General features: G+C 70.2%; 48 protein-coding genes and 7 pseudogenes (1 of these 55 cut by a window edge). 19 read left to right on the top strand and 36 right to left on the bottom strand.

Annotation, left to right across the window (positions count from 1 at the left end; genetic code table 11):
• Nucleotides 1-86 precede the first annotated feature (86 nt).
• The 6 genes and pseudogenes from AB0K28_RS20460 to AB0K28_RS20435 form a co-directional block, all read right to left on the bottom strand.
• Nucleotides 87-1070 (bottom strand): nitroreductase family protein, encoded by a 984-nt coding sequence (locus AB0K28_RS20460; protein WP_364372141.1) that lies wholly within the window; start codon nt 1068-1070, stop codon nt 87-89.
• A gap of 33 nt (nt 1071-1103) precedes the next feature.
• Nucleotides 1104-2132, bottom strand: coding sequence for a cytochrome d ubiquinol oxidase subunit II (gene cydB / locus AB0K28_RS20455; protein WP_364372138.1), 1029 nt, complete (start codon nt 2130-2132; stop codon nt 1104-1106).
• 14 nt (nt 2133-2146) lie between these two features.
• Complete coding sequence (locus AB0K28_RS20450; RefSeq protein ID WP_364372135.1) at nt 2147-3520, bottom strand: cytochrome ubiquinol oxidase subunit I; 1374 nt, start codon at nt 3518-3520, stop codon at nt 2147-2149.
• 325 nt (nt 3521-3845) lie between these two features.
• A pseudogene (locus AB0K28_RS20445) lies at nt 3846-4547 on the bottom strand (hypothetical protein).
• Nucleotides 4460-4866: pseudogene (locus AB0K28_RS20440) on the bottom strand (phosphoketolase); the annotation flags it as partial. The pseudogenes AB0K28_RS20440 and AB0K28_RS20445, both read right to left, overlap by 88 nt.
• A gap of 205 nt (nt 4867-5071) precedes the next feature.
• Nucleotides 5072-5131: pseudogene (locus tag AB0K28_RS20435) on the bottom strand (hypothetical protein); the annotation flags it as partial.
• Nucleotides 5132-5246: 115 nt separating this feature from the next.
• On the opposite strand from AB0K28_RS20435, the pseudogene AB0K28_RS20430 reads away from it, so the two are divergent.
• Nucleotides 5247-5450, top strand: a pseudogene (locus tag AB0K28_RS20430) (DUF4277 domain-containing protein); the annotation flags it as partial.
• On the opposite strand, the gene AB0K28_RS20425 reads toward AB0K28_RS20430, so the two are convergent.
• The 7 genes and pseudogenes from AB0K28_RS20425 to AB0K28_RS20395 form a co-directional block, all read right to left on the bottom strand.
• Complete coding sequence (locus tag AB0K28_RS20425) at nt 5402-5980, bottom strand: recombinase family protein (RefSeq protein ID WP_364372132.1); 579 nt, start codon at nt 5978-5980, stop codon at nt 5402-5404. The pseudogene AB0K28_RS20430 and the gene AB0K28_RS20425 sit on opposite strands and share 49 nt — an antisense overlap.
• A 167-nt stretch (nt 5981-6147) precedes the next feature.
• Nucleotides 6148-8718: a heavy metal translocating P-type ATPase gene (locus tag AB0K28_RS20420; protein WP_364372129.1), complete on the bottom strand. Its 2571-nt coding sequence runs from the start codon at nt 8716-8718 to the stop codon at nt 6148-6150.
• A complete protein-coding gene (locus tag AB0K28_RS20415) occupies nt 8715-8939 on the bottom strand; it encodes a DUF2933 domain-containing protein (RefSeq protein WP_364372126.1) in 225 nt (74 codons plus the stop codon). The genes AB0K28_RS20420 and AB0K28_RS20415 overlap by 4 nt, the downstream gene beginning before the upstream one ends.
• 461 nt (nt 8940-9400) lie before the next feature.
• Nucleotides 9401-9985, bottom strand: coding sequence for a DUF305 domain-containing protein (locus AB0K28_RS20410; protein WP_364372123.1), 585 nt, complete (start codon nt 9983-9985; stop codon nt 9401-9403).
• 559 nt (nt 9986-10544) lie between these two features.
• Nucleotides 10545-11176: pseudogene (locus AB0K28_RS20405) on the bottom strand (phosphoketolase); the annotation flags it as partial.
• A 148-nt stretch (nt 11177-11324) separates the two neighbouring features.
• Complete coding sequence (locus AB0K28_RS20400) at nt 11325-13022, bottom strand: GAF domain-containing protein (protein WP_364372120.1); 1698 nt, start codon at nt 13020-13022, stop codon at nt 11325-11327.
• Between the two features lie 71 nt (nt 13023-13093).
• A complete protein-coding gene (locus tag AB0K28_RS20395; protein WP_364372117.1) occupies nt 13094-13624 on the bottom strand; it encodes a hypothetical protein in 531 nt (176 codons plus the stop codon).
• Between the two features lie 219 nt (nt 13625-13843).
• Between AB0K28_RS20395 and AB0K28_RS20390 the strand changes: the two genes are divergently transcribed.
• The 3 genes from AB0K28_RS20390 (at nt 13844) to AB0K28_RS20380 (ending at nt 15811) form a co-directional block, all read left to right on the top strand.
• Nucleotides 13844-14560 carry a CBS domain-containing protein gene (locus tag AB0K28_RS20390; RefSeq protein ID WP_364372114.1) on the top strand — a complete coding sequence of 239 codons (717 nt, stop codon included), beginning with the start codon at nt 13844-13846 and terminating at the stop codon, nt 14558-14560.
• A 110-nt stretch (nt 14561-14670) separates the two neighbouring features.
• The gene (locus AB0K28_RS20385; protein WP_364372111.1) at nt 14671-15312 is read left to right on the top strand and encodes a response regulator transcription factor; all 642 of its coding nucleotides are present in this window, start codon (nt 14671-14673) and stop codon (nt 15310-15312) included.
• Between the two features lie 52 nt (nt 15313-15364).
• Nucleotides 15365-15811: a pyridoxamine 5'-phosphate oxidase family protein gene (locus AB0K28_RS20380; protein WP_364372108.1), complete on the top strand. Its 447-nt coding sequence runs from the start codon at nt 15365-15367 to the stop codon at nt 15809-15811.
• A gap of 249 nt (nt 15812-16060) precedes the next feature.
• On the opposite strand, the gene AB0K28_RS20375 is transcribed toward AB0K28_RS20380, so the two are convergent.
• From AB0K28_RS20375 to AB0K28_RS20340, 8 genes are all read right to left on the bottom strand, one after another.
• Complete coding sequence (locus AB0K28_RS20375; protein ID WP_364372105.1) at nt 16061-16543, bottom strand: universal stress protein; 483 nt, start codon at nt 16541-16543, stop codon at nt 16061-16063.
• A gap of 102 nt (nt 16544-16645) precedes the next feature.
• Nucleotides 16646-17164, bottom strand: a complete 519-nt coding sequence (locus tag AB0K28_RS20370) for a flavodoxin domain-containing protein (RefSeq protein WP_364372102.1) — start codon at nt 17162-17164, stop codon at nt 16646-16648.
• A 1-nt stretch (nt 17165) separates the two neighbouring features.
• Nucleotides 17166-17669: a CBS domain-containing protein gene (locus AB0K28_RS20365; RefSeq protein WP_364372099.1), complete on the bottom strand. Its 504-nt coding sequence runs from the start codon at nt 17667-17669 to the stop codon at nt 17166-17168.
• Nucleotides 17666-18505: a universal stress protein gene (locus tag AB0K28_RS20360; protein WP_364372096.1), complete on the bottom strand. Its 840-nt coding sequence runs from the start codon at nt 18503-18505 to the stop codon at nt 17666-17668. The genes AB0K28_RS20365 and AB0K28_RS20360 overlap by 4 nt, the downstream gene beginning before the upstream one ends.
• A gap of 120 nt (nt 18506-18625) precedes the next feature.
• Complete coding sequence (locus AB0K28_RS20355; RefSeq protein WP_364372093.1) at nt 18626-19522, bottom strand: carbamate kinase; 897 nt, start codon at nt 19520-19522, stop codon at nt 18626-18628.
• Nucleotides 19519-20448 (bottom strand): ornithine carbamoyltransferase, encoded by a 930-nt coding sequence (gene argF / locus AB0K28_RS20350; protein WP_364372091.1) that lies wholly within the window; start codon nt 20446-20448, stop codon nt 19519-19521. Before argF ends, AB0K28_RS20355 begins: the two co-directional genes overlap by 4 nt.
• A complete protein-coding gene (locus AB0K28_RS20345; RefSeq protein WP_364372088.1) occupies nt 20445-21620 on the bottom strand; it encodes an arginine deiminase in 1176 nt (391 codons plus the stop codon). The genes argF and AB0K28_RS20345 overlap by 4 nt, the downstream gene beginning before the upstream one ends.
• A complete protein-coding gene (locus tag AB0K28_RS20340; protein ID WP_364372085.1) occupies nt 21617-22966 on the bottom strand; it encodes an amino acid permease in 1350 nt (449 codons plus the stop codon). Before AB0K28_RS20340 ends, AB0K28_RS20345 begins: the two co-directional genes overlap by 4 nt.
• Before the next feature lie 436 nt (nt 22967-23402).
• Between AB0K28_RS20340 and AB0K28_RS20335 the strand changes: the two genes are divergently transcribed.
• Genes AB0K28_RS20335 through narI form a run of 4 tightly spaced genes read left to right on the top strand, consistent with a single transcriptional unit; the run spans nt 23403 to nt 30020 of the window.
• Nucleotides 23403-27056, top strand: a complete 3654-nt coding sequence (locus AB0K28_RS20335; protein WP_364372082.1) for a nitrate reductase subunit alpha — start codon at nt 23403-23405, stop codon at nt 27054-27056.
• Nucleotides 27056-28702 (top strand): nitrate reductase subunit beta, encoded by a 1647-nt coding sequence (narH, locus tag AB0K28_RS20330; RefSeq protein WP_364372079.1) that lies wholly within the window; start codon nt 27056-27058, stop codon nt 28700-28702. The genes AB0K28_RS20335 and narH overlap by 1 nt, the downstream gene beginning before the upstream one ends.
• Complete coding sequence (gene narJ / locus AB0K28_RS20325; RefSeq protein ID WP_364372076.1) at nt 28699-29313, top strand: nitrate reductase molybdenum cofactor assembly chaperone; 615 nt, start codon at nt 28699-28701, stop codon at nt 29311-29313. Before narH ends, narJ begins: the two co-directional genes overlap by 4 nt.
• Entirely contained in the window at nt 29310-30020 is a 711-nt protein-coding gene (gene narI / locus AB0K28_RS20320) for a respiratory nitrate reductase subunit gamma (protein WP_364372073.1), read from the top strand. The genes narJ and narI overlap by 4 nt, the downstream gene beginning before the upstream one ends.
• 56 nt (nt 30021-30076) lie before the next feature.
• Here narI and AB0K28_RS20315 read toward each other — a convergent pair whose 3' ends face one another.
• The gene (locus AB0K28_RS20315) at nt 30077-30688 is read right to left on the bottom strand and encodes a hypothetical protein (RefSeq protein WP_364372070.1); all 612 of its coding nucleotides are present in this window, start codon (nt 30686-30688) and stop codon (nt 30077-30079) included.
• Nucleotides 30689-30890: 202 nt separating this feature from the next.
• Here AB0K28_RS20315 and AB0K28_RS20310 point away from each other — a divergent pair, with 202 nt between their 5' ends.
• Nucleotides 30891-31643, top strand: a complete 753-nt coding sequence (locus AB0K28_RS20310; protein WP_364372067.1) for a sigma 54 modulation/S30EA ribosomal C-terminal domain-containing protein — start codon at nt 30891-30893, stop codon at nt 31641-31643.
• Nucleotides 31644-31736: 93 nt separating this feature from the next.
• On the opposite strand, the gene AB0K28_RS20305 is transcribed toward AB0K28_RS20310, so the two are convergent.
• The gene (locus AB0K28_RS20305) at nt 31737-32957 is read right to left on the bottom strand and encodes an MFS transporter (protein ID WP_364372064.1); all 1221 of its coding nucleotides are present in this window, start codon (nt 32955-32957) and stop codon (nt 31737-31739) included.
• Between the two features lie 411 nt (nt 32958-33368).
• Here AB0K28_RS20305 and AB0K28_RS20300 point away from each other — a divergent pair, with 411 nt between their 5' ends.
• Entirely contained in the window at nt 33369-34379 is a 1011-nt protein-coding gene (locus tag AB0K28_RS20300; RefSeq protein WP_364372061.1) for a zinc-dependent alcohol dehydrogenase, read from the top strand.
• Nucleotides 34380-34598: 219 nt separating this feature from the next.
• On the opposite strand, the gene AB0K28_RS20295 is transcribed toward AB0K28_RS20300, so the two are convergent.
• From AB0K28_RS20295 to AB0K28_RS20285, 3 genes are all read right to left on the bottom strand, one after another.
• Nucleotides 34599-34733, bottom strand: a complete 135-nt coding sequence (locus AB0K28_RS20295) for a hypothetical protein (protein ID WP_364372058.1) — start codon at nt 34731-34733, stop codon at nt 34599-34601.
• On the bottom strand, nt 34730-35548 hold the full coding sequence (locus AB0K28_RS20290) for a universal stress protein (protein WP_364372055.1): 819 nt from the start codon (nt 35546-35548) through the stop codon (nt 34730-34732). The genes AB0K28_RS20295 and AB0K28_RS20290 overlap by 4 nt, the downstream gene beginning before the upstream one ends.
• 67 nt (nt 35549-35615) lie before the next feature.
• Nucleotides 35616-36146 (bottom strand): hypothetical protein, encoded by a 531-nt coding sequence (locus AB0K28_RS20285; protein WP_364372052.1) that lies wholly within the window; start codon nt 36144-36146, stop codon nt 35616-35618.
• Nucleotides 36147-36464: 318 nt separating this feature from the next.
• Between AB0K28_RS20285 and AB0K28_RS20280 the strand changes: the two genes are divergently transcribed.
• Together AB0K28_RS20280 and AB0K28_RS20275 are read left to right on the top strand one after the other, a co-directional pair.
• On the top strand, nt 36465-37418 hold the full coding sequence (locus tag AB0K28_RS20280) for a hypothetical protein (protein WP_364372049.1): 954 nt from the start codon (nt 36465-36467) through the stop codon (nt 37416-37418).
• A 466-nt stretch (nt 37419-37884) separates the two neighbouring features.
• A complete protein-coding gene (locus AB0K28_RS20275; protein WP_364372046.1) occupies nt 37885-39204 on the top strand; it encodes a DUF4389 domain-containing protein in 1320 nt (439 codons plus the stop codon).
• A gap of 306 nt (nt 39205-39510) precedes the next feature.
• Here AB0K28_RS20275 and AB0K28_RS20270 read toward each other — a convergent pair whose 3' ends face one another.
• Both AB0K28_RS20270 and AB0K28_RS20265 read right to left on the bottom strand, forming a co-directional pair.
• Nucleotides 39511-40689 (bottom strand): cation:proton antiporter, encoded by a 1179-nt coding sequence (locus AB0K28_RS20270; protein ID WP_364372043.1) that lies wholly within the window; start codon nt 40687-40689, stop codon nt 39511-39513.
• Nucleotides 40690-40693: 4 nt separating this feature from the next.
• Nucleotides 40694-41338 (bottom strand): cation:proton antiporter regulatory subunit, encoded by a 645-nt coding sequence (locus tag AB0K28_RS20265; protein WP_364372040.1) that lies wholly within the window; start codon nt 41336-41338, stop codon nt 40694-40696.
• 74 nt (nt 41339-41412) lie between these two features.
• On the opposite strand from AB0K28_RS20265, the gene AB0K28_RS20260 reads away from it, so the two are divergent.
• A complete protein-coding gene (locus AB0K28_RS20260) occupies nt 41413-42288 on the top strand; it encodes a universal stress protein (protein ID WP_364372037.1) in 876 nt (291 codons plus the stop codon).
• Between the two features lie 131 nt (nt 42289-42419).
• Here the strand turns inward: AB0K28_RS20260 and AB0K28_RS20255 are convergent, their stop codons facing one another.
• Nucleotides 42420-42857 (bottom strand): hypothetical protein, encoded by a 438-nt coding sequence (locus AB0K28_RS20255; RefSeq protein ID WP_364372034.1) that lies wholly within the window; start codon nt 42855-42857, stop codon nt 42420-42422.
• A gap of 272 nt (nt 42858-43129) precedes the next feature.
• On the opposite strand from AB0K28_RS20255, the gene AB0K28_RS20250 reads away from it, so the two are divergent.
• The 4 genes from AB0K28_RS20250 (at nt 43130) to pflA (ending at nt 49985) form a co-directional block, all read left to right on the top strand.
• Nucleotides 43130-45688 carry a cation-transporting P-type ATPase gene (locus tag AB0K28_RS20250; RefSeq protein ID WP_364372031.1) on the top strand — a complete coding sequence of 853 codons (2559 nt, stop codon included), beginning with the start codon at nt 43130-43132 and terminating at the stop codon, nt 45686-45688.
• Nucleotides 45689-45721: 33 nt separating this feature from the next.
• Nucleotides 45722-46132: a pyridoxamine 5'-phosphate oxidase family protein gene (locus AB0K28_RS20245; RefSeq protein ID WP_364372028.1), complete on the top strand. Its 411-nt coding sequence runs from the start codon at nt 45722-45724 to the stop codon at nt 46130-46132.
• An 882-nt stretch (nt 46133-47014) separates the two neighbouring features.
• Nucleotides 47015-49249 (top strand): formate C-acetyltransferase, encoded by a 2235-nt coding sequence (gene pflB, locus AB0K28_RS20240; RefSeq protein WP_364372025.1) that lies wholly within the window; start codon nt 47015-47017, stop codon nt 49247-49249.
• A 10-nt stretch (nt 49250-49259) separates the two neighbouring features.
• Complete coding sequence (pflA, locus tag AB0K28_RS20235) at nt 49260-49985, top strand: pyruvate formate-lyase-activating protein (protein WP_364372022.1); 726 nt, start codon at nt 49260-49262, stop codon at nt 49983-49985.
• A 50-nt stretch (nt 49986-50035) separates the two neighbouring features.
• On the opposite strand, the pseudogene AB0K28_RS20230 reads toward pflA, so the two are convergent.
• The 5 genes and pseudogenes from AB0K28_RS20230 to AB0K28_RS20210 form a co-directional block, all read right to left on the bottom strand.
• Nucleotides 50036-50219 (bottom strand): annotated as a pseudogene (locus AB0K28_RS20230) (long-chain fatty acid--CoA ligase); the annotation flags it as partial.
• Nucleotides 50214-50408 (bottom strand): annotated as a pseudogene (locus AB0K28_RS20225) (ATP-binding cassette domain-containing protein); the annotation flags it as partial. The pseudogenes AB0K28_RS20225 and AB0K28_RS20230, both read right to left, overlap by 6 nt.
• A gap of 162 nt (nt 50409-50570) precedes the next feature.
• The gene (locus tag AB0K28_RS20220; protein WP_364372019.1) at nt 50571-52265 is read right to left on the bottom strand and encodes a SulP family inorganic anion transporter; all 1695 of its coding nucleotides are present in this window, start codon (nt 52263-52265) and stop codon (nt 50571-50573) included.
• Nucleotides 52262-52603 (bottom strand): metalloregulator ArsR/SmtB family transcription factor, encoded by a 342-nt coding sequence (locus AB0K28_RS20215; RefSeq protein ID WP_364372017.1) that lies wholly within the window; start codon nt 52601-52603, stop codon nt 52262-52264. Before AB0K28_RS20215 ends, AB0K28_RS20220 begins: the two co-directional genes overlap by 4 nt.
• The gene (locus AB0K28_RS20210) at nt 52603-52833 is read right to left on the bottom strand and encodes a hypothetical protein (RefSeq protein ID WP_364372014.1); all 231 of its coding nucleotides are present in this window, start codon (nt 52831-52833) and stop codon (nt 52603-52605) included. The genes AB0K28_RS20215 and AB0K28_RS20210 overlap by 1 nt, the downstream gene beginning before the upstream one ends.
• A 313-nt stretch (nt 52834-53146) precedes the next feature.
• On the opposite strand from AB0K28_RS20210, the gene AB0K28_RS20205 reads away from it, so the two are divergent.
• Both AB0K28_RS20205 and AB0K28_RS20200 read left to right on the top strand, forming a co-directional pair.
• A complete protein-coding gene (locus AB0K28_RS20205; protein ID WP_364372011.1) occupies nt 53147-53527 on the top strand; it encodes an STAS domain-containing protein in 381 nt (126 codons plus the stop codon).
• Between the two features lie 280 nt (nt 53528-53807).
• On the top strand, nt 53808-54041 hold the full coding sequence (locus AB0K28_RS20200) for a hypothetical protein (RefSeq protein WP_364372008.1): 234 nt from the start codon (nt 53808-53810) through the stop codon (nt 54039-54041).
• 150 nt (nt 54042-54191) lie between these two features.
• On the opposite strand, the gene AB0K28_RS20195 is transcribed toward AB0K28_RS20200, so the two are convergent.
• On the bottom strand, nt 54192-55166 hold the full coding sequence (locus AB0K28_RS20195) for a nitroreductase family protein (RefSeq protein WP_364372005.1): 975 nt from the start codon (nt 55164-55166) through the stop codon (nt 54192-54194).
• 25 nt (nt 55167-55191) lie between these two features.
• Nucleotides 55192-56354, bottom strand: the final stretch of a protein-coding gene (locus tag AB0K28_RS20190) for a cation-transporting P-type ATPase (protein ID WP_364372002.1). It continues 1312 nt past the right edge of the window; 1163 of the gene's 2475 nt are visible here — the last part of the coding sequence; the start codon falls outside the window, past its right edge; it ends in the stop codon at nt 55192-55194.

Below are 56354 nucleotides of genomic sequence, written 5' to 3'. Positions count from 1 at the left end.
TCCGCAGCGCTCCTGCCTGCAGCCGAAACCTTGACCACCTGTCCTTAGGGCGAGACCCCTGCGTTTGACGCGGTACAGATTTGCCCTCAATCCACCAGATCGGGCAGGGGACGGCGCACGCCCGCGTGCTGGTCGAACGTGATCCCCAGGCGCATGACCATCTGCGGGTACTGGCCCGAGCAGAGCTCCTGGCGCAGGAACTCGCGCAAATGGTGCATCTCTAGCGCTTGGGTGTGGAAGGCGGCACTGACTCCGTGCGCGCAGGCGTGCAGCAGGACCCGTTGCAGGGCCTGGCCGGCGGCGATCCACGCCTCGCGGGTGTCGCCGCTGGTGGTGAGCAGTGCCACGACACCGGTCGAGCTCGCTTCGGTGTCGTGATGCGTGCCCCAGTCGTGCCGCCAGGCGTAGTCACGTTGAGGGAACCGTGGATCGGTGTCGGCGGACTCGGCGGGATAGGCGTCGGCGGGGACGCCGTCCTTGCGGGCGCTGCCCGGCGGGCGGGCCCAGCGGATGACCTCCAGGTTGAGGATCCGGTCCTGCGCCTGGATGTTCTGGGCCGCCTCGGTCAGCGCCGCGACGGCCCGTACGGCTTGCGGCGCGCGTACGGGGGTCAGCTGGGCTCCTTCGGCGGCCGCCTGCTGGACCAGCGTCTCCACCAGCCGATCCGGTACGGGCAGGTCGGTGAAGGCGGCCCGGTGTGTGCGACGTTGCTCGATCTGGGCGTGCAGCGCCTTGGTGTGCTCGTCGGCCGTGACACTCTCTCCCACCCGGACGGTCGCCAGCAGCGCGGGCCGATCCGGGTCCGGCAGCACTCGCACGACGGGCTCGAATCCGCGGCAGCGCAGCGTGGTGCAGATGTTGAACAGCGCGGCTCCGCAGCTGATGAGCAGTTGCCTGCCCTCAGGGTCGGAGTAGCGCAGTTTCCTGTCCGTGTCCGCGCGCACGCTGATCTCGTCGCCGGAGACGGCGAACGACCAGGGCTGGCTGTTGTGCACGGACGGCGCCCACGTGGCGGCCTCCAGCGATGCGCGAATGGCAAGGGTGCTCTCCGCGGCTGTACGGGTGGTCATGGCATCCACCTCCATCGGGATACGACCAGCACATCACCCGCCGTTCGCGGGGGTGAGGGCCGAAGGTCCCGGGTTCGGTGGACCAACGGGCACGTCGGGCGCCCCGGTGAGGCGGCGGCGGAAGACCCAGTAGGTCCAGGCTTGGTAGGCCAGCACGACGGGGGTGAAGATGGCTGCGACCCAGGTCATCACGGTCAGGGTGTAGGGGCTGGAGGCGGCGTTGGTGACGGTGAGGCTGTGGGCCGGGTCGAGGGCCGGCAGTACGTTCGGCCACAGCCCGGTGAACAGGGCGGCGGTGAACGCGACGACCGCCAGCGCGCTGGCGGTGAACGCCCATCCGTCCCGGCCGCGCAGGGTCGCCACCAGGGCGGCCGCCAGGCCGGTCCCGGCCATCACCACCGCTGCCCACCAGACGGGCTTGCCGCCGTCGAGAGTGATCAGAAAGGCGATCATCACGAGCATGGTGACCGGCGCGAGCGTGCGGGCGATTCGGACGGCGCCCTCGCGGAGTTCTCCGCTGGTCCGCAGGGCCAGGAAGATCGCGCCGTGCAGGGTGAACAGGGCCAGCGTGACCGCGCCGCCGAGCAGGGCGAACGGGTTGAGCAGGGTGAGCAGGTTCCCGGTGAACTCGTGGTCGGCGTCCAGCGGGACGCCGCGCACGATGTTGGCGAAGGCGACACCCCACAGGAACGCGGGCCCGAGGGAGCCCCAGAAGAAGGCCCGGTCCCAGCCACGTGTGCTGTCGCTCTTGTTGCGGTACTCCAGCGCCACCCCGCGCACGATCAGGGCCAGCAGGATCAGGAACAGAGGCAGGTAGAAGCCGCTGAACAACGTGGCGTACCACTCGGGGAAGGCGGCGAAGGTCGCCCCGCCCGCTACCAGCAGCCACACCTCGTTGCCGTCCCACACCGGGCCGATCGTCTTGACGATGACGCGCCGCTCGGCCTCGTCGCCTCCCAGGAGGGGCAGCAGGATGCCCACCCCGAAGTCGAAGCCTTCGAGTACGAAGTAGCCGGTCCACAAGACAGCGATCAGCACGAACCAGACGGTGGTCAGTTCCATGGCGGAAGGTCCTTCTAGTAGCTCAGGGCGGGGACGGGGGCTTCCGGCTCAGCCTGCTCATGCGGCCCGACGCGGATGAACTTGAGCAGCAGCCGTATTTCGATGACCGCCAGGACGGCGTAGACGAGGGTGAAGCCGACGAGGGTGATGGCGACCGACGTGACGTCCGCGGTCGGCGAGACCGCAGCGGCGGTGCGCATGATGCCGAAGACCGTCCACGGCTGGCGGCCCATCTCGGTGAAGATCCAGCCGAGGCTGTTGGCCAGGAACGGCAGGCCAATTCCGGCGATGGCCAGCCGGTAGGCCCAGCGGCCGACGGGGAGTCTGCCGCGCCTGGTCAGCCAGAGCCCGGCCGCGGCCAGCAGCGCCGACAGCGCGCCGAAGCCGATCATCAGGCGGAACGACCAGTACGCCAGGCCGACGACCGGCCGGTAGTCACCGGGTCCGTAGAGCTCCTGGTAGCGGGCCTGGATGTCGTTGATGCCCTCGACCTCGCCGTCCAGGGTGTCGGTGGACAGCAGGCTGAGGCCGTACGGGATCTGCAGGTTGACGTGGTTGCGGCCGTTCTCGACGTCACCGACGGCGAACAGCGAGAAGCCCGCCGAGCTCTCGTCCTCCCACAGCGCCTCGGCGGCGGCCATCTTCATCGGCTGCTGCTCAGTCATGATCTGCGCCTGCCAGTGGCCGGAGAACGACACACCCACCGCCGAGACGAGTGCGACGGCCAGTCCCAGCCGGGCCGAGGTGCGAAACAGCGGCGTGTCCCGCTTCTTCAGCAGGAACCAGGCGCTGATGCCGAGCACGAAGGCGGCGGCGGTCAGGAACGCGCCGAAGATCACGTGCGGGAAGGTGACGAGGGTGGTGGAGTTGGTGAGCACGGCCCAGATGTCGGTCAGCTCGGCCCGGCCGTTGTTGATCCGATAGCCGACGGGGTGCTGCATCCAGGAGTTCGCGGCGAGGATGAAGTAGGCCGAGTTGTTGGTGCCGATGGCGGCCAGCCAGATGGTGGCCAGGTGCAGCCGGGGCGGCAGTTTGTCCCATCCGAAGATCCACAGGCCGAGGAAGGTGGACTCCAGGAAGAAGGCCATCAGCCCTTCCATGGCCAGCGGCGCCCCGAAGACGTCCCCGACGAAGCGCGAGTAGGCGCTCCAGTTCATGCCGAACTGGAACTCCTGGACGATCCCGGTCACCACGCCCATGGCGAAGTTGATCAAAAACAGCCGGCCCCAGAACCTGGTCAGCCGCAGGTACTCCGGCTTTTTCGTCCGATGCCAGGCCGTCTGCAGCCCGGCTACGATGATCGACAGCCCGATCGTCAGCGGCACGAACAGGAAGTGGTAGACGGTCGTGATGCCGAACTGCCAGCGGGAAAGGTCCAGGACGTCCATGGCAGCCAGGCTCCTGCAGGGCATGGCCACGGCCGTAGGGTCGTGCGACCCGGCCCGGAAGGACCTTGGTCCCACGCCCGTCAGGGACGCGCGGCAACGAGCTCCCGCCCACGTGCCGTAACCCGCGTTCCAGCTTGGCGACTGGACTGAAGGCGGCGGGGAGCCTGCCCCGGAGGAGGCTTGGGTGCCGATACTGCGAAGTGCCCCTTGAATGGGCGGCTCCCGGCCATCGCATCAGATGCTCAGGCCCAGGTCCAGTCGCGGATCTCGGCGGCGTCCTCGCCGTGCTCGCGGGTGTGGGCGTGTGCCCTCAGCTGTTCGTCGCTCAGGTGGTGGCGCAGGTGCGCCTGGGTCGAGCCCAGGCCGGGACGCGGTCGATGACGTCCATGACGAGGTGGTAGCGGCCGATGTCGTTGAGCATGCACATGTCGAACAGCGCCGTGGTGGTGTCCTCCTCCTTGTAGCCGCGCACGTGCAGGTTGGCACGGCCGTGACGGCGGTAGGTGAGGGTGGTGGATCAGGGTGGCCGTGGAAATTGAAGATGATCGGCTTGTCGGTCGGTGAGCAAGGTGCCGAACTCGGCGGCCGGCATGCCGTGCGGGTGCTCGGACGGCGGCTGCCGCATCAGGTCCACGACGTCGATCACTCTGACTTCAAGCTGCGGCAGGTGCTCGCGCAGGATGGCCGCGGCGGCCGGGGGTCTCCAGGGTGGGCGCGTCGCCGGCGCAGACCAGCACCCGTCCGGCCCGGAGCCGTCGTCGGTGGAGGCCCAGGGCAGGATGCCGAGGCCGGGGGTGTGCAGTGAGCGATGGCCTCGTTTCTGGTGAACAGGTCGAGCACGGGTTGCTTGCCGGCGGCGATGACGTTGACGTAGTCGCGGGAGCGCAGGCAGTGGTCGCCGACAGGGAGCAGCGTGTTGGCCACCGGCGGCAGGAAGACGCGCACGACCTCGGCCTTCTTGTTCTCGACGACGTCGAGGAAGCCGGGGTCCTGGCGGCTGAAGCCGGTTGTGGTCCTGGCGCCCCACGTGGGAGGAGAGCAGGTAGTTGAGCGCGGCGACAGGGCGACACCAGGGATGCGCTTGGCGGCCTGCAGCCACTTGACGTGCTGGTTGAACATGGCATCGATGATGTGGATGAACGCCTCGTAGCGGTTGAACAGCCCGTGGCGGCCAGCCGGCAGGTAGCCCTCCAGCCATCCCTGGCACAGGTGCTCGCTGAGAATCTCCATCACCCGGCCGCCGGCCGCGAGGTACTCGTCGGTCTCCTCGCCGGTGCGTTCCAGGCGCGCGTCGTGGTCTCGAAGACGGCCTGCAGCCGGCTGGAGGCGATCTCGTCCGGGCCCATCAGGCGGAAGGTGCGCGGGTCGGCGGCGATCGCGTCGCGCAGGAACGTGCCCAGGACGCGGGCGGGCTCGCTCGTCTGCGCGGCCGGGGCCTTCAGCTCTACCGCGTAGTCGCGGAAGTCCTGCAGGCCAGCGGGGCCAGCAGTTCGCCTCGTTGGCGTGCGGGTTGGCGCTCATCCGCAACGCCCCCTCAGGTACGGCCTGCAGCACGGCGGGCGTCGGGCGTCCGGTGGCGTCGAACAGCTCCTCCGGCCGGTAGGAGCGCATCCACTCCTCCAGCATCGCCAGGTGCGCGCGATTGTCGCGGACTCCGGCTAGCCCCGTTTTCCGTATGGGGGTGGTTTGAAGATCATCGGGTTGCTGGGGTGATCGTCGTCGCGGTATGACCTGGCCGGTGAGACAGCGTGCGCAGTGGGGCCAGGTTAGCGTCGAGAAGATGCTTGGGGCGTTACCGGTGGTGGCCCGGTTTTGCTCGCGGTTGCGGATCCGGGAGCTGGTGGATGCGACCTGCCCGGTGCGGGACACTGCGGGGCTGACTCATGGGCAGGTGATCGAGGTGCTGGTGGCCAACCGGCTGACCTCGCCCGCGCCGCTGGTGCATGTGCAGGACTGGGTCGAACGGTGGGCGGTGGGTGAGGCGTTCGGGGTCGAGCCCGGCCTGCTCAACTGCTCGGCCAGGGCGGCCAGGTCCAGGCCGCGGCCGAGCCGCTTGTGCTCGCGCACCACGAGGGTGACCGCCACCCCGGCCGCGCGCAGTTCCCGGGCCAGGGTGCCGGCCTCGTCGAGCTCTGACCGGGTGATGGTTCGGGTGGAGATCTTCTCGGCGAAGACGCGGGTGACACCGGCGGCCTTGAGCGCGTCGAGCTGGGTGTCCAGGGACTGGCGGAGAGTGGAGGCGCGCGTAGCCGATCCGCACGTGCCCCGCGGGCTCGACGCCGTCCGCGGTCGGGCGGGGCAGTTGGGCCACGCCAGGCTCGGCTTGCGGATGGCCAGGGTGGGGACGTTGAGTGCCTTGGCAAGCGCGGGCACGAGCCGGAAGCGGGCGGTGTGGTACTGGAGCCACCTTGCCTCGGCCGGTGCGGCAGGGCGACCTGGTGGGGCAGCGCAGGCGGTCATCGGGCGGCCGTGGGCCTCCACGCGGAGGAAGTCATCGTTGCGCGCCCCGGAAGTATTTCATAGGAGCGTTTCACACGGCTGCCCGTTTGCATCGACCTATGAAACAGCGTTCACCCTGGATGCGCCCGGCTGGAAGCGGTGTTTCATAGGCGGCCACTTGTGAAACATCACTTCCGGTCCTTGCCGGTGACGGCTGGACCGGCCGGGCTCTGCGGCGCGGAGGGCAAGCCCGGCGGGGTGAAGCGACGCAGCCGGTTGGCATTGCCGACGACCGACAGCGAGGAGGCGGCCATCGCGGCGGCCGCGATGATGGGCGAGAGCCGCAGTCCCAGGAACGGGTACAGGACTCCGGCCGCGATGGGAATGCCGACCACGTTGTAGGCGAAGGCCAGGAACAGGTTCTGGCGGATGTTGCGCATGGTGGCCCGCGACAGCCGTACCGCGGTGACCACCCCGGACAGCGCGCCGGAGATGAGAGTGATGTCGGAGGCCTCGATGGCCACATCGGTGCCGGTACCGATGGCGAACCCGATGTCGGCCTGCGCCAGCGCCGGGGCGTCGTTGACGCCGTCGCCGACCATGCCCACTTTCCGGCCCTGGTCCTGGAGGCGGGCGATCTCGGCGGCCTTGCGGTCGGGCAGCACCTCGGCGAGCACGTCGGTGATGCCGACCTGGCCGGCGATGGCCTCGGCGGTGCGCCGGTTGTCGCCGGTGATCATCACGACGTTCAGGCCGAGCTGCTGGAGCGCGGCGACGGCGGCGGCCGAGTCGTCCTTGACGGTGTCGGCCACGCCCAGCACGCCGGCGGGCCGGCCGTCCACGGCGATGAGGATGGGCGTGCGGCCGGCGCGGGCCAGCCGCTCGGCGGCGGGGGCGAGCACGTTCGCGTCGACGCCCTGTCCGTCCAGCAGGCGGGAGCCGCCGACCAGCACGCGATGGCCGTCCACGGTGGCGTGGATGCCCTGTCCGGTGACCGATTCGAAGTCGGCGGGGTCACCGGGCGGCAGGCCGCGTTCGGCGGCGCCGTCCACCACCGCGCGTGCGAGGGGGTGTTCCGAGACGCGCTCGGCCGTCGCGGCCAGGCGCAGCATTTCCTGCGCCGTCCAGGCGCCGTGCTGGTCGACGTGCTGGTCGACGTGCTGGTCGACGTCGGTGAGGACGGGCTGTCCGCGGGTGATGGTGCCGGTCTTGTCCAGCACGATCGTGTCCAGCCTGCAGGCGCTCTCAAGTGCTTCGGCGTCCCGGATGAGGATGCCGGCCTGGGCGCCCTTGCCGGTGCCGACCATGATGGACAGCGGGGTGGCCAGGCCCAGCGCGCACGGGCAGGCGATGATCAGCACGGCGACCGACGCCACCAGCGCCAGCGCCAGCGCCGGCGGAGGACCGGCCACGAACCACACGGCGAAGGTCACGACGGCGATGGCGATGACCGCCGGGACGAAGTAGCCCGACACCAGGTCCGCCAGGCGCTGGATCGGCGCGCGGGAGGCCTGGGCGGCCTGGACCAGCCGGATGATCTGCGCCAGCATCGTGGCGGCGCCGACCTTCTCGGCGCGGAAGGTGAAGGCGCCGGTCTGGTTGACGGTGGCGCCCACCACCTCGTCCCCGGGTCCCTTGTCGACCGGGATGGACTCGCCGGTGACCATCGACTCGTCCAGGGTCGAACGGCCGGTCAGGATCACTCCGTCGACGGGGACCTTCTCGCCCGGCCGTACGACGACCACGTCCCCGGGCAGCACCTGGTCGATGCCGATCTCGGCCTCACCGCCGTCGCGGCGGACTCGGGCGGTGCGTGACTGCAGGCCGATCAGCTTGCGGATGGCTTCGCCGGTGCCCGCCTTGGCTCGCGTCTCCAGCAGCCGGCCGAGCAGGATCAGCGTCAGGATGACGCCGACCGCCTCGAAGTACACCTCGCGCGCCTGCTCGGGCAGCAGGTCCGGGGCGAGGGTGACCAGCAGGCTGTAGCCGTAGGCGGCGCTCGTGCCGAGGGTGATGAGGCTGTTCATCTCCGCCGAGCGGTGGCGCAGGGCCAGCCAGCCCACCGTGTGGATCGGCCAGCCGGTGTAGAACATCACCGGCGTGATCAAGGCGAGTTGCGCCCACCGGTTCAGCAGCAGCTCCGGCAGCCAGGTCGCGCCGAAGAACTCGTGCGCCATGACGGTGAACGCCACCGGCACGGTGAGCACCGCGCCGACCAGCACGCGCCTGGACAGGTCACGGATCTCGGCACGCCGCTCGCCCGCCTCGGTATCCTGCGGTTCCTGCCCAGGCGGGGAAGCCGCCGGGGCTGGCGGTGAGGCCGGCTCGGGCGCCCGGGACGGCGCCCGCGACGACGGGGGCGGCGTGGGCGAGCGGCGGTGGTCATCCGGCTCGACGATCAACCGGCCGTGCACCATGTTCTCGCCGCAGGCGAAGCGGTACGTCCCGGCCTGCCGGGGATCCAGCTCCACGACACTCCGCCCGAAGGCGGGCAGCGACCGGCTGACGCCGAAGTCGGGGAAGACCACCCGCGAGGTGCACTCGCCGCTCTCACGCCGGTCGAAGACCAGCCGCAGCGGGATGCCCTGCCGCACCCGGACCACATCCGGCGAGTAGCCGCCACGCACCACGATCCCGGCCTCTTGCACCCCCTCGCGCAGGTCCGCCAGACGGCCGGCGCGCGGCCCGAAGAAGTACCAGGCCAGGAAGGCCAGCAGCGCGCCGGACAACAGCACCACGACCCAGTCGATCGCGCTCATGAGACACCGGCCCGGTCGCCGGGATCCCGGTCCTCATGGCCCGTCCCGCGCCGGCCGGTGGTGTCCTGCCCGCCCATGCCGCGCATCATCATGAGCATCATCAAAGGGCAGGCCAGCAGCATGAGCGCGATCAGGACCGTGCTCGCGGGAGCTCCGGCCGCGATCGCCCCCAGCGCCACCACCGCGGCGATACCCGCCAGCACCAGATGTTGTTTGATCATGACCCCTCCTTGAGGCTGAGCGTCGCGGCGGCGAGACGGCCAAGCCTGCCCTGCTGCCTCAGGGGCGTGGTCGCCCGCACTGGTCTACTGCCCCTGACCAGCACAATCACCAGCATTCCGCCATTCCCCCCAGGGGTATATGGCCGGACGTCCCGCGCAGATGGGACGAAGGTCTCGCCCCACGTCCTGATCCGGGATCACGCTCGCCTGAAGCTCCGGGCCCGCTCCCCACAGGCGCCCAGGCGATGGGGCACCATTCCGGACACCACCCCGGCCGCCGGCGCGGCGTTCAGCCCTGGAGCGAGCCGATGCAAGGAGCCGGTGTCGAGCAGACGCGGAACCGCAACGGGCCGATGCTGTCACGCCCCCGATCACCCTGGCCGGCGCCCTGCCGTCGGCGCCCTGCCGTCGGCGCTGGCGGCCTTTGTGAGTGCCTCCTGCGAGTGCGGAGTGTCGCTGAATCAGGTGGCCGCAGGCGAGGTATCTGTGGACGTCGGTCGGCCGGGCGTTCCCGGCATAGGCGGCTCCGGCGTCATGTCCGGCATGTGAGGCCCTGGTGTCATACCGGGCATACCGGGGACGCGCGGGATGCAGGGCATGCTCTGCTGCCCGAACCAATGGACCAGGTATCGCCGCATCGTGCGGGCCTCCGCCCACTGGTCGTCGCGCACCCTACGGGCGAAGTCGGCGACCTCGGAATGCTGGACCTGGCCGTGCATGAGGAGTTGCTGCGACATCATGATCGCCATCATGTGATGCGGGATCATGTGCTGCAGGAACGTCCTGTCGAGCTGATCCCCGGAGAGCCCCGACAGGTCGGGCATCGTGGTCTCGCGCGGGCTCGGCGCCGGGCTCTGCCGGTACCACTGCTCCAGCCAACCCCTCATCTTGCCGACCTCAGCGGTCTGCGTCGTGACCATCGTTTGCCCGAGCCGCCGCATTTCGGGTCGCTCGGACCGCTGCAGCTGCCGCGCCGCGGTGATGGCCTCCTGGTGGTGCGGCACCATCTGCGACAGGTAAGCGTACTCACTGGTGACGGGCTGCATCCGCCCCATGCCCGGGCATGTCGGCTGCAGACCCGGAGAAGAAGGACTCGGGGACGGCATCGGCGGAGATCCCATGGTCGCCGTAGTGGTCGCCGCGGTGGCCCCCGAGGCTGCGATGGTGGTGGCCAGGAATGCCCCTGCGGCGATGGCGACCCTGACAGAGCGTCGCTTCATGCGTCCCCCTAACGCCGATCCGACACCTACCTCCACGGTAGCCTGCCTGCTCAGACCGGTGGATGGGAGGCCCGCCGGCCCGCCTGACCAAGCAGCCGCACCGCAGCCGCGCATGCTCCGCGTGGCCAACCGGCGGCCGCCGTACTCGATGGACACGGCGGCCCGTATGACGGCTCTCGCCTGCCCGGCGCGTCAGGCGCAGCTGCTCCAGCTGCTCCTCGGAGAACATCTTCTCGGACAGCGCACCACCTCTACCTGCCGTACCGGATGAAACCGGAACGAACGTAGCGGACGTAATCATCACCTGCCACAGGTGGTCAAGCGTCTCCGTTTATGCAGGTCAGAGGCTACTCCGTCGGAAATTTCTTCATTGCTACCGGGACACTTTCGGGACCCTGGCCGGCATGGTCGGATTGGCGATCTTGTAGCCGTTCAGGTGCAGGATGGGCAGCACCACTCCGTCCCGGTAGGGGTCGAGCAGCTTGTTGGAGTGCCAGCTCGCGGCCAGTGGTCCTGTCTCCGCCTCATCGTCACCCACGCATGCCACGACCACGCGCGAGTTGTCGAACGCCGCGCCGAACGCGTGGGCGAGCGAGTAGCCCAACTCGCCGCCCTCGTGAATGGAGCCGGCGTCTCAGGGGCCGCATGGCTGGGGATGCCACCGGGGAAGGAGGACTGCTGTAACAGCCTGCGCATGCCCGCCGCGTCCTGGGAGATCTCGGGATACTTCTCCCAGTAGGAGCCCTCCAGCCCAGCATGCGCGACGGCGGTGGGGCCGCCGTGGCCGGGCCCGGCAATGTAGATCATGTCCTGGCCGCGCTCGCCGATGATCCAGTTGAGGTGGGCAAAGACGAAGTTCAGGCCCGGTGTGGTGCCCCAGTGACCGGGCAGACGCGGCTTGACGTGCTCGGGCCGCAACGGCTCGGTCAGCAGAGGCTTGTCCAGCAGGTAGATCTGCCCCACGGACAGGTAGTTCGCGGCACGCCTGTAGGCATCGATTCGCTGCATCGTCGTCATGCGACCGATCTTTCAGACTGGGCCACCATCCGGCATGGGGCCTCTGTCCTGCCCGTCACCCTGGATCCAGCCCACGCGCAGATCGAAACCCACGGCGCGGAACGGGCGACGGCCGAACCAGCGTGCCGGATTCATACGAACCCAAGGATCAGAGAGGGACGTGCCAGATCAACCGCGTCCCACCCTCCTCCGGGCTCTCCAGCTCAGCGGTGCCGCCCAAGCGTCCGGCCCGTTCCTCGATGTTGCGCAGGCCGCTGCGGCGTCCACCCTCTCCCAATCCGACACCGTTGTCGCTGACCGTGAGGTTGAGCCGCCGATCCGCGACCACGATCGAGACCTCGGCCCGGGTGGCGTGGGAGTGGCGCACCACGTTGGACAGCGCCTCGCGCAGGACGGCGAGCAGGTGCTCGGCGACCTGCTCGGGCACCAGGGTGTCGATCTGCCCCTCCATGCGCAGGCCCGGCATGAAGCCCAGATGGCCGCCCGCACCCTCGACCAGGTCGACGATCTGTGCGCGCAGGCTCGGGACGATGTCCTCCCGCGTGCCCTGCAGGGCGAAGATGGACGAGCGGATCTGCCGGATGGTCTCGTCCAGCTCGTCGATCGCGTGCTGCAGCCGCTTGGACGCCTCCGGCCGCTCCACCAGCCGGACCGTGCTCATCAACGTCATGGCGGTGGCGAACAGCCGCTGGATGACCACATCGTGCAAATCCTTGGCGATGCGGTCGCGATCTTCCAGCAGGCCGAGCCGTTCGGCGTCCCGGCGGGCCTCGGCCAGCTCCAGCGCGATCGCGGCCTGGCCGGCGAACGACTCGAGCATCTGCTGATCCGCCCTGCTGAAGGGCAGCCGGCCGCTGCGCTTGGCGAGTGTGAGCACCCCACGCACCCTGGGCATCGCGCCCAGCGGCACCAAGAGCGCGGGACCGTAGCCCAGCCTCCGCAGCGGCGAGTCGAGATCGGGGATGTTCTGCAGGTCGGTCTCGGACAGCGGCTCGCCTCTGGTGAACGCGTCTCCTGCGAGGGTGGCGGCGATGTCGAACGTGGTGCCCAGCAGTTCGTCCGCGCCTTCGCCGTCGGCGACCTCCACGGTCAGCGAACTGCCGGACGCCTCCGGCAGCAGTACCTGGACCAGGTCAGCGTCGCACATCTGGCGGGCGCGGGCCGCCATCGTGGCGAGCACCTCGTGCGGGTCGGCGCCGGACAGCAGGCTGGTGGTGAGCTCCGCGGAGGCCTGCAGCCAGGTCTCGCGCCGCCGCGACTCCGCGTAGAGGCGGGCGTTCTCCACCGCGACGCCTGCCGCGGTGGCCAGCGCGATGACGACGGCCTCGTCCTCCTCGTCGAACTCGCCGCCGCCGCGCTTCTCGGTCAGGTACAGGTTGCCGAAGACCTCGTCGCGGACGCGCACGGGGACGCCGAGGAAGGTGCCCATCGGCGGGTGGCCAGGCGGGAACCCGTACGACTCAGGGTGGTCGGAGATGCGGCCCAGCCGCAGCGGCCGGGCGTCCTTGATGAGCAGTCCGAGCAGGCCCAGACCGTGCGGCCAGTGCTCGATCTTGGCGATCTCCTCCTCGCTGAGACCGACCGGGATGAACTGCAGGAGCGTGTTCTCCTCGCCCACCACGCCCAGCGCCCCGTAGCTGGCGTCCACCAGCTTGGTCGCGGTCTCCACGATCCGCCGTAGCACCGTCTCCAGGTCCAGGTCGCTACCCACCGACACCACTGCCTCGAGCAGCGCGTGGACGCGGTCGCGCGTGGCCAGGACGGCATTGAGCCTGGTCTGCAACTCCGCCAGCAGTTCATCGAGCCGCATCTGTGGCATCAACGGACGAAGTTCGCTTTCCGACATGCGATCAGTCTCGCATCCGGGACAGCACGGTGCCCACCCCGAACGTCGGGGTGGGCCGGTGAGGCGTGCGACTACTTGAGCCAGGCGTTGCGCCGGACGATCGGCAGGTTGCCGAGTCCCAGGGTCCCGCCCGCGCCGGCGAGGGCGAGGCCGATGAGGAGGATCGCGTAGATGATGTGCTCATCCATGAACGGGTTGTTGGCCAGCGGCAGCTCGGCCGCCCACATCAGCGCCAGCATCAGGCCGCCGGCGGCCGTGGCGACGCGGGTGCCGACGCCCAGGACGAGTGCCAGGCCGATGCCGAGCAGTCCGGCCATGAACAGCCAGTCCACCCATGCCTGTCCCGCGAGTGCGCCGAAGAACCCGCCCAGGGCGTTCTCGCCGGTACCCTTCAGAAAGCCGGTCGTCGGGCTGCCCCCTTCTATCCAGGCCCGGTTGGCGGGTGTGGCGAAGCCCCAGCCGAAGGTCTTGTCCAGGAATGCCCACAGGAAGACCCAGCCGATCGAGATCCGAACGATCGCCCAGGCATAGTCGACCGTGCGGCGCGCGCCGGTAGTGGTGGTGTCGTGGTACGTGACGGGCTTCGCATACGCGGTGCTCATGATGCCGCCTCCAGCGGGCTGTGTGCCTGTTCTCTTCATTGCCTCCAGCACATCGGATTCGAGCTGCCGCGTGCAGAGCCGTACGTCCCCGCCCTGCCGGGACCTTCGGCGGGTGCGCGGCGCCGAGACCACGACCAACGGCCGTGCTCACAAGGTCTTCGGCCCCTACGCGTCACACCGCGGCTAGCGATGTCATGCAGGCAGGAGCGAAGGAGGCTCATGATGCGGATCACGGTGAGCGACGTCATGACCAAGCAGGTTGTCGCGGTCGAGCAGGAAACGCCATTCAAGGACGTGGCCCGGATCCTGGTGGCGAACGGGATCAGCGCCACGCCGGTGCTGGACTCCGACGGCCGGGTCATCGGCGTGGTCTCCGAAGGAGACCTCATGCGCAAGGAGGAATTCCGCGAGCAGTATCACGGCGAGAGCTACCAGCCCTCGCTGCGGACAAGGCTGCGCCGGAAAATGACGGATCGGAGCGAGGACGGCGGTACGAAGGCGGCGGCGGACACCGCCGCGGGTCTGATGACCGCTCCCGCGGTGGCAGTCGCGCCGCATGCCTCAACGGTCAGGGCGGCTCGCCTCATGGACGAGTACGGCGTCAAGCGTCTGGTCGTCGTCAACGAGGAGGGCCGGCTGGAGGGTGTCGTCAGCAGGCGGGACCTCCTCAGGACTTACCTTCGCGACGATGAGGAGCTCAGGCGCCGCGTCGTCGCGGGCATAACGCCACGGGACAGGTGGAACGACCGCGACGGCATCATCGTCGAGGTGCACGACGGCATCGTCACACTGTCCGGCTACATCGACCGGCGCAGCCAGGCGGCCGCCGCCGCGCACACCGCCGAGAGGCTCGACGGGGTCGTCGACGTCCACGAGGACCTCGTCTGGCGGCAAGACGACATCCTCGAGCTTCCTTTCACGTGGGATCGACCTTGACCCAGCGGACCCTGGTGACCGGCCACGCGGCCGTGGGTAGGCCGAACATGCCGCAACTATCGGGACTTTGGTCACTTTGCGATGTTGCGTGTGTTGGATAGCGTCTGAGCATGATTCGCGTTTTCCTCGTCGACGACCATGAGGTGGTGCGGCGCGGTGTCGCCGCCCTGCTGGACTCGGAGGACGACATCGAGGTGATCGGTGAGGCGGGCACAGCCGAGTCGGCCGTGGCGCGTATCCCGGCGCTGCGGCCGGATGTCGCGGTGCTGGACGTCCGGCTGCCCGACGGCAACGGGGTGGACGTGTGCCGCGAGGTGCGCTCCAAGCTCCCCGGGCTGGCGTGCCTGATGCTGACGTCCTTCGCCGACGACGACGCGCTGTTCGACGCGGTCATGGCCGGCGCCGCCGGCTACGTGCTCAAGCAGATCCACGGCTCGGACCTGGTCGGCGCCGTGCGCACGGTCGCCTCCGGCCAGTCGCTGCTCGACCCGCAGACCACCGCCGCCATGCTGCAGCGGCTGCGCGACCAGGCCGCCAGGAAGGACCCGCTCGCCGCACTGACCGAGCAGGAGCGGCAGATCCTCGACCTCATCGGGGAAGGGCTGACCAACCGGCAGATCGGCGAGCGCATGTTCCTCGCCGAGAAAACGGTCAAGAACTACGTCTCCAACCTGCTGTCCAAGCTCGACATGCAACGCCGAACCCAAGCCGCCGCCCTGGCCGCCCGGCTGCGAGCTGATCGACGGGAATGACGGGACCTTCGCCTCTGATGAAGAGCGGCACCGGGCGGTCATGGTTGAGGGTATGCAACTCGACTCGTCCGGCCTCCAGGTGCTCTCCCGTTCGGAGTGCCTGCGATTGCTGTCGTCCGCGCTGATCGGACGGATCGTCTTCACCGACCGCGCCCTGCCCGCCGTGCAGCCGGTGGCCTTCCACCTTGACGGCGAGCGCATCGTGATCCGTACCGGGACCGGCTCGAAGCTGGCCGCCGCCACCCGCAACGCCGTGGTGGCCTTCGAGGCCGACGAGTTCGACCCGGAAGAGCGTACGGGATGGTCGGTCACCGTCATCGGGCATGCGCGCGCGGTGCACGACCCGGTCGAGATCGCCGAGCTGGCCGCGCTGCCTCTGACCGCGTGGGCGCCGGGCAGCCGCGACCACTACATCGTGGTGGACGCCGAGCGGGTGTCCGGCCGCCGCATCGCCAGGAATGTTCCAGCGGCGCAGCGGCCGATGACTGAGGACATCTGAAGGTCGGGCGAAGAGGCCGGCCTGTCTCGGCGACTGCCGGTCAGCGCGCTGATGTTCACCTGCCCCTTCCCGTGGCCATGATTCCCAGCTCGAGGCCGGAACGGCTTCCCTGAGCTCGGCTCGTCGCCGCGTTCAGCAGCACGCCGCATTGCTCTGTCAGCGTCTGGTGATCGCTTGCCGCGCTCAGCGGGTGTTCGGCCGTCCATCGCCCATCTGTGCGCCTCATCCCCCATGCTGTCCAGAGGACATTCACCGCGCCTCGGCCAGCTCCACGGCGACCGGTTGAGAAGCGTCAAGCCCCATCGGGGGTACGACGACCACCGGGCACGGCGGCCGGCGCAGGCATGACAGCACCACCGCGCCCAGTCTGCCGTCCCCGGCGAGCGGGGCGGCCGACCCGAGCACCAGCAGATCGGCCCCCCGCGCCTGCTCGGCGAGCACGAACTCGGGCCTGCCGGGAACGAGCCGTCCCTCGACGCGAATTCCGGGGAACCGGTCCCCCACCAGGGTGAGCGCACCATCGAGTGCGGCATCGCCGTGCACCTGCTCATACGCCAGGTCGAAGTGTGCCGGTTGCCGCGCGTACGGCGCCCTGTACGGGACACGGGGTTCCCACGCGTGCACGACGAGCAATCGTTCCCCGCGGCCGACGGCTTGTTCCGCGGCCCACAGCAGGGCGGCCTCGCAATTCCTGGTGCCGTCGGCACCGGCCACGATGCGATGAAATCTCATGCCTCAATGATCGAACCGAGGGACCAGGGCAAAACAGGGACGTTCTGCCCTGATGGCCGGGCCTTTGGTCCGGCGGTTCGACCCCCGGGTGTGCCTGTGAGGTCAGGATGCGGGAACCGGGAACGACGCCGCGAGGCTCTCACCCCATTGCCTGGCCCGCTCCAGCTCGCCCTCGACCAGCGGCCCCTGCGTGTCGGTGACGTAGAAGCTCTCAGCGGGCGCGACGGATCCGATGCCGAGGCGGCGCAATCGTCTGGCGACGGCGTGGGCGGCAGACCCGGGCAGGCGGGGCTTGGCGGCGCGGGTGTCGAAGGCGGCCGAGCCGAGTCCGGCCGAGGATGTGCCGAGTGTGGCCAGCCATTCCCGCACGCCCCCTCCTTGGGAGACCAGCGGGCCTGCCGCCTGCTGGGCGGCCGACTGGCGGGTGGAGGCCCGGCTCATCGAGAAGGCGTGCGTCGGCCCGCCCACCACCAGCAGCGCGATCTCCTTCCCGATCTGCGGGGGTGCCGAGCCGACCTCCACCACCTCGGCCCGCATCCGCGTGGCCAGCCCCTCGGCCACCGCCTCGGCGATCTTCTTGGTGTTGCCGTACATGGACTCGTAGATCACTAATGCATCCATGTCACGCCTCCCTCCAGCTTCGTGTCGGCAGCACCGGTTCTCTTCGCGTCGGCAGGACGGGTTCAAGGTGGAACATGCCGGTCACCACCTCCCCCGGCTCCTCCGAAGGGCCGACACGGCCGGCGACCGCGGCCAGCACGTCCCGGGCGGTGATCAGGCCGACCAGGCCGTCGCCGGACAGGACCGGCACGGCGTCGACGCCGGCGTCGATCATGGCGGCCGCGACCTGGGGCAGCGGCGTCTCCGGCCGCACCTGCGGTCTCCTCTCCCGCCGCAGCAGGGTGCGGACGTGCCGGGTGGACTGCTCCTGCGGCCCTCCGGACCAGGACGCGGCCAGGTCCTCGCGGGTCACGATGCCCAGCAGGTGACTGCCGGCAACGACCGGCAGGTGGTGCACACCGGCCTGGCGCATCAGCTCCCAGGCCATGAGCGACGACTCCTCTGGTTTGACGGCGACCAGGACGCGGCTCATCACCTGCCCGGCCGTCAGCGCTTCGACGGTCATGACTGCTCCTTCCGAGCCGACCGGACCACGGCGACCGGGCAGGCCACGTGATGCAGTACGGCGTGACTGACCGAGCCGAGCAGCGCCGAGGCGAAGCCGCCCAGCCCGCGCGAGCCGACCACGACGAGGTCTGCCGCCTTGGCAGCCCTGGTCAGGGCGGCGACCGGGTGTTCGCAGGGTTGCTCATCAGTGATGACGAGGTCAGGGTTGTTCGTGCGCCAGGGGTCGACCAGCTCGCGTGCCGCACGCTTCTCCTCCCGCATGACCTGCTCGATCAGCCTGCTGTAGGCGACGGCGTACGGGGAGAAGGACGGCACCTGCCAGGCCGTGACCACGTGCAACTCGGCCCTGCGCCTCATCGCCTGCTCGACGGCGTACTCCATGGCCGCCTGCGCGTGCTCGGAGCCGTCGTAGCCGATCACGACGCGGCCGTGCTCGGCCGGCTGGGATCCGCGGACGACGACGACCGCTCCCATGGCATGTCCGGCCATCGCGGTGCTCACCGAGCCGAGCATCATCCCGGTGAACCCGCCGAGCCCGCGGCTGCCCAGCACCAGGCAGTCGGCCGTGGCGGACTCGGCGATCAGTTCGTCGATGACATTCCCGGTCAGCAGGTCCGTCGTCACCTTGACGCCGCTGGCGATGCCGCGCGCCCGGTCGGCGGCGGCCTCCAGCGCGCCGGCGCAGTACTCGGTGCCCTCGCTGTGCGACCACTGCTCGCACACATGCACGAGTCGCAGGTCGTGCCCGCGCCTCCCGGCGTCGGCCGCCGCCCACTCCACTGCGGCCGCGGACGGGGCGGAGCCGTCCACGCCGACCACGATCTGACTGGCCATCACTCATCTCCTCAACGGATCGGATCTCGCACTCTCAGCTTCGCCAGGGCGGCGGAAGAACTCCCGAGGAGGAAGTCCTGCAAGAGCAGTGCCTTTGGTCCCTGATCGCCAGCGCGGAGGTCACGTGGCGGGCTGGATGCGGGTGCCGCTGGTGCCGTCCACCACCTGCGCGAGCTCGTCCAGCGCGCCGATGGCCACCGGCCGGCCGGTGGCGCGGCTGAACGCGCAGGCCGCCGCCACCTTGGGCCCCATGGAACCGGGTGTGAAGGAGTCGCCGTCCAGCTTGTCGGGAGACGCGGTCGTGATGGGACGCTGGCGCGGTGTGCCGTAGTCGGCGTACACGTAGGGCACATCGGTGAGGATGGCCAGCAAGTCCGCTTCGAGTTGTGTGGCGAGCAGCGCAGCGACGGCGTCCTTGTCCACGACCGCCTCAATGCCCGTGAGGTCGCCGCTGACGGGGGCGCCGCCTCCGCCGGCGATCACGACTGTGCCGGCGTCCAGCAGCCGGGCGATGACGGGCAGTTCGACGACGCGTTCGGGCCGCGGCGAGGGCACGACGCGACGGTAGCCGTGCCGTTCCCGGACGAAGGTCCAGCCACGCTCGGTTGTGAGGCGTTCGGCGTCCGCCTCCGGATAGTAGGGGCCGATGGGTTTCTCCGGATGGTCGAAGGCCGGGTCCGCGGGGTCCACGACGACCTGGGTGACGAGCGCGGCGACCGGCACGTCCGGCAGGTGGCGGCCGACGCCTTGGGCGAGCCAGTAGCCGATCATGCCCTGGGTCTCGGCGACAAGGGTGTCGAGCGGGTAGCCGCGTTCCAGGGTGGGGTCGCGTTCGCTCTCCTCGGCCAGCAGCCCCACTTGGGGGCCGTTGCCGTGCACGACGAGGATCTGGTGGTGGGAGGCCAGGCGGGCGATCTGCTCGGCGGCGTGGGCGGCGTTGCGGATCTGCGTGGCCGCGTCGGCCCGTTCCCCGCGGTGCAGCAGCGCGTTGCCGCCGAGCGCGATGACGATCCTCACCTTGCGCCTGCCAAGGTGCGGCCGACCAGCGCTTCCAGGACCGCCTGTGCGGTGGGTAGGCGGTTGGCGGCCTGGGGAAACACCTGGGAGGCCGGGCCGTCGATGACGTCTCCGGCGACTTCCTCGCCGCGGTGGGCGGGCAAGCAGTGCAGGAAGACCGCTCCAGGTGCGGCTTCCCTCATCAGGCCGGCGGTGACGCGGTATGGGGTGAGCGCCGCGGTCCTGGCCGTCTTCTCCTCGGTGGGATCTCCCATGGACAGCCACACGTCGGTGTAGACGGCGTCCGCGTCCCGGACCGCTTCGTAGGGGTCTTGGGTGAGGACGAGCTCACCGGCGGTGGAGATCTTCCGGGCGGTCGCCTCGACCTCCGTATCCGGCCGGTAGGCGTCGGGGGTGGCCACGGCCAGGGAGATGCCGGCCAGCGCGGTGGCCTCCATGAGGCTGTGGGTGACGTTGGTGGCGGAGCCGACGTAGGCCAGTTTGCGCCCGCGCAGGTCGCCGAAGTGCTCACGCAGGGTCAGCAGGTCGGCGAGCGCCTGCAGCGGGTGATGGGCGTCGGTGAGCGCGTTGATCACCGGGACCTCGGCGGACCGGGCGAACCGGGCCACGTCGTCGTGGTCGAAGGTACGGATCACGACGGCGGCGGCGTAGGAGCCGATGACGCGGGCGGTGTCGGCGATCGTCTCGCCCCTGCCGAGCTGCAGCTCGGCAGGGCCGACGGTGAGCGGGACGCCGCCCAGGCGGACGACGGCGGTCTCGGTGGAGACGCGGGTGCGGGTGGAGGGTTTGGCGAAGTAGAGCAGCACCGTCTGTCCTTCCAGCGGGTCGCCTGCGGCGCCGGGGTGGCGCTTGAGGTGTTCGGCCCGGTCGAGCAGGTAGGCGAGGTCGTGCTCGGTCAGGTCGGCGATGCGCAGCAGGTCTTTCACAGGGGGTTCCTCTCGATGGGGCAGCTCATGCAGCGGGGGCCGCCACGGCCTCGGCCGAGTTCGGCGCCGGCGATGGTGATGACCTCGACGCCGTGTTTGCGGAGCATGGTGTTGGTGGTGACGTTTCGTTCGTAGGCGACGACCACGCTGGGCGCGATGGCGAGCACGTTGGTGCCGTCGTCCCACTGCTCGCGTTCGGCGGCCCACACGTCCTGTTCCGCGCGCAGCACGGTGGCCGCGCCGAGCGCGGTGAACAGGTCGTCGTTCTCGCGCACCCGCAACCCTGGGGTGAGGGTGAACGAGCGCAGCGGAGGCAGCTCGGGGTAGACCACGAAGACGCCTCGGTCGATCATCGTCATGACGGTGTCGAGATGCATGAACGCCCGCTTGGACGGCAGAGCGGCGGCGATCACGCGGTCGGCGGCGCCGGCCTCGAACAGGCGGCGGGCCAGCAACTCGATCGCCTGCGGGGTGGTGCGCTCGCTCATCCCCACCAGGACGGCACCGTCGCCGACGACATGGATGTCGCCACCCTCGATGGTGGCGGGCTGCTCGGCCTCGGCCGGGTACCAGACCGGCGCCCGCCCGGCGAACATGGGGTGGAAGGCGTAGACGGCGGCCACGTGCGTGGTCTCGCGGCGGCGGGCGGGCTTGGCCATCGGGTGCAGGGACACCCCGCCGTAGATCCAGGCCGAGGCGTCGCGGGTGAACAGGTGGTTGGGCAGCGGCGGCAGGACGAAGTCGTCCTCGCCCAGCCCGGCCAGGCGCAGGCTGTCGGTGTGCAGGCCGAGCTCGCGCCGGGTGAGGCCGCCGACGAGGTGGCGGGTGAGGGTGTCGGCCGGCATCGCCTCCAGCGCCTCGCGCAGTGGCGGGGCGAGCGTGGGGCCGAAGGCGGGCTCGGTGACGACGCGATCCAGCACCCACGTCCGGGCCTGGTCGTGTTTCAGGGTCTCGGTGAGCAGCTCGTCGAACAGGTGGACGGTCACCCCGCGCTCGCGCAGGGTGTCGGCGAAGGCGTCGTGCTCCTGGCGGGCGCGTTTGACCCAGAGCACGTCGTCGAAGAGCAGCTCGTCGCAGTTGGTGGGGGTCAGCCGCATCAGCTCCAGCCCCGGGCGGTGCAGGATGACCTGCCGGAGCGTGCCGGCCTCGCTGTCGACGTGGAACACCGTCATGCCGCCTTCCTGGTGATCTCGGCGGTGTCGTGGCGGTCGCGGTGCTTGAGCCAGACGTAGACGGGGATGCCGGCGAGCAGCAGCAGGGTGCCCTTGTAGACGACCTCGTAGCCGGAGCCGGCGATGGTCCATAGCGTGTACCCGAACGCCAGGACCGCGACCGTGCCGTCCCCTGCAAGCCGCTTGCCGGAGAACCGTTCGCGGTCGGTGAGCATCAGCATGAGCTGCGCCATCGCCGCGTACGCGTACGGGATGAGGGTGGTGAGGGTGGCCAGCAGGATCACGAAGTTGAACTGCTCGACCAGGCTCGCGTTGTAGTTGAGCAGCATCAGGGCGGTGACCAGCACGCTGGAGACGACCAGCCCCACGGCCGGGGTGCCCCAGCGCGACACCTTGGCGAACACCTTCGGGAACAGCCCGTCGCGGGCGGCGGCCAGCGGCACCTGGCCCTGCAGCAGGATCCAGCCGTTGAGCGCGCCGAACGCGCTGACGATCGCGCCGATCGCGACCGCGGTGCCGGCCCAGTCGCCGAACATGACCGCGGCGGCGTCCGCGAACGGAGCGGTGGAGTCCACCAGCACCTGGCGGGGGACGGCGGCAAACACGGCGATAGTGCCCAGGATGTAGACGGCGGCAGTGACGACCGTGCCGATGACCGTGGCACGCGGGATCGTCCGCTCGGGGTGCTCCACGTCCTCGGCCGGGACGGTGGCCGACTCGATGCCGATGAACGCCCACAGCGTCAGCGACGCGGCGGCGGTCACGGCGCCGAACGTGCTCTGGCCACTGGGGTTGAACGGGGCGAAGTCGCCGGCGTCGATGAAGAACGGCGCGGCCACGGCGAGCACGACCAGCGGGAGCAGCTTGGCGACGGTGGTGACCGCCTGGATCCAGCCGCCCTGCCGCACCCCGCGGACGTTGATGGCGGTCAGCAGCCAGATCGCCGCCAGCGCGACACCTGCCGCGAGCAGCGCGGTCTCACCGAGCGCGGGCCAGAAGTAGCCGAGATAGCTGACGAACGCCACCGCGATGGCCGCGTTGCCCACCCAGACCGCGATCCAGTAGCCCCACGCGGTCTGGAAGCCGACGAAGTCGCCGAAGGCACGGCGGGCGTAGGCGTACGGGCCGCCCGTCTTGGGATAGGCACGACCGAGCCGCGCGAAGACCAGCGCCAGCAGCAGCGCGCCGGTCGCGGTCAGTGTCCAGGCCACCAGGCTGGCACTGCCGAAGGCGGCCAGCGAGGCAGGCAGCAGGAACACGCCTGAGCCGATCATGTTGCCGACGACCAGCGCGGTCGCCATCCACGGACCCAGCTTGCGGCGCCGTGGCAGCGGAGTGACGGACATGATGATGTCCTCCTTCCAGGATCATCACCAGCACATCAGTGCCGTAGTAGTAGGCACGGAGGCCAACGTCCTCGATTCCTGATGACCTTGGTCCCCTTCGCAGCTGCCCTTCGACCGACCTGGTCGCCCTCCAGATCAAAAGCGTGAGAGCCGGCGTTCGACACGAAGGGGAACCATGACGGCCACGCGATCACGTTCGAGGCTTGACGCGGCAGGGTGGGCGAGCGCGACACCGCGCACCCGATGGCGCCGAGGTGCCCGTCCTGGTCAACCCCGCCGACAAGGGGTGGGAGATCGCCCGTCAAACGCTCGCACGCCGCCTCCCCTGAGCAGGAACCCTCATACTTCCGGCCGGTTCGAGTTTCCCCGCCTCTTGTTGGGCTAAGACAACACCCATACCGGACATGTCGGATTCGTGACGGCAGGGACGAGTGATATGGCGGGCATGGATGGATCGGTCAGCGACGCGCTGCTGAAGATGGGCCGGCATCTGCGGCCGGGTACGGTCTCGGCGGACCTGCGGTCGTTGTACCAGGTGGGCGGCCGGCAGTCGGACGCCTTCTATCGGGATCGGTGGAGCCATGACAAGGTGGTGCGCTCCACGCACGGGGTGAACTGCACGGGTTCGTGCTCGTGGAAGGTCTACGTCAAGGACGGGATCATCACCTGGGAGGCGCAGCAGACCGACTATCCGAGCGTCGGCGGTGATCGGCCGGAGTACGAGCCGCGTGGCTGCCCCCGTGGCGCGGCCTTCTCCTGGTACACCTACTCCCCAACCCGGGTGCGTTACCCCTACGCGCGGGGCGTGCTGGTGGAGATGTACCGGGAGGCCAGGGCGCGGCTGGGCGATCCGGTCGAGGCGTGGGCGGAGATCACCACGGACCCAGGCAAACGGGAAAGATACCAGGCCGCCCGAGGCAAGGGTGGCCTGGTACGCGTCACCTGGGACGAGGCCACCGAGATCATCGCGGCGGCGCACGTGCACACGATCAAGACCTACGGTCCCGACCGCGTGGCGGGCTTCTCGCCCATTCCGGCGATGTCGATGGCGTCGCATGCGGTGGGCGCCCGGTTCATCTCGCTGATCGGCGGCGCGATGCTGTCGTTCTACGACTGGTACGCCGACCTGCCGGTGGCCTCGCCGCAGGTGTTCGGCGACCAGACCGACGTTCCGGAGTCGGCGGACTGGTGGGACGCGGCGTACCTGATGTTGTGGGGATCGAACGTGCCGGTCACCCGCACGCCGGACGCCCACTACATGGCCGAGGCGCGTTACCACGGCCAGAAGGTGGTGGTGCTGGCGCCCGACTACAACGACGCCGCCAAGTTCGCCGACGAGTGGCTGGCCCCGCACCCCGGCACGGACGGCGCACTGGCCATGGCCATGGGCCACGTGATCCTCAAGGAGTTCTTCACGGACCGGCCGACGCCCGCCTTCGCCGACTACGTCAAGCGCTTCACCGATCTGCCGTTCCTGATCCGGCTGCGAGAGCGCGACGGATCATACGTGCCGGACAAGTTCCTCACCGCGGCCGACCTGGGTCAGGACGGCCAGGAGGCGGCGTTCGCCACGGTGCTTGTGGACGCGCGGACCGGCGAGCCGGTCGTGCCGAACGGCTCGCTCGGCTTCCGCTACTCCGACCAGGGGCAGGGCCGCTGGAACCTTGACCTGGACGGAGTGGACCCGCTGCTGACCTGTCTCGGGCCGGAGTCGGTGCCGGTGGCGCTGCCGCGCTTCGACGGTCACGGCGATGGCGTGCTGCAGCGCGGCGTGCCGGTGCGGCGGGTCGGCGCTCACCTGGTGACCACGGTCTACGACCTGATGCTCGCTCAGTACGGGGTCGCCCGCGAAGGGCTGCCCGGACGCTGGCCATCCGGGTACGACGACGCTGCCGAGCCCTACACCCCCGCCTGGCAGGAGGCGATCACCGGCGTGCCGGCCGCGGCGGCGGCCCGCATCGCTCGGGAATTCGCCCGCAACGCCGAAGAGTCCGGCGGCCGCTCCATGATCATCATGGGTGCGGGGACGAATCACTGGTTCCACTCCGACACGATCTACCGCTCGTTCCTGGCGCTGACGACGCTGACCGGCTGTCAGGGCGTCAACGGGGGCGGCTGGGCGCACTACGTCGGTCAGGAGAAGTGCCGGCCGATCACCGGGTGGGCGCAGCTGGCCTTCGGGCTGGACTGGTCGCGCCCGCCCCGGCAGATGATCGGCACCGCCTTCTGGTACCTGCACACCGATCAGTGGCGCTACGACACCTACGCGGCAGACGTCGTCTCCTCTCCGCTCGGCGAGGGCGCGTTCACCGGCAAGGCCACCGCCGACCTGCTGTCGCTGTCGGCACGTCTGGGGTGGATGCCCTCATACCCGACGTTCGACCGCAACCCGCTCGACCTGGCCGACGAGGCCGCCGCGGCGGGGGCCGACCCAGGGCCCTACGTGGCCGGGCAGGTCGCGGAGGGGCGGCTCGGCTTCGCCTGCGAGGACCCCGACGCGCCCGCGAACTGGCCCCGTGTGCTCACGGTGTGGCGGGCCAACCTGCTCGGCTCCTCCGCCAAGGGCAACGAGTACTTCCTGCGTCATCTGCTGGGCGCCGACTCGGCCGTCCGTGCCGACGAAGCCGCTCCCGAACAGCGGCCAGAAGGCGTCGCCTGGCCGCAGGAGGCGCCTCGGGGCAAGCTCGACCTGCTGCTGTCGCTGGACTTCCGGATGACGTCCACCACGCTGTTCTCCGACATCGTGCTGCCGGCCGCCACCTGGTACGAGAAACACGACCTGTCCTCCACCGACATGCACCCGTTCGTGCACGCCTTCACGCCGGCGATCGACCCGCCGTGGCAGACCCGCACCGACTTCGCCGCCTTCCACGCCATCGCCAAGGCGTTCAGCGGCCTGGCGAAGACCCATCTGGGCACGCGTACCGACCTGGTCGCCGTTCCGCTCCTGCACGACACCCCCGACGAACTCGCCACCCCGCACGGGCGGGTGCACGACTGGCGCGCGACAGGAGGGACGCCGACGCCGGGACGCGACTTCCCCAAACTGGTCACCGTCGAGCGCGACTACGGGGCCGTGGCAGACAAGATGACCGCCCTCGGCCCCCTCCTGGAACGGCTCGGCGCCACCACCAAGGGCCTGACGTTCGACGTCTCCGGCGAGATCGACCGGCTGGGCAGGATGAACGGCACCGTACGCGGCGGCGTCGCCGACGGACGCCCGTCCCTGGCCCGCGACGTCGACATGTGCGAGGCCATCCTGGCCCTGTCGGGCACCACCAACGGGCACCTGGCCGCGCAGGGGTTCACCACGCTGGGCCGGCGTACCGGGACGTCGTTCGACGGCCTGGCCGACGAGCACAGGCAGATCACCTTCGCCGACACCCAGGCCCGGCCGGTGCCGGTGATCACCTCACCGGAATGGTCGGGCAGCGAAAGCGGCGGGCGCCGCTACTCGGCCTTCACGATCAACGTCGAGCACCGCAAACCCTGGCACACCCTCACCGGTCGCCAGCACTTCTACCTCGACCACGACTGGATCCACGAGGCGGGCGAGGCGCTGCCGGTCTACCGGCCACCGCTGAACATGACCGCGATGTTCGGCGAGCCCGGCGTAGGAGAGTCCGGCGAGAACGGCATCACGGTGCGTTATCTCACCCCGCATTCCAAGTGGTCCATCCACTCCGAGTACCAGGACAACCTGCTCATGCTCACCCTGTCACGCGGCGGCCCGACCATCTGGATGAGCCCGGCCGACGCCGCCAGAGCGAAGATCGCCGACAACGACTGGGTGGAGGCCGTCAACCGCAACGGCGTCGTGGTGGCCCGCGCCATCGTCTCGCACCGCATGCCCGCGGGCACGGTGTACATGTACCACGCCCAGGAGCGGGTGGTGGACGTGCCCAAGAGCGAGACCTCGGGCCTGCGGGGCGGCATCCACAATTCGCTCACCCGGCTCCTGGTCAAACCCACCCACCTGATCGGCGGCTACGCCCAGCTGAGCTTCGCCTTCAACTACCTGGGCCCCACCGGGAACCAGCGCGACGAGATCACCGTGATCCGCCGCCGCAGCCAGGAGGTCGACTACTGATGCGTGTCATGGCGCAGCTGGCCATGGTGATGAACCTGGACAAGTGCATCGGCTGCCACACCTGCTCGGTTACCTGCAAGCAGGCCTGGACCAACCGGGCGGGCACCGAGTACGTCTGGTTCAACAACGTCGAGACCCGCCCGGGCCAGGGCTATCCCCGGACCTACCAGGACCAGGACCGGTGGCAGGGTGGCTGGGAGCTCAACCGGCGCGGTCGGCTGCGGCTGAAGGCAGGCGGCCGGATCAGGAAACTCTTCTCGATCTTCGCCAACCCGCTGATGCCCTCCATCCAGGACTACTACGAGCCCTGGACCTATGACTACGACCAGCTCTTCTCCGCTCCCATGCAGGCCGATACCCCGGTGGCGCGGCCCCGCTCGCTCATCACCGGCGAACCCACCAAGATCAGCTGGAGTGCGAACTGGGACGACAACCTGGCCGGCGGGCCCGAGCTCGCCCCGGCCGACCCCGTGCTGCGCAAGCTGTCGGATCAGGTGAAGCTGGACTTCGAGCGGGCGTTCATGTTCTACCTGCCGCGCATCTGCGAGCACTGCCTCAACCCGTCCTGCGTGGCCTCCTGCCCCTCGGGTGCGCTGTACAAGCGGTCGGAGGACGGCATCGTCCTGGTGGACCAGGACCGCTGCCGGGGCTGGCGGATGTGCGTGACCGGCTGCCCGTACAAGAAGGTGTACTTCAACCACCGCACCGGCAAGGCGGAGAAGTGCACGTTCTGCTACCCGCGTGTCGAGGTCGGCATCCCCACCGTCTGCTCGGAGACCTGCGTGGGCCGCCTGCGCTACATCGGCCTCATCCTGTACGACGCCGACCGCGTCACCGAGGCGGCCTCCGTTCCTGACGAGAAGGACCTGTTCGAGGCGCAGAAGAGCGTCATGCTCGATCCGCACGACCCCGAAGTGATCACCGCCGCCCGAGCCGCCGGCATCCCCGAGGACTGGCTGGAGGCGGCCCGCCGCTCCCCCATCCACCGGCTGATCTTCGAGTACGGCGTGGCGCTGCCGCTGCACCCGGAATACCGGACGATGCCCATGGTCTGGTACATCCCGCCACTGTCACCTGTGGTGGACGTGCTCGCGGGGACCGGGCATGACGGTGAGGACGCCGGAAACCTGTTCGGCGCCATCGACGCCCTGCGCATCCCCATCGGCTACCTGGCCGAGCTGTTCACCGCCGGCGATCCGGAGCCGGTGCGGGCGGTGCTGCGCCGGCTGGCCGCGATGCGCTCCTACATGCGCCGCATCAACCTGGGCCAGGATCGGGAGGAGTCGATCGCCACAGCCGTGGGAATGAGCGGCGAGCAGGTCGAAGGCATGCACCGGCTGCTGGCCCTGGCCCCCTACGACGAGCGGTACGTCATCCCCAAGGCCCACGCCGAGCAGGGCGAGCAATTGGAGGAACTGGCCACCGGCTGCAGCCTCGACTACGAAGGCGGCCCGGGTATGAACGGCCCGTTCGGCGAAGCCTCCGGCATGCCCGCCCCGGTGGCGGTGGAGAACTTCCACGCCCTGCGCGAGCGGCAGACAGGCGAGGACCTGGACGATGCCGGCGAACTGCACGGCCGCGTCAACCTCCTCAACTGGGACGGCAAGGGCACACCAGACGGATTGTTCCCCAGGAGGAAGAAATGAGCGCCGACGTACGTACCGCCCACATGGTGGCCTCGGTGCTGCTCGGCTATCCCGACGAACGGCTGTACGACGGGCTCGGCGTGCTGGCGGAGGCGGTGGACGGGCTGCCGGAGGGTGAGGCGCGCGAGCGGCTGTCGGCCTTCCTCGCCCATGTGGCCGCCACCTCTCCCGCCGAACTGGCCGCACACTACGTGGCGACGTTCGATCTCAAGCGGCGCTGCTGCCCGTACCTCACCTACTACGCCTACGGCGACACCCGCAAGCGCGGCGCCGCGCTGCTGCGCTTCAAGCACGCGCTGAACGCGGCGGGCTTCGAGCTCGCCGACGGCGAGCTGCCCGACCACCTGGCCGTGGTGTGCGAGCTGTCGGCACGCGGCGCCGTCCGCGAGGCCCGGCGGCTGCTGCTGGAGCACCGCGCGGGCGTGGAGGTGCTGCGCGCTGCGCTGCAGGAGGAACGCTCGCCGTACGCGGACGTGGTCGCCGCCGTGATCGCCACGCTGCCCCCGCCGGGCGCACGCGAGCAGGAGGCCGCGCTACGGCTGGCGGCCGAGGGACCGCCGGCCGAAGCCGTCGGCCTGGAACCGTACGCAGTGATGGAGGCGGGCCGATGAGCATCCTGCTCTGGGTGGTGCTGCCGTACGTGGCATTGACCGTGTTCGTGCTCGGTCACCTGTGGCGTTACCGCTACGACAAGTTCGGCTGGACCACCCGGTCCTCCCAGATGTACGAGTCACGGCTGCTGCGTATCGGTAGCCCGCTGTTTCACTTCGGCATCCTCGTCGTGGCGCTCGGCCACGTCGGCGGCCTGGTGATCCCCAAGAGCTGGACCGAAGCTCTGGGGATGAGCGAGGATCTCTACCACCTGTCCGCCGTCGTGCTGGGTACCATCGCCGGCATCGCCACCGTGGGCGGCCTGGCCATCTTGATCTACCGGCGCCGCACCGTCGGTCCCGTGTTCACCGCCACCACCCGCAACGACAAGCTGATGTACGCCGTCCTGGCCATCACCATCGCCCTCGGCCTGGCCGCCACCGTCGTGGCCAACATCACCGGCGGCGGCTACGACTACCGCACCACCGTCTCGCCGTGGTTCCGGTCGATCTTCTACTTCCAGCCGGAACCCGCGCTGATGGCAGGCGCGCCGCTGCTGTTCCAGCTGCACGCACTCAGTGCGCTGGTGCTGTTCGCGATCTGGCCGTTCACCCGGCTGGTGCACATGCTCACCGCTCCCGTCGGGTACCTCACCCGCCCGTACATCGTCTACCGCAGCAGGGACGAGGGACGGGCCGCCCGACGCGGCTGGGAGCCATCGCGCTGACGTGGAATCAGGCGTGACGGCCGCCACCTGCTCACCGTGGTGAGCAGGTGCGGGATCTATGTGGCGGCCAGCAGCGCCACGTGCGCGACGATCTGGAAGCGGTCGCCTGTAACCTGCGTGTAGGCCTGCGCGGCCGTCTGGCGGATCTCTTCTGCGAGCGCTGTGCTGATCTCGCTCAGGAACGACAGGTACACGTGCACCGTGTCGTCCACCTCCACGAGTCGTATCTGCGGACGCATGCCCGCGCGGCGCAGCAGGGGCCGGACCGCGTCAGCGACTGCCCGCAGAGCTGCGGGGCCGGTCGGCGACACCGCTTCCGCGCAGGTCTCGACCAGCTCGACGGGCTCGCATCTGGATACGATCTCCTCCAGCCCGGTCCCCGACGGTGTAGGCCCCGCCACCAGCACCGGGACCCGGGCGCGCAGGGCACACATGACCCCGGCCTCTCGCAGTGTGAAGGGGCCCGGCGCCAGCCTGACGTCGACGAGCAGGTCCACATCCCCGCCCGCCAGCGGGCAGCGACCGCCAGGAGCCATGCCGGTACACGGCGCCGGGGAGGGCGCCGCGCCTGGAGGGTGGCAGTAGGCCGTCTCGTGTCCTTCGAGGGCGAGTAACGCCCCGGCCACCGCACCGCCGGAAGGGTCCGACTCCGTCATCAGGATCCGCATGGGACCACCTTGTCGCCTGCCGTCACCTCCGGGCAGGGACCAAAGTCCTTGCAGCGGCGGGCGAGGGACCTCGCTCCGGCCCCAGCGACACCTTCCGCCGCAGGAGCCCAACGTCCTTGCCCGACGAAAGTCCCTGGCAGCGGCGTCCGGACTGGCCAGAGGGTGGGGTCATCAGCAACGGATGTGAAGAAGGTGCTCACGCATGAGGCACAGGCCCATCGCTCTTGATCCCGCCGACGTGCAGGTCAAGATCCGTGGCGGGTTCCGGCCCGCCGACATCCGGCACGCTCAGGAAACCGTGGCCCATCTGGCGCGGCTCGCCCACGAACCGGTGCTCGGCGCGAGGGTCAAGCTCGGCGCCGCGCCCGAGTTCGGCGCGGGACAACGCACGGCGGAGGCCGTACTGGATGTCCAGGGGAGACTCGTCAGGGCCCGGGCCAGCGCGGCCTCCGCTCGTGGAGCCGTCCAGCTGCTCGGTGACCGGCTGCGGACGCGGCTGCTGGAGAGCACCAGGGACTGGGAGAACCGGCGGGGGCGCCACCACGGACAGCGTCCAGCCGGGCAGGCCGGCGGGGAGAGGCAGGTCGTACGGCTTCTCGCGGCGGCCCGCGCCGTGCCCGACGAGGCTGTGGTGGACATGGAGGAGCTCGACTACGACTTCCTGCTGTTCACCGAGGACGCGACGGGCCAGGACAGCGTCGTCTACCGCACCGGCGACGGCTACCGCCTCGCTCAGCTCGTGCCGCAGGCGCATCTGCCGGCTCCGATGTGCGCGTCGATCTCGGTCAGCCCGTTGCCCGCTCCCCGGCTCACCGTGGAGGAGGCCATCGAACGGCTGGAGTTGACCGGGTTCGCGTTCGTCTTCTTCGCCGACGCGGACACCGGAGCCGGCCGCCTCGTCTACCGCCGCGCTGACGGGGACTACGGCCTCGTCAGCACCGTTCACGACGACTGACGTCCCCCGGATCGGACCGCGGCCCCCATGGCGTGAGCGGTGCCGCGGTCGTCCGGCATGAGCGGCAGGTAAAGGCCGTGCGTCGCCCGCAGATCAGTCAGCGTGTGTTCGCTCGGCGGTCAGGGCACGTACCGCGGTCAGGGTCAGGAGAACGGCCAGCGCGGCGGTGACAGCCAGCAGGCCCAGGCCGAGCCCGTACGAGCCGAGCCGGCCATAGATGAAGCCCATGACCAGCGGCGGCACGAAACCGCCCAGCCCTCCGGCCGCGCCCACCAGGCCGGTGACCGAACCGACCTTGTCGGCCGGGGCGACCTGAGCGACCAGCGCGAACGTGGCGCCGCTGCCCGCGCCCAGCGCCGCCGCCATGGACAGGAACGCGACCGTGCCCACCGGCATCAAGGGAGGTGTCAGCGCCTGGATCGCCGCCATGACGGCGACCACGGCGAACACCCCGGCCAGCACCCGTACCGGGCCGATCCGATCCGACGCCCACCCTCCGAGCGGCCGCATGAGGACTGCGAGCACCACGAATCCGGCCATTCGATAGGCCGCGTCCGCCTGTTCCAGCCCGTAACCAGTCTGCAGATAGGCCGGCAGGTAGACGGAGAAGGCGACATAACCGCCGAACGCGACGGCGTACAGCAGGCAGGCCTGCCACGTGATCGGCAGCCTGGCCGTGGTCGCGAGCCGCGCGATCAGCGGCTGCCCGGCCACGCTGCGCCCGGGCGCATCCCGAAGGATCAGCCATGAGACGACCGCGTAGACCGCGAGCACGACCGCCGTGATGACGAACGGCGCGGCAGCACCACCGGCGCGTACCAGCGGGACGGTGGTCAGCGCGCTGACGGCGGTGCCTCCCATGCCCGCGCCGAAGATCCCCACTGCGAGCCCGCGCCGCTGCGGCGGGAACCACGCACTGACGAACGGCACCCCGACAGCGAAGGCAGTACCGGCGACACCGAGGAAGAACCCGCCGATCAGCAGGGCGGCCAGCGAGGTCTGCCCTGCGACGCCGATGAACAGGACGGGCGCGATCGTGACGGCGGACACCAGAGGGAACATCACCCGCGCGCCGTACCGGTCAGTCAGCGCGCCCACGGGGATCCGCCCCAGCGAGCCGACGATCACCGGCACCGCCACCAGCAACGCCTGCTGCGGCGCCGAGAGGCCGAGCATCTCCTTGAATCGTGGACCCAACGGGCTGAGCAGGGCCCAGGCCCAGAAGTTCACCGCGAAGCCTAACGTCGCCAAGACCAGCATCAGCGCGGCCTGGCCATCCGCCTCGCTCGCCTGTCTCCTACCGGTCTCCGTCATCGAGCTCCGCCTCATCTCGAGGATCTCGCCGGCCAGGCACCGCCGTGGATCGCCGCGTGATCCTTCCCTGGTACCTGCGCACGATCATCAGTTTCCGGCCTCATACCCGTCCGCAAGCACCCAAAGCACGCAACTCGCTAGCAGGCTTCCCGGCCACCGCTCCCACGCTGCGCTGGACGCACGGTCCGCATGTCGCTTCCCGGCTTACCCGCCGCCCCATATATAGAACGTGTCGTAACACCCATGCTCGGCGGCCTGAGCACGATGATCCGCCGGTTGAGGACGATGGATGACACAAGGCCCTGCCAGAGGTGACTCGGGACTCCGCGAGTGCGGGACCTTCGGCCCTGATGTGGGCGCCGCTGTAACCGGAAGGCTGAAGTCGAGACCCGATAGAGAAAGAGAACCGTCATGCGCGCTGCCGTCGTCACCGCCTTCGACAAGCCCGTCGAACTTCAGGAGGTGCCCATACCCGAGCCGGGGCCGTCCCAGGTCCTCGTCCGCATCGAGGCGAGCGGGCTGTGCCACACCGACATCCACGCCGCCCACGGCGACTGGCCGGTCAAACCCGCGCTGCCGTTCACCCCCGGCCACGAGGGCGTCGGCGTCATCGAGGAGGTCGGCTCCGCCGTGACCGGCCGGGCGGTCGGCGAGCGGGTGGCCATCCCCTGGCTCGGCTACGCCTGCGGCACCTGCGAATACTGCGTCAGCGGCCGTGAGACCCTGTGCGAGTCCCAGCTGAACAGCGGGTACGCGATCAACGGCGGCCACGCCGAGTACGCGGTCGCGCACGCCGCCTACGTGGTCCCGGTGCCCGATGGCGTCGCCTCGGCTGAGGCCGCGCCCTTGACCTGCGCGGGCGTGACCACGTACAAGGCGGTCAAGGTCTCTGGTCTGCGGCCTTCCGAACGTGCCGCGATCTTCGGCATCGGCGGGCTCGGCCACCTGGCGCAGCAGTACGCGCAGATCTTCGGCGGCGAGACCATCGCGGTCGACGTCACCGACGAGAAGCTGCGCCTGGCCCGGGAGCTGGGCGCCTCTCACACGGTCAACGCCGCCGTCAGCGACCCGGTCGCCGAGATCGAAGCCCTGGGCGGGGCGGACGTGGCCATCGTGCTGGCCGCGAGTCCGCGCGTGCTGGAGCAGGCGCACGCCTCAGTGCGCCGCGGCGGCCGCCTGGTGCTGGTCTCTCTGCCCAAGGACAACACCATGAGCCTGCCCGTCTTCCAGACCGTCCTCGGTGGCATCAGCGTCATCGGCTCCATCGTCGGCACCCGCGCCGACCTGGCCGAGGTCTTCGAACTGCACGCCGCGGGACGCACCAAGGTCGTCTACGAGACGCGCAAGCTGGAGGAGATCAACCAGTCCTTCGACGACGTCCTGGCCGGCACCGTGCCCGCCCGCCTGGTCTTCCAGCTGTGACCTCTCCAGGACAAGACGCCGTGCCCGGCCCCCATCCCGATCGGGGCCGGGCTTCGGTTGTCCGGATCGGCCATCGGAGGCTTTCGAGCCTCGACCTCTTCCAGCCGGATCGTTCTCATGATGCATCTGCCCAGGGTGAGGGTCAGCCCGCCACGCCCACAGCTCATGCGGGCGTCCCATGCTGCCCATCCGCGCCGGCGACTTCAGCGCACGGACCCACTACGGGGTCAGCCCCAGCTTGGCCTCGATGTGCCTGGAGGCGCCCTGGTCGTACCCGTTGGGCCCGAACCGCAGCCGCGTGATCAGCATGGCGCCGATCCGGGAAAGGCAGTCGTCCAGGTGGTCTCGGGTCATCGTGCCGTCCTGACCACGGCGAGTGGGCACGGGGCGTGGTGCAGCAGCGCGTGGCTGACGGAGCCCAGTACCATCCCGGCGAACGTGCCGTGCCCGTGGGAGCCGACCACCAGGAGCTCCGCACCGGCCGCGGCCTCCCTCAGCACCTCGACCGGATGGCCGTGCACCAACTCCTCGGCGACGGTCACGTCCGGATGCCGTGCTCGAAGGTCGCTCAGCGCCTCCTTCAGCGCGCCCGGTCCCTCCTGCGCCACGGGGTCGAACCCCTGCTGGGCCCTGGCGTGCACGACTCGCAGCCGCCCACCACGCAGCACCGCCTCAGCGAAAGCGAACTCCAGCACCTGTGGCGAAGCCGGGGAACCGTCCACACCGGCGACGACCTCACCAGCCGCCGTCGAGGAAGTCTGGCGAACCACGACCACATCGCACGGCGCATGCCCGGCCACCCCGTAGGCGACCGATCCGACCAGCATCCCGCGCACTCCGCCGAGCCCATGGCTGCCCACGACCAGGAGCTCGGCGTCCCGCGCGGCCTCGATCAGGGCGGTGCGCGGGTCGTCGGGCAGGAACGTCGTCCGCACGCTGATCTTCGGCTGGTCGCCGCGCGCCCGTTCCTCTGCCGCCGCCAGCACGCTCCTGCCGCCCTCGCGCATCCAAGCGGCCACCTCGGCCAGCCGGCCGGCTTCCGTCTCGTACGCCCAGCGCGGCATCGCGTGCGCCACCAGCAGCGGCACCGCGCGCAGGGCCGCCTCCCGGGCCGCCCAGCCGACGGCCTCGAGCCCGGCCCGCGAGCCGTCCACTCCCACGAGAATCATGATCTCTCCTTCAGGTCAACGAAAACCCGCCCGCCCTGGAGGCAGGGCGGGCGGGTGGCCGGGGCGGCTACTGGAGCCACGGGGTGCGGCGGACGATGGGCAGGTTGCCGAGTCCGAGGGTCCTACCGGTGCCGGCCAGGGCCAGGCCGCCGAGGACGATCGCGTAGATGAGGTGGTCGTCCATGAAGGGGTTGGTGGTCAGGGGCAGCTCGGCCGCCCACATCAGGAGCAGCATCGCGGTGCCGGCGCCGGCGGCGATGCGGGTGCCGATGCCGAGCACGAGCGCCAGGCCGACTCCGGCCAGGCCGGCCATGAACAGCCAGTCCACCCACGCCTGCCCGGCCAGGCCGGAGAAGAAGCCGCCGAGCGCGTTCTCGCCGGTGCCCTTGAGGAACCCGGTCGTGGGGCTGCCGCCGTTGATCCAGGCCTTGGCCGCCGGGGTGGCGAAGCCGAAGCCGAAGGTCTTGTCCAGGAAGGCCCAGAGAAAGACCCAGCCGATCGAGATCCGGGCGACGGCCCAGACGTAGTCGACCGGGGTCTTGCGCTCCGCCTTGCCCGCGCTGGTGTGCATCACAGGCTTGTGGATGGTGGTGGCCATGGCGGGCCTCCCTTTCCTGTTCTGTCGTGCGTCCTTGTCTCGCCTCCATCACACCGGTTGCGGCCGCCGGCGCTCAGTGCCGTACGGCCCGGGGCCTGAGGACCTTGGTCCTCCCTTACGCCAGGATCGGACGGCAGGGGGAAAGGGACACATCGGCAAGCGGCAGCCGGCGCGGTGCCGTAGCGCCAGCCGGCCGAAGAAGCGCCAAGTCGTGGCGCTGTCCGTCGCTGCGCGGGGACCTTCGGCACCGAGGCGGGGCCGTCAGGCCCTCACCGCAGCCGGACCAGGTGCGGCAGCGTCGGTGGCAGGAGGTGTGTGATGTCCGTTTCACTCGCTACCGATCTCGGCGTCCGACGGCTGCTGGTGGCGGCCGGGCAGGCGCCGTCGGTGTTCAACACCCAGCCATGGCGCTTCAACGTGGTCCGCCGGGAGTTCGTCGAGATGTTCGCCGACCCCGACCGGCGGCTGCGGATCAGCGATCCGCGCGGCCGCAATCAGTACGTGAGCTGCGGCGCGGCGCTGCTCAACCTGCGACTGGCGGTGCGCACGTCCGGCCGGCGGCCAATGGTGTGGCTGTTGCCCGCGCCCGAGGAAGAGCCCGAGCTGCTGGCGGCCGTGCGCATGGGCGGGCCGCTGCCCGTCCCCGAGGCGTATCGCGAGTTGTACGACCTCATCCCCGTGCGCCGCACCAGCCGCCGGCCCTTCGCCGACCGTGCTCTGCCACGCGCGGTGCGGGCCGAGCTCCGGCAGGCCGCCATGCGGGAGGGAGCGGGGCTGGTGTTCCTCGACCGGCATGCGACGGTCGACACCCTGGACTGTGCCGCCATCGCCGAGGAGGAACTGACCCGCGACCACGACTACCGCGCCGAGCTGGCCGCGTGGACGATGCCGGGCGCGCGGTACGACGGCCTTCCGGGCTACGTCCACGGGCCACGCCCGCTGCGGGATCCGGCGCCTGTCCGGGACTTCGGGCGGCAGGAAGGCGAGGCGCGATTCGAGGAACACCCGCAGCTCGCCGTGCTGACCACCATGGGCGATCGTCCCGCGGACTGGCTGCGGGCCGGTCAGGCGCTGCAGCGGGTGCTGCTGGTGGCCGCCAGGCACGGCGTGTCGGCGTCGTTCCTGAACCAGCCGCTGGACCTGCGCGACATGCGCAAGCGTCGCGACCCCCACCACCGCCGAGGTCACCCGCAGATGATCATCCGGCTCGGTTACGGGCTTCCTGTGGCGCGCAGCCCACGGCGCCCCGCCGCCGAGCTGGAAGCCGCTTGAGGCCTGGAACGACATGGCTGGGTGTGGAATCCCGCGGGAAGGGGTGCCATACCCAGCGCCGATAGCGAGCGCCTGCAGCAGCGCGCGCCGCCAGGAAGTCCGACGCGTCCGAGACGTCGGCCCATGCCTCCACCGGATGGTCGATCCGCGTGTGCTCGACAACCGTCACCTGCGGACACTCCTTCTTCAGCGTGTAGCGCTGGCACTGCCTCGTGTGGCGGCGGCCCGGGCGGCTGCAGGTGCCGTGTCCCGCCTTGGAGAGAACCTCGTCGTCATCGGCCTTGGCTGTGACAGCGTCGTGTCCGGGACGACGGGCACCTGAGCCGACTGGGTCCATCAGCGCAAGAGTCGGGACCTTCGCCCGCAGGCAGTCGCGCGTGACCGCTGATGTGCTGGTCGCATGATTACTTATCCGGTGCGGGTCGAGGCTCGGCTCGAGGAACCGCTGAACCGTGGCCTCTGGATCGTGAAGTGGTTTCTCGCCATCCCTCACTACGTCGTGCTGAGCCTGCTGTGGATCGCTTTCGGCGTTCTCACCGTCGTCGCGTTCTTCGCGATCCTGTTCACCGGCCGATACCCGCGCGCGCTGTTCGACTTCAACCTGGGCGTGCTGCGCTGGACCTGGCGGGTCGCCTACTACACCTACGGCGCCCTGGGCACCGACCGCTACCCGCCCTTCACGCTCGGCGCGGCCCCGGACTACCCGGCCACCCTGGAGATCGACTACCCGGAACGGCTCTCCCGCGGCCTCGTCCTGGTCAAATGGTGGCTGCTGGCCATCCCCCACTACCTCATCGTGGGCCTGTTCACCAGCGGCAGCATCATCTCCTGGAACAACAGCCTGCCGGACGGCGGCGGCGTCCTCTACACCCTCGACTGGGGCGGTCTCATCGGCCTGCTGGTCCTCCTCGCCGCGCTGTCGCTGCTGTTCACCGGCCGCTACCCGCACGGAGTGTACGACCTCGTGCTCGGGATGAACCGGTGGGCGTTCAGAGTCGCGGCGTACGCCACGCTCATGACCGACGCCTACCCGCCGTTCCGTCTCGAACAGGGCGGCCATGAGCTGCCGCGGCTGGAACCGCCGCCCGCCTCGGCGCACACCCCGGCGCGGCACGGCGCCGCCTCCATCGTTGCCCTCGCCGCCGGCGCCGTCCTCGCCTTCGGCGGCCTCGCCACGGCGGCCACCGGCACCGGCGCCGCCCTGCTCGGGCAGGCCCGCGACGCCGACGGCTTCATCGGCATCGGCCCCCAGCGGGTGGCCACCTCCACCTACGCCCTCACCAGCGAGCAGATCACCATCGCCGGGCAGGGCGTGTCCTTCCTGCGCGACGGCGTGGGCCGCGTCCGCATCAGCGCATCCGGCACCCGCACCCCGCTCTTCCTCGGCATCGCCCGCCAGGACGACGTCACCGCCTATCTGAGCAACGTCACCCACGAACGGGTCACCCCGGAAGACATCGGTGGCGCCTACAACCGGTATCCGGGGGCGGCCACACCGGCTCCGCCCTCGGCCCAGACTTTCTGGGCGGCCACCGGCACCAGCACCTTGACCTGGGACGCCCAGCCCGGTGAGTGGACCGTCGTCGTCATGAACGCCAACGGCACCCCGGCTGTGGCAGCCGACCTGCAGGTGGCCGCCACCCTTCCCTGGTTGGGAGGGCTGACGGCCGGGCTCTTCATCGCCACGGCGGTCCTGCTGCTCGCCGGCACAGCGCTCATCCTGGTCGGCATCCGCCTGGCCACCGTCCCGACGTCAGCACCCGCACACGCCACGCCGACGCGTTGACGCGGCCCCACCATGGCTAGGGCCGACCGCCGCGATCTCTCCAACGAGGTTCCGCGTGAAGGCGCTGGTCCATCACGGACGAGGCCGGCGGGCTGGGGAGCAGGCTCCCGAGCCACAGCTCATCGGACCGACGGATGCGAGCGACCGCGTGGACGCCGTCACAAACTGCGGCACCGACCTGCGCATCCTCAAGGGCGGCGTCCCCGCGGTCGAATCCGCCGGACACCTGCACCCACGCGGACCGCCTCGTCAGCGCCGGCGACGACCCGGCCGCCGCTTGCGAGCTGACCCGGCGGGAATGTGGGCTCACCTTGGAGGCCGAGGCCCGGCACGGCTGGGCGGAGATTTCGCCGTAGGCCGGGCTCCGACGAAGCGGGTGATGAGCGGCCCTGCGATGGCCAGCACGAGCACATAGGCGGCTACCAGCGGCGCCAGGGTGGGCAACTGGGGCCCTGCCAGGCCGACGATGACGATGGAGAACTCCCCTCGCGCGATCAGCGCGGCGCCCGCACGCAGCCGGCCCCGCCGGCCCACCCCGTCGCGGGCGGCGGCGTAGCGCCCGGTGAGCACCTTGGTCAGCGCGGTGACCGAGGCCAGCGCCAGCGTGGCCGGCAGGACGGGCAGCAGGTCGGCGGGAGCCACCGACAGGCCGATGGCCACGAAGAACATCGCGGCGAACAGGTCACGCAACGGTGTGATGACGGCTCGTGCCCGCTCGGCCGTCTGCCCGGTCAGCGTTAGTCCGACCAGGAAGGCACCAACCGCCGCTGATGCGTGCACGAACTCGGCCAGCGCAGCCACCACCATGGTAAGCCCCAGCATGCGCAGCATCAGCTGCTCGTTGTCCGGGTGCGCCACGAGCCGGCCGATATGGTGCCCCCAACGGGAGGAGGCGGCGAAGGCGGACACCACTGCGCCGACCGCGACCAGCGCGCCCAGCACTGCCTGCCACCAGGTGCCGCCGGAGGCCAGCACCGCCAGCACAGGCAGGTAGGCCGCCATCGCGAAGTCCTCCAGCACCAGAACCGACAGCACCGACGGCGTCTCCCGGTTGCCCAGCCGCCGCAAATCCCCGAGCAGCCGGGCGATGATGCCCGAAGAGGAGCTGTAGGTGGCGCCGGCCAGCGCCAGCATGCCCACGCCGTCCAACCCCAGCATCCAGCCGGCCAGCGCGCCCGGGACGGCGTTGGCCAGCAGGTCCACCCCCGCCGACGGCAGATGATGGCGCATGCTCGTGGAGAACTCCGCGATGGAGAACTCCAGTCCCAGCGCCAGCAGCAGCAACACGATCCCGATCGAGGCCGCGGCCTGGACGAACTCGCCTGCGGCCGGGGCGGGCAGCACGCCGCGCTCACCGAGCATCAGGCCTGCCAGCAGGTAGAGCGGGATGGGCGACAGCGTCATGCGGCGGGCCAGGGCGGCCAGGAGGCCGAGGGCGGCCAGGATGAGGCCGAGCTCCAGCAGCAGCGCGATCGAGACGTGCACGCGTTCAGCCCTGGATGATCCGCGTCACACCGTCGATGCCCTCCTGGGTGCCTATCACCACGAGCACGTCATCGGCCCGCAACACCTCGTCCGGGCCCGGCGAGGCGATCACATCCGCGCCGCGCACGATCGCCACCACCGACACCCCGGTACGGGTGCGTGCGCGCGTGTGCCCCAGCGGGTGATCCACGTAAGGCGAGGTCGGCGTCACTGTCACCGGTTCAGAGCTCAGCCCTGGGATCTCCCGGGTCAGGTCGGCGAACCGCTCGGCGATCCGCGGCGCACCGAGGATCTGCGCCAGCGCCTCGGCCTCCTCCTCGGTCAGGCGAAACAGCGGCCAGCCCTCGTCGCGGTCATCGCCTGCGTAGCCGACCACCTCGAACTCACCCGTGCGCCGCGCCACCACGGCGATCCGCTCCCCCGCCTGGGTGGTGAACTCATACCGCAGACCGACGCCTGGCAACAGCACTTCGTTCACGTTCATGCAGCCATCATTCCGGCAGACCGGCGCCTCCTGCCGGATGCACCACCACGAACCGCCCATCGATCCGGGCGGGCGCATCTCCAGCCTGCCGATGCAATCGCCGGCCGCGAAGGACCAACGGCGGGCGAGACAGGTCCAAAGCCCCCCATCGACGATGTCTGCCACCGTGGATGCTCAGGGTGAAGCCGGTGCAAATGGGGCAAGGCTGTGCCTGGCAGTAAGCAGTACCAGGGAGGTACATGATGGCGATCAATGTGATCGTGGGATTTGACGGGTCTCCAACGGCCGCCGTGGCGATCGATGTCGGTGCCGCGCTGTTCCCGCAGGCACGTGTGTGGATCACCCATCTGTGGACCCCGCCGTTCGCCAGCGAGAGCCTGCGGCGGCGGCTGTGGACGGGCGCCGCCGAGCTCAACGCCTTCATCGCGGCAATCGAGCGCGAGGGGGAAGCCGAGGCACGCAGGCTCGCCGATCGGGGAGTCAGGCTCGCGCGCACCGCCGGCTGGAACGCCGAGCCCCTGGTGCGCCGCGCCTACGGCGGCGAAGGCCTGTATTTCGCCCAGCTGGCGCAGGAACTGGACGCCGACCTGGTTCTGGTCGGATCGCGTGGCCTCGGTGGCGCCCAAGCGGTCCTGGGCAGCGTTTCGGACATGGTGGTGCACTACACGCCCCGCCCCGTCCTCGTCGTGCCGCATCCCTTGCTGTCCGCTGAGCAGGCGGCGCTGGAGAGCGGGCCGGCGCTCATCGGCTGGGACGGATCACCCGGCGCAGAAGCCGCCCTCGCGGCGACGCAGGAGCTGTTCCCGGGACGGGACCTGGCGATCGTCTGCGTGGACGGCGCTGACATCCCCTCGCCCTCGGGCAGCCTGCCGCAGAGCGGCGGCATCACCCTGGAGCGGCTGGACGTCGCCAGCGGCTCCGGCACGCCTGGACGCGCTGTGGCCGAGGCGCTCAGCGCGTGCGGCCGCAGCCGGGACGCGTCCGTCCTGGTCGTCGGGTCACGGGGGCGTTCAGCGGCACGCGAGATCCTCATGGGCAGCGTCGCGATGGCCACCTTGCACCACGCCCACCGGCCGGTCATGGTCGTGCCCCGGCCCGACCAAGAACGCGAGTGAGCTTCGGTCCCACGTGAGGACAGGCCGCGGCAAGCTCCGCGTTCCGGGCCGCTGATGCTCCTTCATCACTGCAGAATCGCTCGCCCGCGTCGTGTTCAGGGCGCCGGTGGCACCGCCAGGCGCCCTGTCGCCTACGGTCGTTGGGCCGCGTGCCTCAGCAGGGTCACGAGATGCACGACCGCCGCGATGGCCGTGAGGGCGATGGCCACGATCACCACCGTACGGACGATGAGCGCCCAGTCGACGGTGGGGTCGTCGAAGGCGAACGGGAAGACCCGCAGGATCTGGGCCAGAGCCGTGAGGCTGATCAGCGTGGTCGCCAGGTCCCCTGCCGACCTCATCCAGCGCGGGTCGTGGGCCAGGAAGATCGTGTTGGTGATGAGCGCCGCGATCAGTGAGAGGTTGACCAGTGGCAGCACCCGCAGGGTATCGGGGGTGAGGAAGGGTACGGCTTGCCAGCCGGGGTGGGCGTTGATGGCATACAGCAGGGTCCCGTCGATGACAGCGGCGATGGTGTAGCCGGTGCGACGAGCGACGGCCGGACGGCGTGCCGGCGGGTGGATCTCCATCCTGAACCTCCAATGGCCTTCAGGAGGGCTGTTGATCTACCGTCACGCTATGTACGCAGCCTGTGGGGAGGCAGGGGCGAAGGTCGGCTCGAAGGGGCCGAAAGGCCCTTCCATGGATTCTTCCGCAGTGTGTGCTTCCGGCCCTCAGGGAAAGGACCAACGTCCCTGTTGGCTGCACCTGGGTTCGCGAACAGTAGGGCGCGGACACATTCGAGCGATCGTTCATCGGCCGGGAGATCACGGCGAGTACGGAGGACATGACAGTGATGCCTTTGTCTGGGCTGACGTCAGCGGAGGCGGCCTCGCGGCTCGCACGCGACGGCGCCAACCTGCTTCCGCAGAAGCCGCCCGTGCCCTTGTGGCGGCGCATCGCCTCCCAACTGCGCGACCCGCTCATCATCGTCCTGCTCATCGCGGCAGTGCTGACCATCACGACGGGTGACTGGGCCGACGCGGCCGTGATCATGCTGGTAATCGTGGTCAACACCACCGTCGGAGTGGTGCAGGAGGTCCGGGCCGACCGCGCCATCACGGCCCTGGCACAGCTCGCCAGCCCGGAGGCACGCGTGGTGCGCGACGGCCGCCAGCAGCAGATCCCCTCCAGCGACGTCGTGGTGGGAGACCTGCTGATCCTGGCCGAGGGCGACGTCGTCCCCGCCGACGCCAACGTGCACGAGTCGGCGGCACTGCTCGTCGACGAGTCGGCGCTGACGGGCGAGTCGGTGCCGGTGGACAAGGGCATCGACGCGCCGGTCTCGTCCGGCACCGTAGTGCTCCGCGGGCGCGGGCGGGCGGAGGTCACCGCCATCGGGGCGGCCAGCGCGAGCGGCCGCATCGCCTCCCTGATGGTCAAGGGGGCTCGGCTCACCCCGCTGCAACGCCGCCTGGTGGGAGTCGGCCGGCTCCTGGCCGGCGTCGCCGTGCTGCTGTCGGCGGTGGTCATGGCCCTGGGACTGGTGCGCGGCCAGCCGGTGGAACTGATGGTGATCACCGCCATCAGCCTGGTCGTCGCCGCCGTCCCCGAGTCCCTGCCCGCCGTCGTGACGCTGAGCCTGGCGCTGGGCGCACGCCGGATGGCCACCCGCAACGCCCTCGTCCGCAAGCTGCCCGCGGTGGAGACCCTCGGCTCGGTGACCGCCCTGGCCACCGACAAGACCGGCACCCTCACCGAGGGTCGGATGGTCGCCCGCCACCTGTGGACGCCGGCGGCACAGGCCACGGTCAGCGGCACCGGCTACGCCCCCGAGGGCCAGATCAGCAGCGACCATGACCCCGGCGCCTTCAACGCGCTGCTGACGGCGGCGGTGCTCTGCAACGACGCCCGGCTCTCACCCCCGCACGACGCCGACGGCGAGTGGACGGCGCTGGGCGACCCCACCGAGGCGGCCCTGCTCGCCGCCGCCGCCAAGCTCGGCCTCGACCGCAAGGACGTGCAGACCCGCCTTCCCCGCCTGGCCGAGCAGCCCTTCGACAGCGACCGCAAGCGCATGAGCACCGTGCACCAACTGCCCGGCGGCGGCGCACGCCTGATCTGCAAAGGCGCGCCCGAAGCCCTGCTCCACCACCCCGTCCTGATCGACCAGCCGGATCTGCTCGCCCGCGCCGCCGCACAGGCCGACCAGTTCGCCCGAGCCGGATACCGGGTCCTCGCGGTGGCAAGCACCGATCTCGACGCCGCACCGGCCACGATCCAGGAGAACGGCCTGTCGCTGCTCGGCCTGATCGCGATCCTGGACCCGCCACGCCCGGCCGCCGCCACCGCCGTCGCCGACTGCAAGCGAGCCGGCATCAAACCCATCCTCATCACCGGAGACCACCCCGGTACCGCCCGCGCCATCGCCACCGAGCTGGGCATCATCGCCGACGGCGACCGGGTCGTCGACTGCCGCGAACCCGGCGCCCTCGACCACGGCCAGGCCGGCGTCTACGCCCGCGCCACCCCTGAGCAGAAGCTCGACATCATCCAAAGCCTGCAGAACCAGGGCGGCGTCCTGGCCATGACCGGCGACGGGGTCAACGACGGCCCTGCCCTGCGCCGCGCCGACATCGGCGTGGCCATGGGCCGACGCGGCACCGAAGTGGCGCGGCAGGCGGCCGACCTGGTCCTCGCCGACGACAACCTGGACACCGTTGTCGCGGCCGTCGAGGAGGGCCGCCGGGTGTACGCCAACATCCGCCGCTTCCTGGTCTACGGCCTGTCCGGCGGCGCGGCCGAGATCGCCGTGATGTTGCTGGGCCCGTTCGTCGGGCTCCCGCTCCCTCTGCTCCCCGCCCAGATCCTGTGGATCAACCTGCTCACCCACGGGCTGCCCGGCGTGGCCCTGGGCGGCGAGCCGACCGTGCCGGGAGCCATGGCCGATCCGCCCCGGCCGCCCAGTCAGAGCATCCTCGGCGCGGGCCTGTGGCAACGCGTCATCCGGATCGCCGTCGTGCTCACCGCCGTCACCCTCGGCGTCGCCGTCTGGGCCGCAGCGACCGGACGACCCTGGCAGAGCATGGCCTTCTTCGCCCTCGGCGCCACTCAGCTCGGCGTCGCGCTCGGCTCCCGCACCCGGCCAGGGACCCTGGCCAACCCCATGCTGCTGCTCGCCGTCGCCGGCGCGTTCGTCCTGCAACTAGCGGCCCTGTACCTGCCGCCACTGCGCCAGCTCCTCGGCACCCAGCCACTGAACGCCGGCGACCTGCTGATCGTCACCGCGCTGTCCGTACTCGGCTACGCCGCTGCACGCCTCGACCGGATCCTGCACCCCTCCCCCCGCCCGCAAGGATCTCAGCCTGCGGTCACCACCACCGAGGGCGATCGGCGGTCGTCACGGGCCTTTCGTCCCTAACCAGTCGGACACGACCACGGGCAGGCTACAGACATGAAACTCGACTCGGCCGGTCTGCAGGTGCTCACCCACGAGGAGTGCATGCGCCTGCTGCCTTCACGCCCGATCGGGCGGATCGTCTTCACCGACCGCGCGCTGCCGGCAGTGCAGCCGGTCAACTTCTGCCTGGACGAGCAGGACATCGTCATCCGTACGGCGGCCGGCTCCAAGCTGGCCGCCGCCACCCGCCACGCGGTCGTGGCCTTCGAGGCCGACGACTTCGACACCGAGGCGCGTAGCGGCTGGTCGGTCACCGTCGTAGGGTATGCCCGCGTCGCCGACGACCCGGCAGAGATCGCCAGGCTGGAAAGACTGCCGCTGACGCCGTGGGCCCGAGGCCGTGACCACTTCATCGTCATCACCGCGGTGGAGGCCACCGGCCGGCGCATCCAGCAGCCCACCTGACTCCATGGAGCTGCCAGATCAGCGAAGCTCGGCCTCTGGCCCAGCCGCTCGTACTGGCCTGGGACGGGTCGCCCAGAATGGCGGCCATGTGGGCCAGCACGTCGGCGTGCTCTCCGGGGCCGCGCGACAGCGGGTCCTGGACGTCGTGCCCGGTCATCCGGAGCACCGCAGGTTGTACAGCGCGGCTCCAGCTGACGCCTGGACGAGTAAGTCCTAAGTCGCCTCGGTACGGAGTGCGTACATGGCGGAGGGTGTTGACGATCGGTTCGTGAAGACAGACCTCAACACCCTTCTCACCGCACTGTACGTCAGCATCGACGACTGGCTCGGCCACCGGTCCCGGCTGGGACGCAAGCAGATACTGGCCGACGCCGAACTGATCACCCTGGCCGTGGCCAGGTCCTGCTTGGCATCCATTCCGAGGCCCGCTGGCCGCGATACGTACCCGAGCATCTGCCCGGCGCCTTCCCTACCTGCCCGGCCAGTCCTGCTACAACAGGCGCCTGAGCAAGGCAGGCGGTGGCAGGGACACGTCGGCGAGAAGCCACGCGCGGGGATTCCAGGTCCCTGGTCGCTGACCTCGCAGCACAGGACGCCATCCCCGCACCACAGGCTCAGCCTGCCTGCTTCCCCGCCGTGCACCACGGCGTTGACCACGCCCTCGTCAACCTCCAGGACCTCTTCGGCGACTGCGCAGGCGGTGTCTGCGTGGCCGCTGGTCACCATGATCACCCGGATGCCGCCGGCTCGGGCGCGGCAGTGCCGGAGGTCTACGAAGAGCGAGGACGTTCGTCCCACGCACGGATGCCCTAAGGCCGATGTGATCGAGCAGCCCGTGCACGAGGGTGGAAGGAGAGCTCCGACGAAGACGAAGGGGGAACGATGATCGCGACGGATGCGTGGCGGGGGTTTCGTGGCGCGGACTGGAGGTCCGGCGTGGACGTGCGGGCATTCATCCAGGCGAACTACACCCCGTACCAGGGCGACGACCGGTTCCTGACAGGGCCGACGAAGCGCACCCGCGCGGTGTGGGAGAAGGTCTCGGCGCTGTTCCCCGAGGAGCGGCGGCGGGGGATCCTCGACGCCGACACCACTACCCCGTCGTCGATCACCGCGCACGCGCCCGGCTACATCGACCGGGACCGTGAGCTGATCGTGGGACTGCAGACGGACGCGCCGCTGAAGCGGGCCATCATGCCCGCGGGCGGGCTGCGCATGGTGGAGAACGGCCTGGCCGCCTACGGCCACAAGCTCGACCCGGCGGTGAAGGACATCTTCACCAAGTACCGCAAGACCCACAACAACGGCGTGTTCGACGCGTACACGCCGGAGATCCTGGCTACCCGCCGTTCCGGCGTCATCACCGGCCTGCCGGACGCCTACGGCCGCGGCCGCATCATCGGTGACTACCGCCGCGTCGCCCTCTACGGCGTCGACCGGCTCGTTGAGGCCAAGCAGGCCGAGCTGCGCTCCCTGGACGACGCCGACGCCACCGACGCCGTGATCCGCGACCGGGAAGAGCTGGCCGAGCAACTGCGCGCGATGGAGGAGCTGAAGGTGATGGCCGCCTCCTACGGCCATGACCTCTCCCGTCCGGCCGCGACCGCGCGGGAGGCGATCCAGTGGCTGTACTTCGCCTACCTGGCCGCGATCAAGGAGCAGAACGGTGCCGCCATGTCCCTGGGCCGCACCTCCACCTTCCTCGACGTCTACCTGCAACGCGATCTCACCGAAGGCCGCATCACCGAGGAGGGCGCGCAGGAACTCATCGACGACTTCGTGATCAAGCTGCGCATCGTCCGCTTCCTGCGCACCCCGGAGTACGACCAGCTCTTCTCCGGCGACCCCACCTGGGTGACCGAGTCGATCGGCGGCATCGGCGAGGACGGCCGCCCGCTGGTCACCCGCACCAGCTACCGCTATCTGCAGACGCTGCGCAACCTCGGCCCGGCGCCGGAGCCGAACCTGACCGTCTTCTGGTCGCCGCGCCTGCCGGAGCCGTTCAAGCGCTTCTGCGCGGCCCTGTCGATCGAGACCAGCGCCATCCAGTACGAGAGCGACGAGCTGATGCGCCCGCGCACCGGCGACGACACCGCCATCGCCTGCTGCGTGTCGGCCGCCCCGGTCGGCAGGCAGATGCAGTTCTTCGGCGCCCGCGTCAATCTGGCCAAGACCCTTCTGTACGCCATCAACGGCGGCCGCGACGAGATCACCGGCGCCCAGGTCGGGCCCGCCCACCCACCTCTGACCGGCGACGTGCTCGACTACGAGCAGGTTTCCAAGGCGCTGGACCGGATGATGGACTGGCTGGCCCGCACCTACGTCAACGCGCTCAACATCATCCACTACATGCACGACAAGTACGCCTACGAGCGCCTTGAGATGGCCCTGCACGACTACCCTGTCAAACGCACCCTGGCTTGCGGCATCGCCGGCCTGTCCGTCGCCGCCGACAGCCTCTCGGCCATCAAGCACGCCCGCGTCAAGGTCATCCGCGACGCCACCGGCCTCGCCGTCGACTACCACGTCGAAGGCGACTACCCGGCCTACGGCAACAACGACGACCGCGCCGACGCCATCGCCGTCGACCTCGTCCGCTCCTTCATGACCAAGATCCGCGAGCACCGCGCCTACCGCGGCGCCGAGCACACCCAGTCCGTGCTCACCATCACCTCCAACGTCGTCTACGGCAAGCACACCGGCAACACCCCCGACGGCCGCCGCACCGGCGAGCCGTTCGCCCCCGGCGCCAACCCGAGCAACGGCCGCGACCGTCACGGCCTGATCGCCTCCGCCCTGTCGGTCGCCAAGCTCCCCTACAATCAGGCCCTCGATGGCATCAGCCTGACCAGCACCGCCACCCCGGACGGGCTCGGCCGCTCCCCGGAGGAGCGCGTCGCGAACCTGGTCGGCATGCTGGACGGCTATTTCGACGCCGGTGGCTTCCACATGAACGTCAACGTGCTCACCCGCGCGGTGCTGCTGGACGCCATGGAGCACCCCGACCGTTACCCGCAGCTGACCGTCCGCGTCTCCGGATACGCGGTCAACTTCGTCCGTCTCACGCCCGACCAGCAGCGCGACGTCGTCAACCGCACCTTCCACGGCTCGATGTGAACGGCCTGAGATGAACGGTTCTGTCAGCTCCTGGGACCTGTCGGTCGGCGTGGACGGCCCCGGCACCCGCTTCGTCGTCTTCACCGCCGGCTGCCCGCTGCGCTGCCTGTACTGCCAGAACCCCGAGACCTGGCGGATGCGCGACGGCCGCCAGGTCACCGCCGAGGAAGTCATGGCGGAAATCGCGAAATACCGGCGTTTCATCTCCGTCGCCGGCGGCGGGGTGACCATCAGCGGCGGTGAACCGCTACTGCAGCCTCGCTTCACCGCCGAGCTGCTGCGCCGCTGCCATGACAGCGGTCTGCACACCGCCCTGGACACCTCGGGCCTGCTCGGCATCCGCGCCACCGACGCCACGCTCGCCGACACCGACCTGGTTCTGCTCGACATCAAGTCCTACGACCCGGCCACCTACCGCCGCCTCACCGGCGGACCGGTCGAACCCACCCTGCGCTTCGCTCGCCGCCTCGCCGACCTGGGCCGGCCCACCTGGGTGCGGTTCGTGCTGGTACCCGGACTCACCGACGCCCCCGACAACGTGGATGCCCTGGCCCGCTTCGTCGCCGGCCTGGGCAATGTCGAACGGGTCGACGTCCTGCCCTTCCACCGCATGGCCACCGCCAAATACGAACGCCTCGGCCTGCGCTTCCCCCTTGGTGACGTCGCACCGCCCGGCCAGGGGCTGCTCGATCGGGTGCACGACCAGTTCCGAGCCCACGGCGTGACCTCGATCTGAGACATCACGCTCGAAGAGCCACGAGCTCCAGCTTGCGATCTTGCCACGGCTTCCTCCCCCAGCCGCCCATCGGGCCCCCACGACGGCGGCCTCGGCTACGGCGGCGTGGTTGCAGAGCATCTCCTCCGCCTCGCGCGGGTAGACGTTGTAGCCGCCTCGGATGATCAGCTCTTTCCTGCGGTCGATGGTGAAGAGGAATCCGTCCTATTCGACGTAGCCGAGGTCGCCGGTATGCACATCGATCCCAGCCACGCGCGCCGACCCTGAGTCGGCAACCGAGAGCGTCGAGAGGATCTTCACTGTGGTCGACTTGCCGGCCCCGTTCGGCCCGAGCAGCCCGAAGATGCTCCCCTTCGCTGCGGAAAGCTCAACCCCCGCAGTGCCGTGATCGGCGCCTTGCTCCGGCCCGCCGGATTCGTCCAGGGCAGAAGAGCCGGCGGGCCCGCCGGCTCTGTTTTCTGCCACGTGTCAAGCCTGGTGTTGACCAAGCCGCCAACCGTGCGATGCCGATGCACGGACAGCTCCCCCAGCCGCGCCATTGGACCGCGGACCAGGTCTTACCGCCGGGGCAGCTGTAGGACAGGTTCAGCCGGCGGAGGAGGGAAGGATGCCTGCCTGATGGAGATGGCGGCGGGCCGCCGCGATGGCCTCCGGCGTGGAGGCGAACACCTGCCCGGCCTCGTCCAGCCGGGCGATCACGCCCAGGGCGTGCAGCGGCCGGTGGTGACCGTCGCGGATGCCGGAGACGTACACGGTGATGCCCCGTCGTTCCAGGCGGGCGATGGCGTCGCCGAGCACAAGGGCGCCGCTGGCGTCGATCGTGGTGATGCGTGACATGCGCAGGATGACCACCGAGACGTCGGCCACCTCCGACAGCTCCAGCAGGAACCGGTGCGCCGCGGCAAAGAACAGCGGCCCGTCCAGCCGGTAGGCGACGATGTGCTCGGCCAGCAGCTCGTGCTCCTCGGCGTCGTGGTCGCCGGGCAGGTCGGCCTGCAGGGGTACGGTATCCAGGCGGACGTTCCTGGCGATGGCGCGCAGGGCGAGCGCGCCGGCGACGATCAGGCCGACGATGACGGCGGTGACCAGGTCCAGGGCGAGAGTGGCGATCGCGGTCGAGGCCAGGACGACGGCGTCGGCTCGGGTGGAACGCAGCATCGCCAGCAGCGCGCCGGCCTCGACCATCCGCACCGCGGTGGCCAGCAGCACCCCGGCCAGGGCCGCCAGCGGGATCCGGGCCACCAGGTCGGCAGCGGTGAACACGATCATGCCGAGGATCGCGGCATGCGCGAGCGCGGCCAGCCGGGATGAGGCCCCCGCACGTACGTTGACGGCGGTGCGAGCGATCGCGCCGGTGGCCGGGACGCCACCGAAGAGCGGGGCGATCAGGTTGGCCAGGCCCTGGCCGAACAGCTCCCGATCGGGGTCGTGCTGATGGTTGACGCTCATGCCGTCGGCCACAGCCGCCGACAACAGCGATTCCAACGCGGCCAGCGCAGCCACCGCGATGGCGGGGGCGATCAGGGAGCTCAGCGCGGCCACGTCCAGGAACTCCAGCGACGGGGCGGGCAGCCCCGCCGGCAGGGCACCGATACGCGCCACAGGCAGCCCTGCCAGCTCAGCGAGGAGGGTGGCGGCGGCCACGGCCAGCAGCGAGAACGGCACCGCCGGCCGCCAGCGCCCACCGGCCAGGATCAACGCTGCCACCGCCACGGCCATGGCGACGGCAGCCCAGTTCGGGCGGGCGGCGAAGTCGAGTATCGCCTGCCAGGCGACGGCGAGCACCTTGTCGCCTTCCGGTGTGGGGACGCCGAGCGCGGCGGGCACCTGCTGCAGGCCGATCACGCAGGCGATGCCCATGGTGAACCCTTCCACCACCGGAGCGGGCACCAGCGTCATGAACCGGCCCGCCCGGGCTAGGGCCAGGCCGAGCAGCAGCAGACCGGCCAACACTCCCACTGTCAGCACTCCGGTGGCGCCGTGCGCGTGCATGATCGGTACCAGAACCACCGTCATCGCCCCGGTCGGCCCGGACACCTGCAGGGCGGAGCCGCCGAAGACGGCAGCCAACGCGCCGGCCACCACCGCGGTGGCCAGGCCCGCCTCCGCGCCCAGCCCGCTGGAGATGCCGAAGCCGAGCGCCAGCGGCAGCGCGACGATCGCCACCGTCAGCCCGGCCAGCAGGTCCCGGCGCGGATGGCGGCCGAAGGCGGCCAGCTCGGCCCTGGCGGGCAGGACCGAGCGCAGGCGGGCCCAGCCCGCCAGGAGCACAGGGATCACCGGTCGCCGGCCTCCGACTTGAGCAGCTCGTTCAGCAGCGCGTTGCGGCCCGAGAGCTTGGCCTGCAGCAGGTGACGGGCGGCGCGCAACAGCTCGGCCACGTCGCCTCCGGACAACGCGTACACGACGGTCGAGCCGTCCCGGCGGGCGGTGACCAGCTCCGAGCGGCGCAACACGGCCAGGTGCTGCGACAGCCCGGCCGGCTCCACCTCGATCTCGGCCAGCAGATCCCGCACGGGCATCGGCCCGTCCTGCAGCAGCTCCAGCACGCGGATTCGCACCGGGTGTCCCAGCAGCCGGAACAGCTCGGCCTTGGCCTCGTACAGGGGCACCGACATCAGGGTGCCGCCTTCCCGTCCAGGACCTGGCGGGCCGGGGCGGGATCGGCGATCGGGTCCGGGCAGGAGTCCGTCCCGTGGCTGCGATCCGTACTCACCCCGTGCGCGCGCGCCATCCGCAGCACCTCGTCCAGCGCCCCCGCTGCGGCCAGCGCCGCGTCGGCGTCGCCGTCTCGTTCGGCCACGTACAGCGCGTCGGCCGCCTCCTCGACCCGGCGCCGTATCGCCATGGCGAATGCCTCGCTCACATCTGTCCCCGCGTTCTTCCGATGCCTAGCTCGCAGCTTCACAAGAGCCGGACGATCCAGCCCTGCCAAGCATTGAGCCGTTATCATCCAATAAATTGCGAAATTTCGCAATTCGCATACGCTTGGGCTGGGTAACCACCCATCGAAGTGATCAGTCATCAGCAGCTCGCGACTAGCTCAAAAACTGCAGTGCTCGCACGGTGCCGCCCTCAGCCGACACTCGTTCCGTCACGTGGCACGGCCGATGCGCCGCAATGCCAGACCGCCTATCCTCACCATCGTCCGGAGATCCCCCATGCAAACAGACATCGGCGTCCATGACGCCTACATCACCTTCACGGTGCGTGGAGCTCTCGATCACCTGGCCGCCTGCGACCTGCAGGATCAAATCGACATGCTGATCGCTCGGCACGGCCGGCTACCATGCCTGCTGCTGGATGTCAGCGATGTGACTCGCGCCACTCAACAAGCAGCCCACGCCTTCGCTGTCCTGTTGCGCCACCAACGTGCCGGCCGCGCCGGGCCGATGGTCGTGGTGGGCCTGCACGGCCCGCTGTTGCACATCCTGCAGCGGGCCGGGCTACACACTTACCTCACCGAACGCCGGAGCCGCGAGGAGGCCACCAAGCTTCTGCTCGCCGAGCCCGCCTGCCGAGACCGTAATGCCGCTCGGTAATAGGCGCCCCGATGATCGGGCTGCAGTCGCAGAGCGAAGTCATCGCCGCCAGCCAGGGCATTCGAGAGAATCGTTGCGGCGCCGTGCCAACCACCACCCCAAACGCCTCGTTGGACGACCGTAGTGGACATCGCTCAAGGGACGGACAGCCTCGGGACGAGACGTGTTCAGCAGGCGCGTGCTGCTGAACCGAGTGGCCCTGCGACTGCGATCGTAGTGATCGACGTATTCGTTCAGAACCGAGCGCAGGTGACGCTCTGCGCAGATCAGCATGCACTCCATGCACTCGGCGCGCACCGTCTGGATGCAGTCGCCCGGCATGGCAGTTCGCCCTCGGGGTCCGCGGCGGAGTATCGAGCACCGCGATACCCACGACGGCGAACACCTCGTCGAAGATGGCGGCGAGTTCGGCGCCTCGATCGCGAATGAGGAAGCGGAACGACGCTGCTCGCTTGCCGAGATCGATGAGGAGATTGCGGGCCTGCTGAGCGGTCCACGGTCCCGCCGGAAGTGACGTCACACCCAGGATGTACGCGTGCCGTGTATTGATTTCGATCGCGAACAACACGTACATGCGCTCCAGGAATATCGTGTCAACATGGAAGAAGTCGCAGGCCAGAAGCCCATGGCCGCGAGAAGGTGTGCCAGGAGGGGTCAGGCGGGACTACTCCAGGACCTCGGACAGCGGGCGGCGAGGCATGTCCTTGTCGTCGAAGGTGACTCCGAGCCTCATGATCATCTGCGGATATTCGCCGGAGAAGAGCTCCGTTCGGAGAAATTCGCGCAGTAGATCCATTTCCAGGGCCTGCGTGTGGAAGGCGGCGCTGACACCGTGCGCGGAGGCGTACAACAGGACGTGCTGCAGCGCCTGGCCGGCGGCGATCCACTCGTCACGGCTGTCGCCCCGGGTGGTCAGGACGGCGACAACGCCGATCGCCGCCTCATTCTGCTCGCCGAGCGCGCCCCAGCCGTGCCGCCAGGCGTAGTGACGTTGCGGGAAGTCCGGCTCCGTTGGCGCCGGCTCCTGCGGGTAGCTTCCGGCGGGCACCCCGTCGGTACGGGCGCTGCCGGGGGGCCTGGCCCACCGGATGACCTCCAGGTTGAACCGCTGGTCCTGCGTCTGCACGCCCTGCGCCGCCTGGGTGAGCGCGGCGAGCACGTTCACAGCCTCGGCAGAGCGGATGGGTGTCAGCTTGGCGCCCTCGCTCATGGCAGCCTTCACCAGCGACTCGATGAGCTGGTCGGGCACCGGCACGTCGGCGAACCCGGCCCGATGGGTGCGGCGCCGCTCGATCTCGCCGCCGAGCACCCAGGTGGCCTCGTCGGCCTCGGTTTCATTTCCCAGCCTGATCGTCGCCAGGAGGCCCGGCCGGTCGGGGTCGGGCAGGATCCGCACGATGGGTTCGTAGCCCTCGCAGCGGATGGCGGTGCGCATGGTGAACAGGGCGGCGCCGCAGCTGATCAGCAGTTCCCGGCCTGAGGCATCTTCGACCGCCAGCTTTCTCTCGGTGTCGGCCCTCAGGCCGATTTCCTCGCCGGAGACGTTGAAGGTCCAGGGCTGGGTGTTGTGCACCGACGGAGCCCAGCGGCCGGCGTCGACGGCCGCGTCCAGTGCCTGTTTCGGCGAGCGGGTGATCATGGTCCACCTCCAGGGGACGATGAGTTCAGCGCATCACACCGGAGGCGTCCGGTGAAGCGCGGCGTCCTCTTGCTTGCCAAGCCTTGTACGCGGCATCGGCGGCGATCATGACGGGGATGGCCAGCGCAGCCAGCAGCCATCCGGCCATCGGGGGAAAGGCCCCGCCGAGCAGGCCCGCCACGGCGGGCAGTCCGAGGAAGAGCAGGAGCAGGACCGCTTCGAAGGCGATCGCGCCCAGCAGCAGGGGGTTGCTGCGCCAGCGGATCCTGCCGATCCAGCGGGACTCGCTGCGGCAGGCGAAGGCGTTGGCGAACTGGCCGAGCACGATGGCGGCGAACGCGGCGCCCGAGGCGGCGGCGAGCAGGCCCAGGTCAGGAGCGGTGCCGAACTCCCAGCCACCGAGCAGCAACACGCCGAGGAACGCTCCCATCTCGGCCAGGGCCTGCGCGGGACCGAGCACGCCGAACACGCGGACCAGCACGCGGCGGTCGATGAGGTTGCCGGTGCGGGCCGGCCCGTGCATGGTGCGGGGATTGGCCGGTTCGGCGCCCAGCGCGAGCGCGGGCAGCAGGTCGGTGCCGATGTCCAGGGCCAGTACCTGCAGCACGCTCAGCGCGAGTGGGATGGTGCCGCCGGACAGGGCCCAGACGGCGAACGGGGCCAGCTCGGCCACGTTGTCGGTCAGGTGGTAGGTGAGGGAGCGGCGCACGTTGGCGTAGGTGGCGCGGCCCAGCTCGATCGCGGCGACGATGGTGGCGAAGTGGTCGTCGAGCAGCACCAGGTCGGCGGCCTCGCGAGCGACGTCGGTGCCGGAGGCGCCCATGGCGATGCCGATGTCGGCCTCGCGCAGCGCGGGCCCGTCGTTGACGCCGTCCCCCGTCATGGCGACCACGTGGCCGCGTGAGCGCAGCGCGCGGGCGATGCGTAGCTTGTCCTCGGGGGTCACGCGTGCGACCACGACGCCGTCGCGGTCCAGGAGCTCGCCCAGGGCCGCGTCGTCCGTCGGCAGGTCGGCGCCGGTGACGACGAGTTCCTCCTCGCCGAGCAGGCCGACCTCGGCGGCGATGGCGCGGGCCGTGCGCGGGTGGTCGCCGGTGACCATGGCCAGCTTGATGCCGGCGATGCGGCACTTCCAGATCGCCTCCGCGACGTCGTCGCGGGGCGGGTCGTGCAGGCCGACCAGGCCGA

The organism is Nonomuraea sp. NPDC049504, from assembly GCF_040676845.1.
GTDB lineage: Bacteria > Actinomycetota > Actinomycetes > Streptosporangiales > Streptosporangiaceae > Nonomuraea > Nonomuraea salmonea.
This window is presented reverse-complemented; position numbering and strand designations above follow the sequence as displayed.

Bases quoted from the DNA above. Each gene is read 5' to 3' on its own strand.
- AB0K28_RS20460 (WP_364372141.1), bottom strand. From the start codon at position 1,070: ATGACCACCCGTACAGCCGCGGAGAGCACCCTTGCCATTCGCGCATCG.
- cydB (WP_364372138.1), bottom strand. From the start codon at position 2,132: ATGGAACTGACCACCGTCTGGTTCGTGCTGATCGCTGTCTTGTGGACC.
- AB0K28_RS20450 (WP_364372135.1), bottom strand. From the start codon at position 3,520: ATGGACGTCCTGGACCTTTCCCGCTGGCAGTTCGGCATCACGACCGTC.
- AB0K28_RS20425 (WP_364372132.1), bottom strand. From the start codon at position 5,980: ATGACCGCCTGCGCTGCCCCACCAGGTCGCCCTGCCGCACCGGCCGAG.
- AB0K28_RS20420 (WP_364372129.1), bottom strand. From the start codon at position 8,718: ATGAGCGCGATCGACTGGGTCGTGGTGCTGTTGTCCGGCGCGCTGCTG.
- AB0K28_RS20415 (WP_364372126.1), bottom strand. From the start codon at position 8,939: ATGATCAAACAACATCTGGTGCTGGCGGGTATCGCCGCGGTGGTGGCG.
- AB0K28_RS20410 (WP_364372123.1), bottom strand. From the start codon at position 9,985: ATGCAGCCCGTCACCAGTGAGTACGCTTACCTGTCGCAGATGGTGCCG.
- AB0K28_RS20400 (WP_364372120.1), bottom strand. From the start codon at position 13,022: ATGTCGGAAAGCGAACTTCGTCCGTTGATGCCACAGATGCGGCTCGAT.
- AB0K28_RS20395 (WP_364372117.1), bottom strand. From the start codon at position 13,624: ATGAGCACCGCGTATGCGAAGCCCGTCACGTACCACGACACCACCACT.
- AB0K28_RS20390 (WP_364372114.1), top strand. From the start codon at position 13,844: ATGATGCGGATCACGGTGAGCGACGTCATGACCAAGCAGGTTGTCGCG.
- AB0K28_RS20385 (WP_364372111.1), top strand. From the start codon at position 14,671: ATGATTCGCGTTTTCCTCGTCGACGACCATGAGGTGGTGCGGCGCGGT.
- AB0K28_RS20380 (WP_364372108.1), top strand. From the start codon at position 15,365: ATGCAACTCGACTCGTCCGGCCTCCAGGTGCTCTCCCGTTCGGAGTGC.
- AB0K28_RS20375 (WP_364372105.1), bottom strand. From the start codon at position 16,543: ATGAGATTTCATCGCATCGTGGCCGGTGCCGACGGCACCAGGAATTGC.
- AB0K28_RS20370 (WP_364372102.1), bottom strand. From the start codon at position 17,164: ATGGATGCATTAGTGATCTACGAGTCCATGTACGGCAACACCAAGAAG.
- AB0K28_RS20365 (WP_364372099.1), bottom strand. From the start codon at position 17,669: ATGACCGTCGAAGCGCTGACGGCCGGGCAGGTGATGAGCCGCGTCCTG.
- AB0K28_RS20360 (WP_364372096.1), bottom strand. From the start codon at position 18,505: ATGGCCAGTCAGATCGTGGTCGGCGTGGACGGCTCCGCCCCGTCCGCG.
- AB0K28_RS20345 (WP_364372088.1), bottom strand. From the start codon at position 21,620: ATGACGGTGTTCCACGTCGACAGCGAGGCCGGCACGCTCCGGCAGGTC.
- AB0K28_RS20340 (WP_364372085.1), bottom strand. From the start codon at position 22,966: ATGTCCGTCACTCCGCTGCCACGGCGCCGCAAGCTGGGTCCGTGGATG.
- AB0K28_RS20335 (WP_364372082.1), top strand. From the start codon at position 23,403: ATGGCGGGCATGGATGGATCGGTCAGCGACGCGCTGCTGAAGATGGGC.
- narH (WP_364372079.1), top strand. From the start codon at position 27,056: ATGCGTGTCATGGCGCAGCTGGCCATGGTGATGAACCTGGACAAGTGC.
- narJ (WP_364372076.1), top strand. From the start codon at position 28,699: ATGAGCGCCGACGTACGTACCGCCCACATGGTGGCCTCGGTGCTGCTC.
- narI (WP_364372073.1), top strand. From the start codon at position 29,310: ATGAGCATCCTGCTCTGGGTGGTGCTGCCGTACGTGGCATTGACCGTG.
- AB0K28_RS20315 (WP_364372070.1), bottom strand. From the start codon at position 30,688: ATGCGGATCCTGATGACGGAGTCGGACCCTTCCGGCGGTGCGGTGGCC.
- AB0K28_RS20310 (WP_364372067.1), top strand. From the start codon at position 30,891: ATGAGGCACAGGCCCATCGCTCTTGATCCCGCCGACGTGCAGGTCAAG.
- AB0K28_RS20305 (WP_364372064.1), bottom strand. From the start codon at position 32,957: ATGACGGAGACCGGTAGGAGACAGGCGAGCGAGGCGGATGGCCAGGCC.
- AB0K28_RS20300 (WP_364372061.1), top strand. From the start codon at position 33,369: ATGCGCGCTGCCGTCGTCACCGCCTTCGACAAGCCCGTCGAACTTCAG.
- AB0K28_RS20295 (WP_364372058.1), bottom strand. From the start codon at position 34,733: ATGACCCGAGACCACCTGGACGACTGCCTTTCCCGGATCGGCGCCATG.
- AB0K28_RS20290 (WP_364372055.1), bottom strand. From the start codon at position 35,548: ATGATTCTCGTGGGAGTGGACGGCTCGCGGGCCGGGCTCGAGGCCGTC.
- AB0K28_RS20285 (WP_364372052.1), bottom strand. From the start codon at position 36,146: ATGGCCACCACCATCCACAAGCCTGTGATGCACACCAGCGCGGGCAAG.
- AB0K28_RS20280 (WP_364372049.1), top strand. From the start codon at position 36,465: ATGTCCGTTTCACTCGCTACCGATCTCGGCGTCCGACGGCTGCTGGTG.
- AB0K28_RS20260 (WP_364372037.1), top strand. From the start codon at position 41,413: ATGATGGCGATCAATGTGATCGTGGGATTTGACGGGTCTCCAACGGCC.
- AB0K28_RS20255 (WP_364372034.1), bottom strand. From the start codon at position 42,857: ATGGAGATCCACCCGCCGGCACGCCGTCCGGCCGTCGCTCGTCGCACC.
- AB0K28_RS20245 (WP_364372028.1), top strand. From the start codon at position 45,722: ATGAAACTCGACTCGGCCGGTCTGCAGGTGCTCACCCACGAGGAGTGC.
- pflB (WP_364372025.1), top strand. From the start codon at position 47,015: ATGATCGCGACGGATGCGTGGCGGGGGTTTCGTGGCGCGGACTGGAGG.
- pflA (WP_364372022.1), top strand. From the start codon at position 49,260: ATGAACGGTTCTGTCAGCTCCTGGGACCTGTCGGTCGGCGTGGACGGC.
- AB0K28_RS20215 (WP_364372017.1), bottom strand. From the start codon at position 52,603: ATGTCGGTGCCCCTGTACGAGGCCAAGGCCGAGCTGTTCCGGCTGCTG.
- AB0K28_RS20210 (WP_364372014.1), bottom strand. From the start codon at position 52,833: ATGGCGATACGGCGCCGGGTCGAGGAGGCGGCCGACGCGCTGTACGTG.
- AB0K28_RS20205 (WP_364372011.1), top strand. From the start codon at position 53,147: ATGCAAACAGACATCGGCGTCCATGACGCCTACATCACCTTCACGGTG.
- AB0K28_RS20200 (WP_364372008.1), top strand. From the start codon at position 53,808: ATGCACTCGGCGCGCACCGTCTGGATGCAGTCGCCCGGCATGGCAGTT.
- AB0K28_RS20195 (WP_364372005.1), bottom strand. From the start codon at position 55,166: ATGATCACCCGCTCGCCGAAACAGGCACTGGACGCGGCCGTCGACGCC.